Origin of the sequence: Paraburkholderia haematera, from assembly GCF_905220975.1 — a bacterium.
GTDB lineage: Bacteria > Pseudomonadota > Gammaproteobacteria > Burkholderiales > Burkholderiaceae > Paraburkholderia > Paraburkholderia haematera.
In genome coordinates, this window is record NZ_CAJNBK010000006.1 from 57,672 (window position 1) to 115,034 (window position 57,363).

The 57,363-nt window shown below is 62.1% G+C and carries 51 protein-coding genes (1 of these 51 cut by a window edge); 36 read left to right on the forward strand and 15 right to left on the reverse strand.

Annotation, left to right across the window (positions count from 1 at the left end; all coding sequences use genetic code 11):
• The first annotated feature begins 120 nt into the window (after positions 1–120).
• Positions 121–378, forward strand: coding sequence for a hypothetical protein (locus KHO23_RS13460; RefSeq protein ID WP_211611730.1), 258 nt, complete (start codon positions 121–123; stop codon positions 376–378).
• 21 nt (positions 379–399) lie between these two features.
• Here the strand turns inward: KHO23_RS13460 and KHO23_RS13465 are convergent, their stop codons facing one another.
• The 6 genes from KHO23_RS13465 to KHO23_RS13490 all read right to left on the reverse strand — a co-directional run bounded on the left by KHO23_RS13465 (position 400) and on the right by KHO23_RS13490 (position 7,784).
• Positions 400–1,623 (reverse strand): winged helix-turn-helix domain-containing protein, encoded by a 1,224-nt coding sequence (locus KHO23_RS13465; RefSeq protein WP_211611731.1) that lies wholly within the window; start codon positions 1,621–1,623, stop codon positions 400–402.
• A gap of 90 nt (positions 1,624–1,713) precedes the next feature.
• The gene (locus KHO23_RS13470) at positions 1,714–1,992 is read right to left on the reverse strand and encodes a hypothetical protein (RefSeq protein WP_211611732.1); all 279 of its coding nucleotides are present in this window, start codon (positions 1,990–1,992) and stop codon (positions 1,714–1,716) included.
• A 240-nt stretch (positions 1,993–2,232) separates the two neighbouring features.
• Complete coding sequence (locus KHO23_RS13475) at positions 2,233–3,945, reverse strand: FAD-dependent oxidoreductase (protein WP_211611733.1); 1,713 nt, start codon at positions 3,943–3,945, stop codon at positions 2,233–2,235.
• Between the two features lie 92 nt (positions 3,946–4,037).
• A complete protein-coding gene (locus KHO23_RS13480; RefSeq protein WP_211611734.1) occupies positions 4,038–5,030 on the reverse strand; it encodes a DedA family protein/thiosulfate sulfurtransferase GlpE in 993 nt (330 codons plus the stop codon).
• Positions 5,031–5,373: 343 nt separating this feature from the next.
• On the reverse strand, positions 5,374–5,625 hold the full coding sequence (locus KHO23_RS13485; protein ID WP_007178686.1) for a hypothetical protein: 252 nt from the start codon (positions 5,623–5,625) through the stop codon (positions 5,374–5,376).
• Positions 5,626–6,092: 467 nt separating this feature from the next.
• Complete coding sequence (locus KHO23_RS13490) at positions 6,093–7,784, reverse strand: methyl-accepting chemotaxis protein (protein ID WP_211611735.1); 1,692 nt, start codon at positions 7,782–7,784, stop codon at positions 6,093–6,095.
• Positions 7,785–8,084: 300 nt separating this feature from the next.
• Between KHO23_RS13490 and KHO23_RS13495 the strand changes: the two genes are divergently transcribed.
• Positions 8,085–11,603, forward strand: coding sequence for an ATP-binding protein (locus tag KHO23_RS13495; RefSeq protein ID WP_211611736.1), 3,519 nt, complete (start codon positions 8,085–8,087; stop codon positions 11,601–11,603).
• Positions 11,604–11,650: 47 nt separating this feature from the next.
• Here KHO23_RS13495 and KHO23_RS13500 read toward each other — a convergent pair whose 3' ends face one another.
• A complete protein-coding gene (locus KHO23_RS13500; protein WP_211611737.1) occupies positions 11,651–13,051 on the reverse strand; it encodes a GntP family permease in 1,401 nt (466 codons plus the stop codon).
• A 312-nt stretch (positions 13,052–13,363) separates the two neighbouring features.
• Between KHO23_RS13500 and KHO23_RS13505 the strand changes: the two genes are divergently transcribed.
• The 14 genes from KHO23_RS13505 to KHO23_RS13570 all read left to right on the forward strand — a co-directional run bounded on the left by KHO23_RS13505 (position 13,364) and on the right by KHO23_RS13570 (position 30,521).
• Entirely contained in the window at positions 13,364–14,848 is a 1,485-nt protein-coding gene (locus KHO23_RS13505; protein WP_211611738.1) for a sigma-54 interaction domain-containing protein, read from the forward strand.
• Between the two features lie 87 nt (positions 14,849–14,935).
• Positions 14,936–15,196 (forward strand): hypothetical protein, encoded by a 261-nt coding sequence (locus KHO23_RS13510; protein WP_211611739.1) that lies wholly within the window; start codon positions 14,936–14,938, stop codon positions 15,194–15,196.
• A gap of 509 nt (positions 15,197–15,705) precedes the next feature.
• The gene (locus KHO23_RS13515) at positions 15,706–15,909 is read left to right on the forward strand and encodes a hypothetical protein (protein ID WP_211611740.1); all 204 of its coding nucleotides are present in this window, start codon (positions 15,706–15,708) and stop codon (positions 15,907–15,909) included.
• A 94-nt stretch (positions 15,910–16,003) separates the two neighbouring features.
• Complete coding sequence (locus tag KHO23_RS13520) at positions 16,004–17,203, forward strand: serine hydrolase domain-containing protein (RefSeq protein WP_211611741.1); 1,200 nt, start codon at positions 16,004–16,006, stop codon at positions 17,201–17,203.
• 157 nt (positions 17,204–17,360) lie between these two features.
• A complete protein-coding gene (locus KHO23_RS13525) occupies positions 17,361–17,651 on the forward strand; it encodes an H-NS histone family protein (protein WP_211611742.1) in 291 nt (96 codons plus the stop codon).
• Between the two features lie 636 nt (positions 17,652–18,287).
• Positions 18,288–18,812: a formaldehyde-activating enzyme gene (gene fae, locus KHO23_RS13530; protein WP_211611743.1), complete on the forward strand. Its 525-nt coding sequence runs from the start codon at positions 18,288–18,290 to the stop codon at positions 18,810–18,812.
• Positions 18,813–18,892: 80 nt separating this feature from the next.
• Complete coding sequence (locus KHO23_RS13535; RefSeq protein WP_211611744.1) at positions 18,893–19,930, forward strand: aldo/keto reductase; 1,038 nt, start codon at positions 18,893–18,895, stop codon at positions 19,928–19,930.
• Positions 19,927–21,366 (forward strand): NAD-dependent succinate-semialdehyde dehydrogenase, encoded by a 1,440-nt coding sequence (locus KHO23_RS13540; protein ID WP_211611745.1) that lies wholly within the window; start codon positions 19,927–19,929, stop codon positions 21,364–21,366. Before KHO23_RS13535 ends, KHO23_RS13540 begins: the two co-directional genes overlap by 4 nt.
• 147 nt (positions 21,367–21,513) lie before the next feature.
• Positions 21,514–22,899: an MFS transporter gene (locus KHO23_RS13545; protein ID WP_211611746.1), complete on the forward strand. Its 1,386-nt coding sequence runs from the start codon at positions 21,514–21,516 to the stop codon at positions 22,897–22,899.
• A 384-nt stretch (positions 22,900–23,283) separates the two neighbouring features.
• On the forward strand, positions 23,284–23,841 hold the full coding sequence (locus KHO23_RS13550) for a fimbrial protein (RefSeq protein WP_211611747.1): 558 nt from the start codon (positions 23,284–23,286) through the stop codon (positions 23,839–23,841).
• Between the two features lie 78 nt (positions 23,842–23,919).
• Positions 23,920–24,663 carry a fimbria/pilus periplasmic chaperone gene (locus tag KHO23_RS13555; RefSeq protein WP_211611748.1) on the forward strand — a complete coding sequence of 248 codons (744 nt, stop codon included), beginning with the start codon at positions 23,920–23,922 and terminating at the stop codon, positions 24,661–24,663.
• A gap of 130 nt (positions 24,664–24,793) precedes the next feature.
• Entirely contained in the window at positions 24,794–27,466 is a 2,673-nt protein-coding gene (locus KHO23_RS13560; RefSeq protein ID WP_211611749.1) for a fimbria/pilus outer membrane usher protein, read from the forward strand.
• Positions 27,467–27,479: 13 nt separating this feature from the next.
• Positions 27,480–28,598, forward strand: coding sequence for a fimbrial protein (locus KHO23_RS13565; protein WP_236066852.1), 1,119 nt, complete (start codon positions 27,480–27,482; stop codon positions 28,596–28,598).
• Between the two features lie 321 nt (positions 28,599–28,919).
• The gene (locus KHO23_RS13570) at positions 28,920–30,521 is read left to right on the forward strand and encodes a peptide chain release factor 3 (protein WP_211611751.1); all 1,602 of its coding nucleotides are present in this window, start codon (positions 28,920–28,922) and stop codon (positions 30,519–30,521) included.
• Between the two features lie 159 nt (positions 30,522–30,680).
• On the opposite strand, the gene KHO23_RS13575 is transcribed toward KHO23_RS13570, so the two are convergent.
• Both KHO23_RS13575 and KHO23_RS13580 read right to left on the reverse strand, forming a co-directional pair.
• Positions 30,681–31,148 (reverse strand): hypothetical protein, encoded by a 468-nt coding sequence (locus KHO23_RS13575; RefSeq protein WP_211611752.1) that lies wholly within the window; start codon positions 31,146–31,148, stop codon positions 30,681–30,683.
• A 494-nt stretch (positions 31,149–31,642) separates the two neighbouring features.
• Positions 31,643–32,512 (reverse strand): LysR family transcriptional regulator, encoded by an 870-nt coding sequence (locus tag KHO23_RS13580; RefSeq protein ID WP_211611753.1) that lies wholly within the window; start codon positions 32,510–32,512, stop codon positions 31,643–31,645.
• Between the two features lie 365 nt (positions 32,513–32,877).
• On the opposite strand from KHO23_RS13580, the gene KHO23_RS13585 reads away from it, so the two are divergent.
• A complete protein-coding gene (locus KHO23_RS13585; protein ID WP_211611754.1) occupies positions 32,878–35,343 on the forward strand; it encodes a bifunctional acetate--CoA ligase family protein/GNAT family N-acetyltransferase in 2,466 nt (821 codons plus the stop codon).
• 43 nt (positions 35,344–35,386) lie between these two features.
• Here the strand turns inward: KHO23_RS13585 and KHO23_RS13590 are convergent, their stop codons facing one another.
• Positions 35,387–35,932, reverse strand: coding sequence for a hypothetical protein (locus tag KHO23_RS13590; RefSeq protein WP_211611755.1), 546 nt, complete (start codon positions 35,930–35,932; stop codon positions 35,387–35,389).
• Positions 35,933–36,009: 77 nt separating this feature from the next.
• Positions 36,010–36,798: an IclR family transcriptional regulator gene (locus KHO23_RS13595; RefSeq protein ID WP_211611756.1), complete on the reverse strand. Its 789-nt coding sequence runs from the start codon at positions 36,796–36,798 to the stop codon at positions 36,010–36,012.
• A 277-nt stretch (positions 36,799–37,075) separates the two neighbouring features.
• Here KHO23_RS13595 and KHO23_RS13600 point away from each other — a divergent pair, with 277 nt between their 5' ends.
• The 9 genes from KHO23_RS13600 to KHO23_RS13640 all read left to right on the forward strand — a co-directional run bounded on the left by KHO23_RS13600 (position 37,076) and on the right by KHO23_RS13640 (position 46,154).
• On the forward strand, positions 37,076–38,125 hold the full coding sequence (locus KHO23_RS13600) for a sugar ABC transporter substrate-binding protein (protein ID WP_211611757.1): 1,050 nt from the start codon (positions 37,076–37,078) through the stop codon (positions 38,123–38,125).
• Positions 38,122–39,642: a sugar ABC transporter ATP-binding protein gene (locus tag KHO23_RS13605; RefSeq protein WP_211611758.1), complete on the forward strand. Its 1,521-nt coding sequence runs from the start codon at positions 38,122–38,124 to the stop codon at positions 39,640–39,642. The genes KHO23_RS13600 and KHO23_RS13605 overlap by 4 nt, the downstream gene beginning before the upstream one ends.
• The gene (locus KHO23_RS13610; RefSeq protein ID WP_211611759.1) at positions 39,632–40,687 is read left to right on the forward strand and encodes an ABC transporter permease; all 1,056 of its coding nucleotides are present in this window, start codon (positions 39,632–39,634) and stop codon (positions 40,685–40,687) included. Before KHO23_RS13605 ends, KHO23_RS13610 begins: the two co-directional genes overlap by 11 nt.
• Before the next feature lie 25 nt (positions 40,688–40,712).
• Positions 40,713–41,039 carry a UxaA family hydrolase gene (locus tag KHO23_RS13615; RefSeq protein WP_211611760.1) on the forward strand — a complete coding sequence of 109 codons (327 nt, stop codon included), beginning with the start codon at positions 40,713–40,715 and terminating at the stop codon, positions 41,037–41,039.
• Positions 41,040–41,081: 42 nt separating this feature from the next.
• Entirely contained in the window at positions 41,082–42,395 is a 1,314-nt protein-coding gene (locus tag KHO23_RS13620) for a UxaA family hydrolase (protein ID WP_211611761.1), read from the forward strand.
• A gap of 150 nt (positions 42,396–42,545) precedes the next feature.
• The gene (locus KHO23_RS13625; RefSeq protein ID WP_211611762.1) at positions 42,546–43,586 is read left to right on the forward strand and encodes an aldo/keto reductase; all 1,041 of its coding nucleotides are present in this window, start codon (positions 42,546–42,548) and stop codon (positions 43,584–43,586) included.
• Positions 43,587–43,593: 7 nt separating this feature from the next.
• Positions 43,594–44,424 (forward strand): amidohydrolase family protein, encoded by an 831-nt coding sequence (locus KHO23_RS13630; RefSeq protein WP_211611763.1) that lies wholly within the window; start codon positions 43,594–43,596, stop codon positions 44,422–44,424.
• Positions 44,425–44,490: 66 nt separating this feature from the next.
• Entirely contained in the window at positions 44,491–45,234 is a 744-nt protein-coding gene (locus KHO23_RS13635; RefSeq protein ID WP_211611764.1) for an SDR family oxidoreductase, read from the forward strand.
• Between the two features lie 71 nt (positions 45,235–45,305).
• Positions 45,306–46,154 (forward strand): ureidoglycolate lyase, encoded by an 849-nt coding sequence (locus tag KHO23_RS13640; RefSeq protein WP_211611765.1) that lies wholly within the window; start codon positions 45,306–45,308, stop codon positions 46,152–46,154.
• Positions 46,155–46,238: 84 nt separating this feature from the next.
• On the opposite strand, the gene KHO23_RS13645 is transcribed toward KHO23_RS13640, so the two are convergent.
• Entirely contained in the window at positions 46,239–46,673 is a 435-nt protein-coding gene (locus tag KHO23_RS13645) for a PaaI family thioesterase (RefSeq protein ID WP_211611766.1), read from the reverse strand.
• A 267-nt stretch (positions 46,674–46,940) separates the two neighbouring features.
• On the opposite strand from KHO23_RS13645, the gene KHO23_RS13650 reads away from it, so the two are divergent.
• On the forward strand, positions 46,941–48,563 hold the full coding sequence (locus KHO23_RS13650; protein ID WP_211611767.1) for a methyl-accepting chemotaxis protein: 1,623 nt from the start codon (positions 46,941–46,943) through the stop codon (positions 48,561–48,563).
• A gap of 111 nt (positions 48,564–48,674) precedes the next feature.
• Here KHO23_RS13650 and KHO23_RS13655 read toward each other — a convergent pair whose 3' ends face one another.
• On the reverse strand, positions 48,675–48,878 hold the full coding sequence (locus KHO23_RS13655) for a cold-shock protein (RefSeq protein WP_007178724.1): 204 nt from the start codon (positions 48,876–48,878) through the stop codon (positions 48,675–48,677).
• A gap of 218 nt (positions 48,879–49,096) precedes the next feature.
• Here KHO23_RS13655 and KHO23_RS13660 point away from each other — a divergent pair, with 218 nt between their 5' ends.
• Positions 49,097–49,372 (forward strand): hypothetical protein, encoded by a 276-nt coding sequence (locus tag KHO23_RS13660; RefSeq protein ID WP_211611768.1) that lies wholly within the window; start codon positions 49,097–49,099, stop codon positions 49,370–49,372.
• 53 nt (positions 49,373–49,425) lie between these two features.
• Here the strand turns inward: KHO23_RS13660 and KHO23_RS13665 are convergent, their stop codons facing one another.
• The gene (locus tag KHO23_RS13665; RefSeq protein WP_211611769.1) at positions 49,426–50,526 is read right to left on the reverse strand and encodes an AGE family epimerase/isomerase; all 1,101 of its coding nucleotides are present in this window, start codon (positions 50,524–50,526) and stop codon (positions 49,426–49,428) included.
• Positions 50,527–50,690: 164 nt separating this feature from the next.
• Between KHO23_RS13665 and KHO23_RS13670 the strand changes: the two genes are divergently transcribed.
• The 6 genes from KHO23_RS13670 to KHO23_RS13695 all read left to right on the forward strand — a co-directional run bounded on the left by KHO23_RS13670 (position 50,691) and on the right by KHO23_RS13695 (position 55,658).
• Entirely contained in the window at positions 50,691–51,377 is a 687-nt protein-coding gene (locus tag KHO23_RS13670; RefSeq protein WP_211611770.1) for an MgtC/SapB family protein, read from the forward strand.
• 133 nt (positions 51,378–51,510) lie between these two features.
• Complete coding sequence (locus KHO23_RS13675; RefSeq protein WP_211611771.1) at positions 51,511–52,848, forward strand: hypothetical protein; 1,338 nt, start codon at positions 51,511–51,513, stop codon at positions 52,846–52,848.
• A 342-nt stretch (positions 52,849–53,190) separates the two neighbouring features.
• Positions 53,191–53,499 carry a hypothetical protein gene (locus tag KHO23_RS13680; RefSeq protein ID WP_211611772.1) on the forward strand — a complete coding sequence of 103 codons (309 nt, stop codon included), beginning with the start codon at positions 53,191–53,193 and terminating at the stop codon, positions 53,497–53,499.
• Between the two features lie 190 nt (positions 53,500–53,689).
• Positions 53,690–53,848: a hypothetical protein gene (locus KHO23_RS13685; protein WP_183082071.1), complete on the forward strand. Its 159-nt coding sequence runs from the start codon at positions 53,690–53,692 to the stop codon at positions 53,846–53,848.
• A gap of 436 nt (positions 53,849–54,284) precedes the next feature.
• Positions 54,285–54,596, forward strand: coding sequence for a hypothetical protein (locus KHO23_RS13690; RefSeq protein WP_211611773.1), 312 nt, complete (start codon positions 54,285–54,287; stop codon positions 54,594–54,596).
• A gap of 129 nt (positions 54,597–54,725) precedes the next feature.
• Entirely contained in the window at positions 54,726–55,658 is a 933-nt protein-coding gene (locus KHO23_RS13695; protein WP_211611774.1) for a 3-hydroxyacyl-CoA dehydrogenase family protein, read from the forward strand.
• Here KHO23_RS13695 and KHO23_RS13700 read toward each other — a convergent pair.
• A complete protein-coding gene (locus KHO23_RS13700; RefSeq protein WP_236066835.1) occupies positions 55,645–56,082 on the reverse strand; it encodes a HipA domain-containing protein in 438 nt (145 codons plus the stop codon). The two genes, KHO23_RS13695 and KHO23_RS13700, sit on opposite strands and share 14 nt — an antisense overlap.
• A gap of 136 nt (positions 56,083–56,218) precedes the next feature.
• Here KHO23_RS13700 and KHO23_RS13705 point away from each other — a divergent pair, with 136 nt between their 5' ends.
• Together KHO23_RS13705 and KHO23_RS13710 are read left to right on the forward strand one after the other, a co-directional pair.
• Positions 56,219–56,830, forward strand: a complete 612-nt coding sequence (locus KHO23_RS13705; protein ID WP_211611776.1) for a flavin reductase family protein — start codon at positions 56,219–56,221, stop codon at positions 56,828–56,830.
• Positions 56,831–56,939: 109 nt separating this feature from the next.
• A protein-coding gene (locus KHO23_RS13710) for a cupin domain-containing protein (RefSeq protein ID WP_211611777.1) crosses the window boundary here: on the forward strand, positions 56,940–57,363 show its 5' portion. It continues 11 nt past the right edge of the window; 424 of the gene's 435 nt are visible here — the first part of the coding sequence; the start codon lies at positions 56,940–56,942; the stop codon falls past the right edge of the window.

A 57,363-nucleotide genomic window follows, 5' to 3' on the forward strand; every position in this document is an offset into this window, starting at 1 on the left:
GCGGATCAAGTGGATCGCGCTGAGTCCGATCACGAATGGACGGCAGCGCACGATCGGTATATAACAACGTGAAAGGATGGCTTTGTTCACTGACGCGTGGGACCGGAGAGAAATATCATCATGACGCAAGACGTAACGCCTAAGCCGCCCCCGGGCGACCGGCCCGATCTGGAACACCTCGACGCAGCGCTCAGTCACGTGGGTCAGCAGGTATCGTCCGGCAGCATCGCTTCGGGTGCCGCAAAGGGCATTCTGTATAGCCTGATCGAAACCCTCGGCGCCTTCGTTGGCGATCCCGATTTGCCGGAGCACGCACGTTCGGGTTACGAGGGGCTGCTGGAAGCCGCCCGCGAATTGCGCGCGAAGCTCGACCGCTAGAGGGCGTGGCGCGCGGCGCGGTTACGCTTCCATTCTGCTGTCTACGCTCAACGCCGCAAGCCATTCCGGCGGCGCGGATGCGATTTCCAGTTGCGGCGTGCCGTGCCAGTCCGCACAGCGCTGCAGAGCGCGGCGCAGATCGCCTGCAAGCCTCGCACTGAGTCGCACGCCGGGTTCGATGTGCAGCGATTTCAATTCGAACACGCCGCTGGTCCGATGCGCCTTCGCATCCACGCGGCCCACCAGGCGTCCCCGGCTCAAAAGCGGCAACACGAAGTAGCCGTATTTGCGCTTCGCAGCCGGTGTATAGCATTCGATCGCATAGTCGAAGTCGAAGAGCGCGGCGGCGCGCTTGCGGTCCCACACCACCGGATCGAACGGCGACAGCACGGTGGTGACGGTTGAAGCGAGCGTGCCGGTCGCTGCGTCGTCGATCATCGGCGCGAATTCATGATGGACGAACGTGTCCTGCTTCCAGCCGTCCACGTGCACGGGGATCAGCTCACCCTGATCCGCGAGCGCACGCAGATCGTCGCGATAGGGGCGGCGTGGCAGCCGGTAGTAATCGGCGACCCAATCGGCGCGCACAACGCCGAGCGCGCGGCAGGTCCGGCGCAACGCTTCCTCGGTGACGGTTTCGCGTGGCTGCAGGTCGCGCGCGTCGTCCCAATCCGGTAGCACGCGTTCGGTCAGATCGTAGACACGATGAAAATTGCGCCGCTCGGCCACCATCAATTGCCCGATCGCGAACAGCACCTCCAGGTGCCGCTTCTCCGGCTTCCAGTCCCACCAGCCGTTGCTCTTGCCCGCCTCGCGGGCGAAGTCCGCTGAGCGCACGGGGCCCGTCGCACGAATATGCGCGAGCAGTTTCTCGATCGCCTTGCGATGCTTCTTGTGCCACTCGGCCGCGTATTTCCACCCCATGCCGCTCGGGTCGAGCATGCGGTGGCGGAGCAGGCCGTAGTCTTCGGTCGGGACGAAACAGGCTTCATGCGACCAGTATTCGAACAGCTTGCCTTCGGCGAGATGCTCGTCGAGCCATTGCTGCGGATACGCGCCGAGCCGGCTGAACAGCACGAGATACGGACTACGCGCGACGACGTGGATCGTATCGATCTGCAATTGCGCCATGCGGCGGATCGCGTCGAGCACGTCGGCTTTGACGGCCTTGCGGCGCGGTGGCGTCAGCAAACCTTGCGCGGCCAGATGCAGGGTACGCGCGGCAGATAACGGAAGAGTCTTCACGCGGGCGTCGGTTACGGGTTTGGGTCAATGAATGACGGCGATGGGAGCCGACCCGAGGTCCGGTCTGGATCAGCAGCCGCTACTGTAGCCTTACCAGTCGCGCTTGTGGTGCTTGTCCCAGCCGCGGTGCCGGCCATGATCATGGCGCTCGCGATACTCGCGGTAGTAATCGCCGCGATACCCATAGCCATATACAGGTTGCACAGGCGCATAAACAACCGGCGGGGGCGCATAAACCACGGGCGGCGGGACAACCATGAGGCCGGGTGTGTTGACGAACACGCCGATGTCCACCCGGGCCGAGGCAGAGGTCGATGCGCAGATGGCGCCAAGGCCGAAGGCGGCGAAAACGATCGCGCGTTGGATCATGCTTGTCTCCTGTTTCGAAAGAGCCGGCCATTCACTGTCGAATGGCTGACGACAATATTACAAAACAGAAAGAAAGACAGGTGCAACCAGTTGAAGTCGTGTGTAACAGCAGATTACCCCGTGGCGCTTTGCGGTGACGCGAGGGCGGCGGGAGGGCGGCGGGAGGGCGCAGCGGGCCGGTGTCCGGCAGGTCGCGCGGGCCAGCGGCCGGACCCGCGGCTGTGACGAACCACGCCTCCTTCAAGCCCCCAAAGCGATCGCTTCTCCCGCCGCTACCGCCAGCAGCTGGTGGATTTGCGCAACCACCGCCGCGCCTTCTCCGACCGCCGCCGCGACGCGTTTCGTCGAACCGGCGCGCGCGTCGCCGATGGCATACACACCCTCGACAGTCGTAGCAAGATCGCAGACGGAGGCGCCGTCCACGCTGGTGCCGGTCAGCACGAAGCCCTTGTCGTCCAGCTGCACGCCGCAGGTGCGCAGCCAATCGGTATTCGGATCCGCGCCCGTGAAAAGGAACAGATGCCGCGTATCGAAGCTTTCGGTGCCGTCCGGCAACGGGTTCTTCAACGAGACCGAGGCCAGCCCGATTTCATCCGCATCGAGCCGCCCGATTTCCGAATTCGGATGCACGATGACGTTCGGCAGCGAGCGGATCCGGTCAATCAGATAGCGCGACATGGTGGCCTCGAAGCCGCTTCGGCGGATCAACACATGGACCTTCGCAGCGTGCGTCGCCAGATAGACGATTGCCTGGCCCGCTGAATTGCCGCCGCCCACGAGCACGACCTCCTGGCGCTTGCAGAGCTTGGCCTCGACCGGCGACGCCCAGTAGTAGACGCCGCGCCCGTCGAAGCGGTCGAGTCCTTCGATCGCCGGGCGCCGATAGACCGCGCCGCTCGCGATCACGATGGTGCGGGAGGTGATCTGGCCGCCGCACTTGAGATCCAGCCGATATGGCGACTCCGCACACTGCAGCGCCTTCACATGGACTGGAATCGCGACATGCGCGCCGAATTTCTGCGCCTGCACGAACGCGCGCCCCGCCAACGCCTGACCGGAGATGCCGGTCGGAAAGCCGAGATAGTTTTCGATCCGCGAACTGGCACCCGCCTGGCCGCCCGGCGCACGGCTGTCGAGCACGATTACCGAGAGGCCTTCGGACGCCGCATACACCGCCGTGGCAAGGCCGGCCGGTCCCGCGCCGACGATCGCGACATCGTACACATGCGAATCGTCGAGATCGGGCAGCAGGCCGAGGCAGGTAGCGAGTTCCGGCGTGCTCGGATGGCGCAGCACCGTGCCGTCCGGGCAGATCACCAGCGGCATGTCTTCTTTCTGCGCGGCGAATTGCTCGATCAGACGCAGCGCGTCTTCATCGCGTTCGTCAATGACCGAGTGGGGATGACCGTTGCGTGACAGGAAGCCTTGCAACATCACGAGCCGGGCATCGCTACTATTACCGATCAGGATCGGGCCGCCGGCGCCTTTCTCGATCAGCGATACGCGCCGCAGAATCAGCGCACGCATGATGCGCTCGCCCAGTTCCGCCTCGGCGACAATCAGCGCGCGCAGCTTGTCCGGCGGAATCAGTAACGCGTCGACCGGGCTGAGGGCCATGCCGTTGACCAGCGCGGGCCGCCCGGATAACTGACCGACTTCGGCGAGAAAATGTTTGGCGCCGTGCTCGGCAATCAGGACTTCGCGCCCGATGCCATCGCGCTGATAAATCTTCACGCGCCCATTCAACACCACGAACATGCCTGGCCCGGTGTGGCCGGTTTCGAACAGCAGTTCACCGGCTTCCCAGTGGCCCACCTCGCCGAACCGGCGCAGACGATCCATTTCTGCGCACGTGAGTTCGGGGAACATCTGATGCATGCGCGTCGAAAGCGACGAAAATGGCGCGTCGGCGACGACGGTTTGTTGCCCTTCTGCTTCTTGAGTCGACAGCATTGAACCGCTCCTTCGGTGTTCATCCTGATTGATCGACACGGGGGCGAAGCGGCGCGGGCGCGCGGGCGCGCCGATGTGAATGCGCTGCTGCGCTACACGGCCTTCGGCGCGATATCGTCGACCGTCACGTCGGGCGGCGGCATGCCGGGCAGCGCGTCTACCGCTTTGCCCGAGTCGCGCCAGGCTTCCATGCCACCGCGCAACGGCAGCACGTCGGCGAAGCCGGCTTCGTTCATCTGTTTGGCCATCCATGCCGCGGATATTTCATTTGGGCACGAACAGTAAATCACCACCTTCTGATCGTGCGGGTACGTTGCGACGATCTCGTCGAGTTGCCGCTCGTCGGCGAATTGCGAGCCCGGAATCACGAACGGATCGAGCGCGCGCTTTTCCTGCGAGCGGATATCGAACAGCACCGGCGTTTTGCCGGCCGCGACTAGCGCCGCCAGCTCGTCGACTTCGATGCGTTGAGTCGCGAGCTTGGAAATCAGCTGGCGCCGACGAATCCAGCGATAGGCCGCATACAGCAGCAGCAACGCGACGGCCACCAGCGCGGCGGTTCGGCCGAGGCGTCCGGCGATCGCGAACAGCATGTCGATCTGTCGGGCGAACAGCGCGCCGATAATCAAACCGGTGCCCGACCACAAGGCGGCGCCGATGCTGTCGTAAGTGAGAAACGTGCGGTAGCGCGCGCCCATTGCGCCGGCCATCGGAATCGACACGATCGACAAGCCCGGCACGAACTTCGCCACGGCCAGCACGCGCACGCCCCAGCGGCCGAAAAAGCGTTCGGTCTTTTTTACACAGCTATCGCGTGACAGCGAAAGACGGCAGATCGTTTTCAGCGTGTTGCCGCCGTACACACGGCCGGCGAGATACCAGATGCTGTCGCCGATCAGCGTGGCGAATATCGACAACACAAGGACCGGCATCAGTTGCGTGCCCACTGACCCGGGATGCATGGCTGCCATCGCCCCGAACAGCACGAGCGACGGCATCGCCGGAACCGGCAGCCCGATCGAGGCGGCCAGCACGTTGGCGAAGACGAGCACGGGTCCATATTGCTCGACGAGATCATGTAGCATCGGCTTACATCCGCAGCCCTTTCGAGCGCGGCGCAGGTAGGGAAAGCAACGGAGTATGTAAGGATTATGGACGCATTTTCAAGACGTGCAAACGCCCGGAAAACCGGCCCGCTATTCGGATGTTAAAAGCACGACCGCGGCATGCCTGGCGGGCCAAAAGCGCGGATTGAAAGCGCGAATGGAACAAAGCGAAAATAATAAAGCTTTCGCGGCAAACTCGTGGCGAATAACGCCCTACGGACGTCCGTAGGGCGTTATTCCGCAATCGGTTGACGACTCAAACTGGCAATGGAGAGGCAGCGTACAGCATTTGCGCGCGAGCGCTATGCCTCGCACCGCAGCTTTACTGGCGATGATTGTGCTGTTCGCCCGGCAACTCCGCGCCATGCGCGCGAATCGCCGCAATTAGTTCGGCAGGCGTGATCTCGTAGCGCACTTCGCGGTGGATGCCTGGCTTGCGCTCATCGACCTCGATCAGAAGAATGCCTTTGCCGTCTTCTGTCGATTCGAGGCGCAGCGAGCGGAGTTCGCGCGCCGTTGCGTCGTCGTATTCGGTGAGCAGGGCCATTGACCCGGAGGACCCGGTAGTGCGCATCGAGGTTGTCCTTGTTCCGTTGTTGATCGAACCATTGTACGGGCAGGCCGGTGCGCCGTCTGTCGCGCCGCGCTCACATCTCGATTTGCCCGTTCACCTATCTGCTTGCCGGGCGCCGCGCCGTGCTGTATTGGCCAACGGCTGGCGAGGCCTGCCGGGCAGCGCGAGCCGTGACGCCCGACTGTGTTAATCAGTTTAACGCGACTCCCCGCCCCAACGACCTCATTTTTCGTGCCCCGTGCCGGTGCAGCGCTTCTCCCCGGCTGTCACAGTGCTGACGCGCGCATCGGTTAAGGGCAGGTGCAACGAGTACAACTGGCGGCAAAAAAATAGCCCGTCCTTGAAGAGACGGGCTGCTAAACGCCGTTGTTACTCGGATCAGCCTGCCCCTGCAACCAACTGGGCGCTGACGTTTCAATCGTGATGCGTCAATTGTGGGCTGTCGAGGTGGGAGTTACGCCGATCTATCAGATTAATGCCGTTTCTTCCTGCTCGACTTCGCGTGCTGACGCGCGCGCCGGATGCAGCGCCGCGTTGTGCGTGGGTCTCTGCTGCGGCGGCTGCGGCGGCTGCGCGGCTCGCTGCGCCGGCGTGGGCGTGGCTTCGGCGACGGTGAAAAGGCGCACTGCTTCGTCCAGCACGTCGGCCTGTTCCGCGAGACGCTGCGCCGTGGCTGCCGCCTGCTCGACCAGTGCCGCATTCTGCTGCGTGGCGCCATCGAGATGCGAGACTGCCTGATTGACCTGGCGAATCCCTTCCGCCTGTTCGCTGCTCGCATTTGCCACTTCGACAATGATCGACGACACGCGGCTCACCGCTTCATCGATTGTGCGCATCTGTGAAGTCGTGCGTGCAACCAGTTCCGTGCCGAGTGCCACTTCGGTTGCGCTGGCTTCGACTACCGACTTGATTTCCTTCGACGACTCCGCGCACCGTTGCGCCAGCATCCGTACTTCGCCCGCGACGACCGCGAACGAGCGGCCCGCTTCACCCGCGCGCGCCGCTTCGACTGCGGCATTCAGCGCCAGGATGTTGGTCTGGAACGCGATGCCGTCGATGACGCCCGTGATGTCCGCAATGCGCTTCGACGCCGCCGTGATGCCGGCCATGGTCTGCTCGACCTGGCCTGCGAGCTTGCCGCCAACGGCTGCCGCCGCTTGCGCGTCCCTGGCGAGATCGAGCGCGCGCACGCTGGCGTCGGCGTTGGCTTGCACGGTGGTGGTCAGTTCCTCCATGGTGGCGGCCGTTTCTTCGAGGGACGCCGCCTGCAATTCGGTGCGGCGCGCGAGATCGACATTGCCGCTGGAGATTTCACGCGCGTTGTCGAGCATGCCGGTGATCTGGGCACGCACGTCATAGACGATCGCCGCAAGATTGGCCTTCAGTTGATTCAAGGCCTGCAGCACGTCGCCGAGATCGTCATGGCGCGCGATCACCAGATCGGCGGTCAGGTCGCCCGCGGCGAGACGGGTCGCGAAGCCGGACATCTCGCGAATGGGTTCGCCGAGTTGCCGCGTCAGCATCCGCCAGGACAAAAGGCTGAATGCGGTGGTGACCCCAAACGCAATCCAGAACGGCACGGGCGGCGTACCTCCCCATGCAGCGAGGCCGGTTAGCAGCAAAGCCAGCGGCGTGATTGCATAGCCGACCGCCGCCCGCGAGGCGACTGGCAGGCGCATGAGCGATTGCACGCGGCCGAACATACCCGTGCGCACCACCACGCCGCGATGCAGTTTGAACGAACGCGACTCGCCAGTGCGGATTCGCGCGTACAACGCCTCAGCGGCGCGCACCGCATCGCGTGCCGGTTTCACGCGCACGCTCAGATAGCCGACCACCGCGCCTTTTTCGACGACCGGGGTGACGTTCGCTTGCACCCAGTAGTGATCGCCGTTCTTGCGGCGGTTCTTGACAAGCGCGGTCCACGGGCGACCGTCGCGGATCGTCGTCCACATGTCGGCGAAGGCTTCACGCGGCATGTCGGGATGACGGATCAGGTTGTGCGGCTGGCCGATCAGCTCTTCGCGCGTATAGCCCGAGACGGCGATGAAGGCCGGATTGCAATACTGGATGCGGCCGGTCAGATCGGTCGCGGAAACAAGCATCTGTGACGAAGCGAATTCGTACTCGTGCCCGGTGATGGGCTGGTTGTTGCGCATGGCTTTCCTTGCAGGTGCGGACGCGCGTCCGCGCGGTCCTTACATCTATGCAAGGAATAACGGCATTACCCACGCGGTCTTGAGGGTTTCCCAGTAAACCACTCAGGTTTATGACGCCCTGAGCCGTTATCGCAAGGTTGTCTTCATGCTCGTTGTATCGCCATGAAAATGGGTGCCGGATGCGTTTCGCCGTGCCTTCAAAAGCGTTACACTGCGCCGGTACAAGGCCTGCAGACGTGTCCCGTCGCCTCGTCCCCGCAGCGGTCTGCCTGCATGAAATCACGCTAGCTAAGCGCACTGATGCAGAAGATCCTCGACCGTACTCAGGAATCATTGGCGCACGCGTTCGCCTCGCTCGCGCATAATGCCAGGCGCCAACAGCGCTTGTACCTCGCAACGATTGTTTCGCTTCTGTTGATCGTTGTGATCTTCGCGCTGCTGCTGGCCGCGCTTGCCGCGGCGAAGCAGCTCGACTATCGGCGCGCCTTCTCCTCCCAGAATGCTGCCGATATCTCACAGCTCCTGCATCGGGAAGAGTCGTTTCTACGGCGTGCCGAATTCACGCTCGACTACTATCACGGTACCGACAACGTGCTGCATGTGCCGGCGGGTGTCGAGGAATCGGTCCGGCTAACCGGCGTCGCGCGCGGCACGGTCGATAGGGTCGACGCGCAATTCGACCTGCTGGTTGGCGAAGCAACGCGCACGGCATGGGGGCCGCAACTGGGCGCAAACCTGTGGCGCCTGTACGAAGCCGCCCAGTCCACCTTGGTCACCCAGCAGGCATTCGAACTGCGGCAACGCGCGATGTTGCTCGGGCTTAACGAAGACTATGCCGCGATCCTGCCATCGGTTAAACAACCGGCGGCCGGGCCCGCTACTGATGCCGGCGCCACACATACGCCGCCGCTGCAGCCGGCGATGGTGAGCAGCGTGCGCGAAACCCTGGAACGCGAACTGCTGGCGCAAACCGGCAAACGGGTGCCCGGCAAGGGCGAGCGTGTCTGGCTGGGCCCGTATCGCGACCCGCTCGAAGGTATCCCGGTGATGTCGGAGGTGAGTGCCAACTATGTCGGCGATGCGCCGACCGTGCTGATCACGGTGAGCATTCCGCTCGAAGCGCTTTCGGCGCTGCTTATCCGGCCCAACAGCGTGGGAACGCTGCTGTTAATGACGGCGGACCGCCGCGTGGCCGTGTCGATGCCTCCCGTCGACGGGCAAACCGCAACCATGCTGCAGGACGTTATCGCCCAGACGCCGCCAGGCACCGATCGCTTCACGCGCAACGGCATGATTCTGAGCGTCCCGCTCATACCGGGCTTCGGCTCGCTGGTCAGCTATATGTCCTGGCGCGCGCTGGCTGCCGCGCTCGGCTGGCAACTGGCCGTGCTGGCCGGCCTCACGCTGCTGATTCTGCTGGCGATCGCGTTGACGGCCCGTTTCTGGGGTCTCCGCCTGTTGCGGAACACTTTTGCGGAAACTTCACGCGCGCTGGAAAGCGAAACGATCAATCGCATTCTGGTTAGCGCGACGCCGATCGGCTTGTGCATCATCGGGCAAAGCGACTATTCGATCCTGACCGCCAACGCGCTTGCCGAAGAATTGCTGCATATCGAACCGGGCGGCAATCGCTTGCCACAGCACATCGTCGGCGAGTTCCGTGCCCAGGGGCCGAACAATCCTTCCGTCGCAGCGTTCGCCAAGGTCGCCTCATTTGTCACGCCTGCACGGTCGCCGCAGACCGAGATACAGACACAGCCGCCGTCGCAACCGCAGCCGGACGAAAGCGCCGCTGCGCACGTCCAGTTTCTCCAGTTCACCTACGCACCCGCGCACTACGCCGACAAGGAAGTGCTGTTCTGTGCGATTCTTGACGTCACTGCGCAGCATGCGCTCGAGCAGCAATTGCGGCTTGCGCAGCGGACCTCCGAGACCATGATGCGCGCGCGCTCGAATTTTTTCGCGTCGATGAGCCATGAGATCCGTACGCCGTTGAACGCGTTGCTTGGCAATCTCGAACTGTTCGCGCGAACCCCGGGACTCGACGCGCACGCGCAACGGCTCACGGCATTAAATGTCGCCGCCGATGCGTTGCGCCGAATCGTGAGTGACATTCTTGATTTTTCGAAGATCGATGCCGGCGAGATGAAGCTCGTGAGCGAATCGTTCCGTCTGCTCGACGATTTCGAAAATCTGGCGCTCTCCTACGCGCCGATGACGGCGGATCGTGCGATCCGCTTTTATGCGCATCTGTCGCCGACGCTCGATCAGGTGCTGCGTGGCGACCGCACGCGCATCGCGCAGATCGTCAATAACCTGTTGAGCAACGCGTTTAAATTCACTTCGTGCGGCAAGATCACGCTGAATGCGGGAGTGAAGGACGATCTGCAAGGCCGCCCGATTCTGACCTTTCAGGTCTGCGATTCGGGGATCGGCATGGATCAGGCGCTGGTGGCGCGCATCTTTAGTCCATTCGTGCAGGGCGAGGCGAGTACATCGAGCCGCTACGGTGGCACGGGTCTCGGGCTGTCGATCTGCGCGCGGCTATGCGAGTTGATGGGCGGCCATATTTCGGTCGAGAGCGTGCTGGGCGTCGGCAGCGCATTCAGCGCTTCAATCCCGCTCGCGCCGCCGGCCGATGCGGTGCGCGAGCCGGCTGTGGAGCCGGCACACCGTGGCAACGTGCTGGTGCTGTCCCAGGAACGCGAGTCCGGACGGATCATCGATAGCAGCTTGCATCTGGCGGGCTGGACCGTCCACACGGTGGTGTCAATGCGCAGCGCGCAAGCCTGGTTGCACGTGAACCGGCCCGATGCACTGGTGGTTACCGGTGAATACGACCTCGACGCGGTTGCCGCATTGCGCGCGGTGCAGCCGGTCGGCGCGGCGTGGATCACCCGCACCGGGCCGCATCGTCCGGTCTCGCGCGGCGATGGCGTGCTCGAAGTCACCGAATTCAGCCGCAAGGCGATTCTCTCGGCGCTCGATCTCGCGGCCGAGGGCACAAACGACACCGACCGGTTCGCGGCGCAGTCCACCCACCCCGCGGACTTCGCCTTGCCGCCGCCGGTGGCCAATCCTGCCTTGCAAGGCTTGACGATTCTGGTTGCCGAGGACAATCCACTGAACCAGACCTTGATCGTCGAGCAACTCAGCGCGCTGGGCTGTTTGCCGACGGTCGCCGGCGATGGACGGCAAGCGTTGGCGGTATTTGAACAGGCGCGCTTTGAAGTGGTTTTGACCGACATCCATATGCCGATCATGGACGGCTACGAATTGCTGGCGGCGTTGCGCAAGGCCCACCCGGAGGTGCCGGTGCTGGCTTTCAGCGCCGTCACCGATAATCAGCAGCCCGACGGTTGGCTTGAGCGTGGTTTTACCGGGCATGTCGCAAAGCCGGCGTCGTTGGCAGAGTTGGAGAGCGCCTTGCTTGTGCTCGTTTCCGCGCGGCGTCAGCCGCAGCCGGCGAGCGCGGCGATCTCGGCGACCGTCGTCACGACCGCCGAACCGGCGGACACGCTCAACGAAGACGACAAAGCGCGCTATACGGCCATGCTCAAAGCGCACTTGCAAAACGATCTGCCGAAATTGCTGGCGATTGTCGAGCGAGAGGACCGCCAGGCGTTGGGCGCCTGGTCGCATAGCGCGGGCGGCGCATTCATGATCGTGCGGCAGCCGCAGTTCGCGGAGCAATGCCGTGCGTTGCAGCGGCTATGTGAGAACAGCGAGCATTGGACGACCGAGATGGACGAACGCGCGATTTCGCTGCATGAGGCGCTATGCGATCACTTCGGATTGGATGAGGCGTCGACACAATGATGCGTTCTCAACGTCTCGATCGATTCAAGACGTTGAGTATCGAACGATCAAACCAGTCCGGTCATGTAATACACCGCGATCACGAAGAAAACGGCCAACGTCTTGATCACCGTCACCGCAAAGATATCGCGGTATGACTGGCGGTGCGTCAATCCCGTCACGGCCAGCAGCGTGATCACCGCGCCGTTATGCGGCAGCGTGTCCATCCCGCCGCTCGCCATGGCGACAACCCGGTGCAGCACTTCCATCGGGATATGCGCCGCTTCAGCGCCCTTGATGAACGTGTCGGACATGGCCGCGAGCGCGATGCTCATACCACCCGACGCCGAACCCGTGATACCCGCAAGCGAACTCACCGAAACCGCGGCATTGACGAGCGGATTAGGAATGCTCTTCAGCGCATCGCTGACCACCAGAAAGCCGGGCAAAGCCGCGATCACGCCGCCAAAACCATATTCCGACGCCGTATTCAATGAAGCCAGCAGTGCGCCCGCCACTGCCGCCTTGGTGCCGACCGCGAAGCGCTCACGCACGCGGCCGAACGCCGTCACCACGACCATCACGATACCGAGCAGCAGCGCGCCTTCGACGGCCCAGATCGCGACCACGCTTTTGATCGTCGTCGTGACCGGTGCATGGATGCCCGGCAGGATGTCCGGTGTGACGGTGTACGTTGCGCCGTACCAGTTCGGAATCCAGCGCGTCAGCAGGAAGTTCGCCACGCCCACCAGCACCAGCGGCGCAACCGCCAGCAGCGGATGCGGCAGTTGCTTCGATTCGACGCGCTCCGGCTCGTTGACGAGATTCGTGCCGTAGCCTTCGCCGGTCGCCATCGCCGCGCGGCGGCGCCATTCCAGATACGTGAGGCCAACCGCGATGATGAACAGCGAGCCGATCACGCCGAGCGTGGGCGCGGCCCATGACGTCGTCTTGAAGAAGGTGGTCGGGATGATGTTCTGGATCTGCGGCGTGCCCGGCAGTGAATCCATCGTGAACGAGAACGCGCCGAGCGCGATCGCGCCAGGCATCAGGCGTTTCGGAATATTGCTCTGACGGTACAACTCGGCCGCGAACGGATACACGGCGAACACCACCACGAACAACGATACGCCGCCATAGGTGAGCAAGGCGCACACCGCGACGATCACCGCATTGGCGCGTGAGCGGCCAATATACCGGATGGCCGCGGCCACGATCGACTCCGAGAAGCCGGAGAGTTCAATGACCTTGCCGAACACCGCGCCCAGCAGAAATACGGGGAAGTAAAGCTTCACGAAGCCGACCATCTTCTCCATGAAAATGCCGGAGAACACCGGTGCAACGGCACCCGGATCGGTCAGCAGCACCGCGCCAAGGGCGGCGATCGGTGCGAACAGAATGACGCTGTAGCCGCGATACGCGGCAAACATCAGAAACGCCAGCGCGGCGAGGACGATGACAAAGGACATTGAGTCTCCAAAGCTTGGTTGTTCTACGTGTACGCCGTCTCGATGAGTGCGACGGCCCGGCGCCCGCAAATGCAGATTCCATGCCACGTGCGCTCCAGCGGCCTGCCCGTTGATTTCACAGGCCGAAGCTCGAAACGTGATGCGGCCGATTGTACCCAAACGTCTCAAAAACGGGACGCAAATCAACTGAACATAGGTCGAACTGAGGTTAAACCATTACGGGACAAGCTTGCTGGCGATCTCGTCGATGAGATAAGCTGTCTACGAAATGAGATATGCATAAATAAAACGATGGCCGGAGACAGCGACACCATGATGAATGACTGGGCGGGCCTTCCCGCCACGTACGGCGACGTACTTCGCCGGGCGATGGATTCGCTTTTCCGTACGTTCGAAAACTTCAGCGAAGGCACGTTCATTGTCGACGCCGAGGCGCGCGTCGTCTGGATCAACAAGCGCTACGCGGCGCGCTTCGGTTTTTCGGATCCGGAGCAGGCGATCGGCCGGGATTGCGAAGAGGTGATTCCCAACAGCCTGATGCGCGAGGTCGTGAAGACCGGCAAACCGATTCTGCTCGATATCCTCGAAACGGACCGCGAGCCGCTTGTTGTGACGCGGCTGCCGCTGAAAGACGATGCGGGCGAAACGGTCGGCGCGGTGGGTTTCGCGTTGTTCGACGAGCTCAAGGCGCTGACGCCGCTTTTTTCCCACTATTCGCGTGTGCAGGAAGAGTTGATCGCGACGCGTCAGTCGCTAGCGCGGGCAAGACGGGCTAAATACACGTTCGGCAGTTTTGTCGGCACGAGCGCGGCCAGTCTCGAAGTGAAGCGCCAGGCCCGCCGCGCCGCGCAACTCGAGTCGCCGGTGCTGTTGCTCGGCGAAACCGGAACCGGCAAGGAACTGCTGGCGCACGCGATTCATGGCGGGTCGGCGCGGGCGAATCAGCCGCTCGTGACCGTCAACGTCGCGGCGATTCCGGACACCTTGCTCGAAGTCGAATTCTTCGGCGCCGCGCCTGGCGCTTATACCGGCGCCGACCGGAAGGGGCGTGTCGGCAAGTTCGAACTCGCGAACGGCGGTACGCTGTTTCTCGACGAAATCGGTGATATGCCGCTGCCTCTGCAGGGCAAGCTGCTGCGCGTGCTGCAGGACAAGGAGTTCGAACCGCTCGGCTCGAACCGGATCGTGCGCGCAGACGTGCGGATCATCGCCGCGACCTCGGCCGACTTGCCGGCGCTGGTCGCGGCAGGGCGTTTCCGCGCGGATCTGTTCTATCGGCTGAACGTGCTGACGATCCAGGCGCCGCCGCTTCGCGAGCGCTCGTCCGATATCGAAGCGCTTGCCTACGCCATGCTTGAGGACCTGTCGTCGCAAGCGCGCGGCGCCAGTCACTTCGAATTGCAGGACGACGCGCTGCGGCTGCTGTGTTTGTATGCGTGGCCCGGCAATGTGCGCGAACTGCGCAACACGCTGGAGCGGGCGGTGATGCTGGCGGACAGCGAGCGAATCGATGCGCGTGCGCTGGCGCCGTTCATCGGTTCGGCGCATGGCGGGCATCGTTTGCATGGTTCCACGGTTTCCGACGCGCTCGCTTCAGGCGCGGCCTCAGTGGCCTCAGCGGAATCTGAGGCATCCGAGGCGATGTCGTGGAGCGACGCTATGGCCGCGTTCGAAAAGCGCTACCTGGGCGACGCCTTGCGCGCCAACGGCGGTCGCGTGATCGAGACAGCCATGCAGATCGGCATGGGCCGCGCGACGCTTTATAAGAAGATCGCGGCATACGGCATCGAAGTGTGACAAAGTCCGGCGACATCGAATGACGCAGTGCAATGGCCGCGTGGCACAATCGCGTGATCGAAAAACAAGATGTGATCGGGGTTTCAAATGAAACGCAGTCTCTTCTCTTTCGCGCGCGGTGCCTGTGCCGTGTTGGCGCTTCCCGCAATCGCCGTGTTGAGCGGTTGCAGCAGCAGTGCACCGCTGTTTCTGTCGGACGGCCGCCTGACTACGCTGGTTCAATGTCCAGCGGGCTCCGACTCCTGCTCTCAGCAGGCAAACGCGGCTTGCGGCGGCGCCTTCGACGTCGTGCGCCAGTCCAGCGACAACGGCACGCTCAGTCTGATATACGCCTGCCGGGCGAAATGACGTGACGCCAGCCAACGGCTGGCGTAACTGGATTGAAAATTTCCTTCTTTGATCCCGCCGCCCTTGCGTGACGGCGGGCATCCCCCGCTCAGCGCGGATTCTGTTTGAACGGTCCAAACCCGGTCATACGACAAACCGATGTCGTGCAATATGCATATGACCGTCATAAATATCTGTCACTAATGCGCACTGGCGCAGCGGTTATGATGCGTATTGGATTTTCATCGAACTGCTTTCAGACGATTAATCATGCTGTTTGTACCGATAACACAGCGCTCCGGTTTTCTATTAATTCGGGTCGGTGCGGCAGCTAACGGAACGCGGGGATTCTTCTCAGTATTGTCATTGGGTCGGCTCAAAGATAAAACAAAATACGCAGATTTTGCCGGGTTGCGGCGGGGTGGATTAACGGTTTAAGAAAGATTTTCCGTTTGAATGGACTGGATGGTGTAATTGCGGCACGTTTTATGCTCTTTAAACGAGTTCAATGAGTAATTCCGGGGAAAGCAATGAATCACCGTCAACTCGAAAAAGATATCGAACATCTTGAACATGTGATCTCGCATATCTCCGCTGAAGACCGTATCCCACTGTCCTATTGGCGCAACCGCATCGCTTCGGTGTCCGGGGCGGTGCTGGTGCCGGCGCAGGCCAATCGTGTCAAACGGCTCGATGCAGCCCTATCGGCACTAGAGCAGCGGCGAAAAGTGTGACTGTCCACCGAGGGGAAGGTGACATGTACCGTCTGATCGGGTAACGTTTTCTGCAAAAATAAGGGAACGTGACACCTAAGGAATCAGGAGGAGCATGCAACCTGCAGGGCTTTCAACTGCTCGACTGAAGGCGCTCACGAACGCCATGCAAGGCTATGTGGAGCGCGGCGAGGTGGCGGGCGTCGTTTTGCTGGTCTGGCGGCGCGGTGAAATCGGCTATTTCGAGCCGTTCGGCCTGCGCGACGAAGCCGCCCAATTGCCCATGGAGCGCGACACACTGTTTCGCATCGCCTCGATGACCAAGCCGGTGACGAGTGCGGCGATTCTGATGCTCATCGAAGAGGACCGGCTCGCACTCGACACCCCGATCTCGTTGTGGCTGCCGGAGCTGGCGGCGCCATCCGTGCTGCGCGACCCGGCCGGCCCGCTCGACGAAACCGACCCGGCCCGAGTGCCGCTGACCGTGCTCGACCTGCTCACGCATCGCGCCGGCTACGCGTATCACTTTACCGCCACCGGTCCGTTGGCCGAGGCTTACGCGGCCGCTTTCAACGGAATCGAAGCGCGCGGCGATGCCAGCGCGTGGCTGAAGCGGATCGCCAGCTTGCCGTTGATGTTTCAACCCGGTTCGCGCTGGCACTACGGCATCGCAACCGATGTACTGGGCGTGCTGATCGAGCGCGTCAGCGGCATGCGGCTCGGCGATTTCTTCCGGACACGGATCTTCGAACCGCTCGGCATGCGCGACACCGCGTTCTGGGTGCATGACTCACAGCTCACGCGTTTGGCGACGGCGTATGGCGTCGAGCCGGGCACGCGGCGGCGTGTGGTCGAAGATCATCCGTCGGCGAGCCGCTGGGCGAATCCGGACCGGTTTCAGAGTGGCGGTGGCGGGCTTGTCTCGACGGCGCAGGACTATCTGCAGTTCGCGCAGCTGTTGTTAGGGCGTGGGCGCGTCGGTTCGATACGGTTGCTGTCGCATCGCTCGGTCGATCTGATGCGCTCGAATTTTCTGACCCGCGACCAGCGCCGCGTGCCGGCGTTCGGTCATGTGATGTGGGCGGGCCAAGGCTTTGGCCTCGGTTTGTCCATCGTCGACGATCCAGCCCAGCAGTTGCCGCTCGGCTATCGCTCGATAGGTTCGTTCGGTTGGCCAGGTGCCTATGGCACGAGCTGGTTCGCCGATCCGGTGGAGGACCTGATCGGTCTCATGCTGATTCAGCGGCGTGCGGTCGAACCCTTCCCAATGTCGGTCGATTTCGAACGCCGCGTGTACGATGCAATTGACGATTGAGTGCATGGACCTCGGCAGTTAGGTGCGGGTTTGCCCTGCTTGGGCCGCCCTGCGCGGGTCGCTCTATCCGGCGCATTATTCGTCTGATAGTGTCCCCAAAGGGACTTCCTCCGGGGTGTCCGCGCTACAGCTCGTCAAATCGATCGGAGTATCCGCCATGCCATCGTACAAACAGTTGACCGCTCAACTCGAAAAGCTTCACAAGGAAGTCGCGGTGGCGCGCGAAAAAGAAATCGCGCAGGCGATCGCCGAGATCAAGCAGAAGGTCGCCGAATACGACCTGACAGCGGAAGAGCTGGGTTTCACAAGCAAGCGTCTGGCGGCACGCAAAACGGCTTCGGTAGCCAAGTACCGCAACCCGAAAACCGGCGAGACGTGGAGCGGCCGTGGCCGCTCGCCTGGCTGGCTCGCGGGCAAGAATCGCGAACGCTTTCTGATCGAAGTCTGAAGTCGTTTCGCACATGGCGCTTGCGCTCGCAACGTGCCGATTTTTCTGAAGTGAAGTTGCATCGGGTTTTTCTCGCACCGCTGAGAGGGTCCCGAAAACACTCACCTTTCGAGTGAGCTTGCAACGCGTGCCGTGAGTTTCGCGAAGCGCCTCGTGCCTGGATTCGTTGTTTCGGTGAGCCTGGTTTTGTCGGATGACGCACTGTGCGGTGCGATATCCGGGTTGTGCCTCGTACCCGCACGACTTCCCCGAAACTCGCGCGGGCCATTGCTGGCGGGCGTTCCCAGGCTATGCGAAACATCGTGCAGGCGGTCGTTCGGTTCTCACGCTGTCTATTCCGCCAACTTTGCCTCGATGCCGGATCTAGCGTAGCGGGTGCGTGAGCGGCCGTTGGTGTGTTCACCTTTCGCCACGATTTGAGGTTCGCAATCACGGGTCCCGAAAACGCTCACCTTTGCGCTCTTCCGCGTGCGGGACCCGATACGCCGCCTCATTGCCCTCTAATCGCGACCCAAGGCGCTCGGGGCAAACCCGGAGATGAGTTCCTCTCATACCCCGGATCAAAACTCATCGATACAGGGCCGCGAAGACCGGACAGCACAATCGATCATCTACTCACCTCCTGACGGAAAGACCATGAGCGTATCGACGGACAAGCAACTCTATATCGGCGAAGGATTTGAAGGCCCCGGCGTCAACCTCGCGCACATCAACGTACTCGTCGGCCCGCGCAACGGGCCTGCGGGCCAGGCTTTCGCCACCGCATTGGCGACGCCTTCCGCGGGGCATGCGCCGTTCGTCGTGATCGCGAGGCCGGGTGTGCCGACCAAGCCGTTGACGCTGTACGTGAACAAGGCGCAGATCGGCAGCGACTTCCACGGCAACGCAACGTGGGGCGCATCGCAGGCCGGCATCGCCAAGGCGGTGGCCGAGTCGCTCGAGAACGGCACGCTGCCGCCGGAAGCGGAAAACGATTGGGTGGTGGTGTCGGCGAACTGGGTCAATCCGGGTACCGACGATCTCGACGCTGTCTTCGAGAACAACTACCGCGCGTGTAAGAACGCGATCCTCGCGGCGATGAAGGACCTCCCGCATCGCGATGAAGTGTTTGCCGCCGCGCGCGAGGTATCGAATCCGTTCTACACCCCCAAACAACGTTAATCACGCAACGCGGTTGGCGCGCCGTGCGTGCCGCGCGACCGCTTGCGTAACTGAATGCGCTCAGGAAGGAGACAAGCACTATGGAATACATTCGCCTTGGCCACTCGGGCCTGAAGGTTTCGCGGCTGTGCCTCGGCACGATGAATATGGGCACACCGCAATGGAAGCCGTGGATTTTCGACGAAGCGCAGAGCGAGCCGATCGTGCGCCACGCGCTGGAAGCCGGCGTCAATTTCATTGACCTCGCCGATTTCTATTCGACCGGCGTGAATGAAGAAGTCGTCGGTCGCATTCTGAAGCGCATTGCGCGCCGTGAGGAAATCGTCGTGACGACCAAGGTCGGTTATGACATGGGCACGTATCAGAACGCCGGCGGCCATTCGCGCAAGCACGTCATGGATGGCATCGACGCGTCGCTTAAACGTCTCGGCATGGATTACGTCGATATTTACATGCTGCATTTCTTCGACGTGAATACGCCCGTTGAGGAAACCATGGGCGCGTTGAACGATATCGTGCGCGCGGGCAAGGCTCGCTACATCGGCGTATCGACAATGTACACCTGGCAGTTCGCCAAAATCATGCAAGTGTGCGAACGCAACGGCTGGCACAAGCCGATCAACATGCAGTTGCAATTGAACCTTGCGTACCGCGAGGAAGAGCGCGAAATGATTCCATATTGCCAGGATCAGGGCGTCGGCGTGTCGGTGTTCAGTCCGCTGGCGCGCGGTCTTCTGACCTGCGATCCGAACTCCACGCGCAATCAGACCGATTTCTTCACGGCGCAAATGTACGGCGATACGGCGTCGCGCGAGATTGCCGCGTCGGTGGCGCGCGTGGCGGCGCGGCGCGGGGTGTCGGCTGCGCAGATTGCGCAGGCGTGGGTGCTGAATCATGGCGGCGTTGCCAGCATGCTGGTCGGCGCGGACACGCCCGCGCAATTCGACAGCGCGCTCGCCGCGCTCGGCACGAAGCTCAGTGAAGACGAACTGTTCGAACTCGAACGCAATTACACCCCGTGCGATCTGATCAACGACTACACCGCAGGCAAGCGCATCGCCCGCGAAGCGCGACTTGCGCAAGGCGTATTCGCCGGGAACATGGAGAAGGCAGCATGAACGAGTTTCTTCGCACAGGGCATTACATTGCCGGCGAATGGTATGGAAGCGCGAGCAGTTACCCTGTTCTGAATCCGGCGACGGGAGAGGTCATCGCGCAGGTCGCGAAAGGCGGCTCGGCGGAAACGACGCAAGCCATCGAAGCGGCCGAACGTGCCTTTCCGGCATGGCGGAAGCTGACCGCCAAGGAGCGCGGCGCGCGCGTTAAACGCTGGGGCGAATTGATGCTCGAGAACCGCGACGCGCTCGCTGAACTGCTGACGCTCGAGCAAGGCAAGCCGCTTGCCGAAGCGCGCGGCGAAGTGGGCTATGCGGCGAGCTTCTTCGAATGGTTCGCCGAGGAAGCGAAGCGCAGCTATGGCGACGTGATCCCGAGCCCGAATCCGAACGCGAAGATTATCGTGACGCGCGAGCCGGTCGGCGTGGTCGCGGCCATCACGCCGTGGAATTTCCCGCTCGCCATGATCACGCGCAAGGCCGGTCCGGCGCTCGCTGCGGGTTGCACGATGGTGCTCAAGCCTTCCGAAGAAACGCCGTTGTCCGCCCTTGCATTGGCGGTGCTGGCGGAACAGGCCGGCATCCCGCCAGGCGTGTTCAACATCGTCTCCGGTGATGCGGTGGCGATCGGCGGCGTGATGACGGAATCGGACGTGGTGCGCAAGCTCTCGTTCACCGGCTCTACGCGCGTCGGCAAGCTGCTCGCGAAGCAGTCGGCGGATACGCTGAAGAAGCTGTCTCTGGAGCTTGGCGGAAACGCACCATTCATCGTGTTTGACGATGCGGATCTCGACGCCGCCGTGCAGGGTGCAATGGCTTCGAAGTTTCGCAACACCGGGCAGACCTGTGTGTGCGTGAACCGTTTTTACGTGCAGGACGGAATTTACGATGCGTTCACGCAGGCACTGACACAGGCCGTACGGAAAATGCGCGTCGGTAATGCACTGCAAGGCGAGGTTGAGCAAGGTCCGCTGATCAACCAGGCGGCGCTGAAGAAGGTGGAAACGCACGTCGCCGACGCGCTGCAAAAGGGCGCGAAGGTATTGACCGGCGGAAAGCCGCACGCGCTCGGCGGCACGTTCTATGAGCCGACTGTGCTGGCCGATGCGTCGAAGTCGATGCTGATCGCGGAGGAAGAAACCTTCGGCCCGGTGGCAGCCTGTTTCCGCTTCAAGTCCGAAGAGGAGGCCATTGCCGCGGCCAACGACACGCCGTTCGGCCTTTCCGCGTATTTCTACACGCGTGACCTGGCCCGCGCATGGCGCGTTGCCGAGGCGCTGGAGAGCGGCATGGTCGGCATCAATGAGGGCATTGTGTCGACCGAAGTCGCGCCGTTCGGCGGCGTCAAACAATCGGGTCTTGGCCGCGAAGGCTCGAAGTACGGGCTCGATGAATACACCGAACTGAAGTACATGATGATGGGCGGCCTCGGCCGCTAGCCTTCGCATCGAGCGTTTACGCGTCCGCTTCATGCCGCACGTGCAAGAGGCGGACGATGCAGCCCTGCTGCCCTGTGTCTCCGAAGCCGGCCAAACGCCAGTCACACGCCGGCCATGCAGGGTCGCCCACACAATGAAGGAGACAGCTTGAGCAATCAGGAAATCCAGGCCGCCAGACTCGGCCTCGGCCCCACTTTGCCCGCCGCAGCGGCAGCACCCGCGCACGGCCCCATTCCTCTCGACGACGTACCGCTGAACGCGTTCCACGTCAAGATCGCCGGTTTGACGTTCGGCGCCCACTTTACCGAAGGTTTTGCGCTCGGCACGATCGGCTACGCACTTGCATCGCTGAATCGACAAATGCCTCTCGACGCGTTCTGGATGGGCATGATCGGCAGTTCCGCGCTGATGGGGATCTTTGTCGGCAGCCTCGTGTTCGGCTGGCTTTCGGATCGGCTCGGACGGCAGAAGATCTTCTTGCTGAGCTTCCTCATCATCACCGCGGCGGCGTTTGCGCAGTTTTATGTGAAGTCGCCGGCGGAATTGTGTCTGCTGCGGGTGTTGATCGGCTTCGGCATGGGGGGCGATTTTGCGGTCGGGCATGCGATCCTTGCCGAATTTTCGCCGCGCAAACATCGCGGGACGTTACTCGGTTCGTTCAGCGTGGTGTGGACCATTGGCTATGTGGTGGCGAACGTGCTCGGTATGCAATACGCCGATGCCTCCCCGGACGCGTGGCGATGGCTGCTTGCGTCGGCTGGCGTGCCGGCGTTGATCGTGCTGATCTTGCGCATGGGCACACCGGAATCGCCGCGCTGGCTTCATGGCAAGGGCCGCGTTGCCGAAGCTAAAGCGATCGTGCTCAAGCACTTCGGACCTAACGTGACGCTCGACGGCGGTGAGGATGAGCACGCGCAAACGCACGGCGGCTTCATGCGTCTGTTCAAGAAGGATCTGATCCGCAGGACGATCTTCAATTGCGCGTTTTTTGTGTGCCTCGTGATTCCCTATTTCGCGATCTACACGTTTCTGCCCACCATTCTTAAAGCGATCCATTTAGACAACGGCTCGGGCGCGGATTTTCTGTTGAACGGGTTCCTCGTGCTGGGCGCGGTGATCGGCATCTGGCTCACGATCAAGTTATCGCGCCGCATGTTTCTGATCGGCTCGTTTGCCGTGACGTGCTTGTCGCTGATTGCGCTGAGCTTGTTGCCGGAGTCCGCAACGCTCGCGATGATCGTTGCGTTCGCGATCTTCACACTGACGATGTCGGCTTTTTCGAACCTTGTCGGCGTGTTTCCGCCAGAGTGTTTTCCGACCGAGGTCCGCGCGTGCGGTGTCGGGCTTGCGATTGCGTGCAGCCGCCTCGGTTCGGCGGTCGGTACCTTTTTGCTGCCGCTCGGTATCCTCCACCTGGGCTTCCACGCAACGATGTTCGTACTCGCCGCTGTTTTGCTGATCGGCATGGTGGTGTCGATTGCCTGGGCGCCGGAAACGAAGCATCTCACCCTGAACGAAGCTAGCGGCGCGTAGTCCGCGCTTAACACTGTCTATAAACCCCGCCGCATCGGCAACGATGCGGCGGGGTTTTTTATTTGCCGCGCGAAAACCCCGTGAGAGCAATTTGGACGATTTTCAGAAAAGTCTTAATCGCTGAGTTCAGTCGGCGCAAGGCCGTCCGACGTATTCCTAACGACTGTGAGGATATTCCTACAAGTTTAAGAATTGTCTGAGGTACTTCAACCGTACGGAATCTTAATATTGTTTTGCGCCTGAACGAAAGGCCAATAGTTCGAAACAGATAACGCCGTTTTTCCGGCAGAGAACATTGGAGCACCCAGGGGCTGATGGCGAGTCTTACCGAATTCCGATTCGTCGTTGATGCGACAAATTTCTTAACTTACTGGAGCAGCAAACATGAAAGCAATCCTCCCCGCAATCGCGATCGCAACCGGCGGCCTGTTGGGTCTCGCATCGTTCGGCGCCAACGCGGCCGACGGCACGATTACGTTCACCGGCTCGGTGTCGAACAGCACGTGCTCGATCAATGGCGTCGCATCGGGTTCGCCGGCTGACGTGACCGTACCGCTGAAGGAAGTCACCGCAAGCTCGCTGGCAGCCGTGGGTTCAACGGGCGGCGCATCGTCCACCCCGTTCAGCCTCAAGTTGACGAACTGCACGGGTGGCGCGACCAAGGCTGTCGCCAACTTCGAAAACGGCCCGACGGTTGATCAGACCACCGGCAACCTGACGAACACTGGCGGTACGGCGAAAAACGTGCAGGTTCAGCTGTTGAACGCAAAGCGTTTGCCGATCAACGTCGTAACGGCCGCCAACAACGATATCGCCACCGACGGTGCGGATATCAACGCGGGCGCGGGCAATCTGCAGTACTACTCGCAGTACTACTCGACCGGCGGTGCGCAAGCTGGCTCGGTTAATACGTCGGTGCAATACACGATGCAGTATCAGTAAGCAATAAGCCAAGGCGTTCGCTCAGGTGAACGCCTTTTTAACGGCCCTTTTTCGAGATTATTTTCAAAGGTGATTGTGATGAAGTTGCTCAAAAAAATGACGATGGGGATCGGTTTTGCATGTGCGCTGCTTGCTGGCAGCGCACATGCAAGCGTGACGATCGGCGGTACGCGAGTGGTGTATCCGCTCGAGCAGCGCGAAGTCACGGTCAAGCTGGATAACGACAGCGTGAATCCGTCGCTCGTGCAGGTATGGATGGACGACGGTAATCCGGATGCGAAACCCGGCGACATCAAGGTGCCGTTTGTGATTACGCCGCCGATCTTTCGCATGGACCCGAAGAAAGCGCAGACGCTGCGGGTGATGTATAGCGGCGAAGCGTTGCCGCAGGATCGAGAATCGGTCTACTGGCTCAACGTGCTCGATATTCCGCCGAAGGCCAGCGCCGCGCCCGATTCCAACGTGCTGCAGCTTGCCTACCGCACCCGCATCAAGGTGTTTGTGCGGCCGGCCAAACTGCAGGGCAAGCCCGAAGACGCACCGGCGCAACTCAGCTGGAAGATTGTCGCGTCGCCGAGTGGCAAGGGGCAGTCGGTGAGCGTATCGAATCCGACGCCGTACTACGTGTCGTTTAGCGAAGTCGATGTGGAAAGTAGTGGTCACACGTTCAAGAACGAACGAGGCGGCATGGTGGCGCCCCACGCGACGGAAGTACTGCCTGTTGCACAGATGAATGCGGTAACGACAGGCGCGAAGGTTCACTACACCGCGATCAACGATTACGGCGGCGCCATGACCGGCGACGCGACGCTGAGCCAATAGACCGCAGCAGTTCGCCGGTCGGGCAGCAGCTTCTAGCCCATCACTCATTTCCTGTACCTGGCGTGCGTTGCACAGGCAACGCACAGGGACAACGCACGCCTTTTTGCTGGACTTTTAAGTCGATCAGATCATGAAAACTTCACCTCGTCATCAGTCGCATGTTCGCACCAGCGTTCCCGCTGGTCCGTTCGGCCTGAACCCCGTGACCGCCGTTGTACTGTCGGTATTCGCGGTGTTGGGCGCACTCGAAACGGCGAGCGTGAATGCGGCTGAAGCCAGTAGCACGGGCGATGCCGTCCAGTTCGATTCAACCTTTTTGCGTACCGATCCGAAGCAGACCGTGGACGTCTCGCGTTTCACGCGCGGCAACATGGTGTCGGCGGGTGTGTATTCGGTCGACCTATGGTTGAACGACGTGCGTGTGGCTCGCCAGGATGTGCGCTTCGTCGCGGCTCGCGAAGGCGATAGTGCGCGCCCGTGTTTTAGTCATCAGATGCTGGAACGGCTCGGTGTCGATTTCGCCAAGGTGGGTGCGGACACCGGTGCAAAGGTTCATGCCGAGGCGGCCGCGAACGGTGAAGCAGCAGAAAGCAAACAATCTGCCGAATCAGCCAACGCACCCGCCCGCGCAGACGAATGCGTCGACCTGAGCGCCGTCGTACCGGGAGCGAGCGTCGATTTTGACTTCACCGAACAGAAGCTCGCGCTCTCCGTTCCGCAGAAATATCTGCGTAACTCGGCACGTGGCTATGTGCCGCCGGAAATGTGGCAAGAGGGCGTGAACGCGGGCTTTATCAGCTACAACGCAAACACCTATCGCACCGACGGCTCGGGCATGCATTCGACGCAGAGCTATCTGGGTCTGAATGCGGGTGTGAACGTGGGCAGCTGGCACTTCCGCCATCAATCGTCGGTTTCGCAGACGACCGGCCAGGGCACGCAATTCGACAACATCGCCACGTATGTTCAGCATGATTTGACCAAGCTGAAATCGCAGGTGACGTTGGGCGACGGCTACACGACCGGTGACGTGTTCGACAGCGTGTCGTTCCGCGGTGCGCAGATCGCCACTGACGACCGCATGCTGCCCGAATCGCTGCGCGGTTATGCGCCGGTGGTGCGTGGCACGGCGGACTCGAATGCGCGCGTGATGGTCCGTCAGAACAATCAGGTGATCTACGAAACCAGCGTGTCGCCGGGTCCGTTCGAAATCAACGACCTGTATGCGACCGGCTACGGTGGCAATCTCGATGTGACCGTCACCGAAGCCGACGGCCGCACCAAGACCTTTACCGTGCCGTACGCTTCGGTGGCGCAGTCGTTGCGTCCGGGTACGACGCGCTTTTCGGTAACCGCTGGGCAGTTGCGTAACGACTCGCTCGAAACGAAGCCGAACTTTGCGCAGTTCACGCTGCAACGCGGTCTCACGAACATGGTGACGGCCTATGGCGGCGGCGTGGCTGCGAACGGTTATATGGCAGCCGACGTGGGCGCCGCGCTCAACACGAAATACGGCGCATTTTCCGCCGACGTGACCGGCGCGCAGACTCAGGTGCCGGGACAGAACGCGATGCGTGGTACGAGCTTGCGCATTGGTTATAGCAAGTTTTTCGATCCGACCGACACCAGCATTTCGGTTGCCGCGTACCGCTATTCGACGGCTGGTTACCTGAATCTTGCGGATGCGGCTTCGGTGCGTGATCTGGCCATGCATGGTGGCGACACGAACTCGGTTTATCGGCAGCGCAACCGTTTTCAACTCACGGTCAACCAGAACTTCAAGGAACACGGCACCGTATTCCTGAGCGCGTCGTCGCAGCAGTACTGGAATCACAGCGGCAACGATACGTTTTACCAGGCGGGCTATACCAACAGTTTCAAGTACGGCACCTACAGCGTGACGGCAGGACGTACGCGCAATGCAGACGGTTCGATGTCGAACCAGTACATGGTCAGCACGACGATTCCGCTTGGCCACAACCCGCATTCACCGTTGCTGTCGACCAACCTGTCGAGCTCGGGCGGCAGCACCAACGTGCAGGCAAACTTGAGTGGCTCACTGGGCGATGCAAACCAGTATTCGTACAACGCGTATGGCTCGTATGGCGCTGGCAACAGCGGCAGTTCGTCCAATACGGGCGTAAGCGGCACTTATCGCGCGCCGTATGCGCAGATGACGGCGTCGGCAAGCGCGGGTTCGGGTTCGAGCCAGGTGTCTGCCGGTATCAGCGGATCGATCGTCGCGCATCCGGGCGGCGTGACGTTGTCGCAGACCGTGGGCGATACGTTCGGCATCGTGGAAGCACCGGGCGCAGCAGGCGCCAACGTGACCAGCGCGCCGGGCGTCAAGCTGGACAGCCGAGGCTATGCAGTGGTGCCTTATCTCACGCCGTACGGGATGAACACGGTCGATATCGATCCGAAGGGTACCTCGACGGATGTCGAGTTTGACTCGACGTCGGAGCAAGCCGTGCCGCGTTTGGGTTCGGTGGTGATGCTGAAGTACAAGACGGTGACGGGACGTGCCGCGCTGATTCGTGCACCGCAGTTGGGTGATAAGGCGCTGCCGTTTGGTGTCGACGTTCTCGATGAGAACGGCCGCACGGTGGGTGTCGTCGCGCAGGACAGCCGGATTTTTGCGCGTGGTTTGCAGGACCACGGTTCGTTATTCGTCAAGTGGGGCTCGGCGGCAGCTGAACAGTGCCAGATTGATTATGTGATGCCGAAATCGACGGGTAAGGCGGACGGCGCATACACATCCGTGGAAGCGCATTGCCTGAGCGGCCAGCAAGGCTCTAACTAAATAGGTGAATACGATGTTTAAATTGAATTGGATGCTTCGTTCGAGCCGCGTTGGTCAGATGCAACCTGCTAACCCGGTTGGCAAACGTCGATTGAATTTTTCTCTGGCGCGATTCTGCGCGCGCTCGGTACTTGTGCTGTTCGCGGGGCTGCTTTCCATGTCCGCGCATGCAAACCTGACCTGTAATCCTAGTACACCCAGCATGACGCTGAACGCCGGGACGATCTCAGTACCGGTAAATGCCGCCGTTAGCTCGACTGTGAAAACGGTTGCGCCTGACGCATTCCAGTTTGGCTGCTATATGACTGGCAGCGGAGGCGCGCCGGCATCTGCCACGTTATACGCCGACTTGATCGTCACGAATCCGCTTGCGGCGGGTTTTAACGACGTCTATCAAACTGGCATTGCCGGTCTCGGCATTCGTTACACCTTCAATTCAGCGGACTGCGGTATCAGCAATCAGGTGCTCGCTAACGGGTCAACACGCCTGATTTGCCCGTTTACCGGACCGCTCGGGGGGCCAAGGGTGCAGTTGAATCTCACGGTGACGTCCACATTGATAGTCACCGGGACGATTGCCCCAGGAGCGTCGACCTTATCGACAATACCGGCGATAGGGCTCACTTTTCGCACGTCTGACGGCGGTTCAGGCTCGTGGAGCCAACCCCCGATCTATTCCGGTAGCGCAACCGGCATATTGACGCATGCGACTTGCTCGGTCAGTCAACCCAACGTCTACGTTCCCCTCGCCACCGCCGACACCCGCGCATTTGCGGCTGGCGCCGGCACCGTGTTCGCACCGACACCGTTTTCCTTGACATTAAGCTGCAGCGCCGGCGCCAAGGTTTCTATCACGTTGACGGACAACGTGAATCCGGCAAACCGCTCGAATACCTTGCAGCTCACCCCCGATTCTTCGGCCACGGGTGTAGGGATTCAGATACTCAACGGTTCGGGTCCGGTTTCGTTCGGCGCTGATTCCGCGACGCCGGGCAATACCAATCAGTGGCTGGTCGGTAACTCGCCGAACGGTCAACTGCAAGTTCCGCTGACCGCTCGCTATATCAGCACCGGGTCGGTTTCGGCGGGAAAGGTCAAGGCGCTCGCCACGTTCACCATGTCATATGAGTAACGCTGCAAAGGGCGGCGATCCGTCGCCCTTTGTCGTTTACACCGGCTCTCCGCCGGTCCGCCCGGCGCCCCAAGCCGGAGATGGATTTCCAACACACATCCCCCTAACGTGTATCATTCGCACCTTGCGCTGTTCTGCGCTGGCGATTCCCGTATTGTCGAACGCTCGTTCGTGACCTGTTTCCGATGCGGTCGAGTTGCCTTGTGACGCGGGTCTCCGACCCAGCTCCCGCAGCCCGACGCCGCCGCGCCTGACGTGGCAGACCGGAAGCCACAAGCTTCCGGACACCGCCCGAACCCCTATCCGTGACCGCCAGACCCGATGTCAGTCTCCGAACTCAAACGCCGCCGCACGTTCGCGGTTATTTCCCACCCGGACGCGGGCAAGACCACGCTTACTGAAAAGCTCCTGCTGTTCTCGGGCGCGATCCAGATCGCCGGTACCGTGAAGGGCCGCAAGAGCAATCGCTACGCAACCTCCGACTGGATGGAGATCGAAAAGCAGCGCGGCATTTCGGTGGCCAGTTCGGTCATGCAGTTCGAGTACGGCGATGCCGTCATCAACTTGCTCGACACCCCGGGCCACGAAGACTTCTCCGAAGACACCTATCGCGTGCTGACCGCGGTCGACGCCGCCGTGATGGTGATCGACGGCGCGAACGGCGTCGAAGCGCAAACGCTCAAGCTGCTCGAGGTCTGCCGCAGCCGCAAGACGCCGATCGTCACCTTCATCAACAAGCTCGACCGTGAAGTGCGCGAGCCGCTCGAACTGCTCGACGAGATCGAACAGCATCTGGGCGTCGCTGCTGTGCCGTTCACGTGGCCGATCGGCATGGGCAAGGACTTCCAGGGCGTCTACGACATCCAGCGCGACCAGGTGCGCCTGTTCCGCGCCGGGCAGGATAAGGCGGGCGGCGAGGTCGAAACGCTCCAAGCACTCGGCGACGAAGAAGGCGAACGCCGCTTCGGCCATGCCTGGGTCAAGGCGAAGGAAGAGATCGACCTGATCACCGGCGCCTCGCCCGATTTCGATCGCGAGCAGTTCCTCGCGGGTCAGCAATCGCCGGTGCTGTTCGGCTCGGCGATCAACAACTTCGGCGTGAAGGAAATTCTCGACGCGCTGGTCGACCTGGCGCCGCCGCCGTCGATGCGGATGACCGTTCAGCGCCCGGTGCTGCCGGACGAGCCGAAGTTCACCGGCGTCGTGTTCAAGGTGCAGGCGAACATGGATCTGGCGCACCGCGACCGCGTGGCGTTTATCCGCGTGTGTTCGGGGCATTTCGAACGCGGCATGGCCGTGAAGGTCACGCGCACGAACAAGACGTTCCGCGCGAATAACGTGGTGACGTTCCTGTCGCAGCGTCGTGAGACGGTGAGCGAGGCGTATCCAGGCGACATCATCGGTATTCCGAATCACGGCACCTTGAGTCTTGGCGATACGCTGACCGAAGGCGAATTGCTGCAATTTGTCGGCTTGCCGTTCTTTGCGCCGGAAATCTTCCAGACGGTGGAAGTGGTCGATCCGATGCGCGCGAAGCAACTCGGCGAAGCGCTGAAGCAGCTCGGCGAGGAAGGGGCGATTCAGGTGTTCCGGCCGGAAGTCGGCGGCTTGATGATTCTCGGCGCGGTCGGCCAACTGCAGTTCGAAGTGGTCTCGCACCGTTTGTCGACGGAATACAAGGTCGACGTGCGCATGGCGCCGGCGCGTTACCGCATGTCGCGCTGGGTGACTTGCAGCGATGCCGCTGAATTGCGTCGATTCACCGATTCGTACGCGGCGCGGATCGCGCTCGATGCATCGGACGCGCCGACGTATCTGGCGTCGCATGTGTCGGAGATCGAAGTCGCGCAGAAGGCGTGGCCGAAGATCGTGTTCAACGAATTGCGCGAGCATTCGGGCGCGCCGTTCAAGAAATCGATGTAAGCACGTAGCTGCGCCGGCACGTTAAGCTGACTGACTATGTAAGGAGGCCCCGTCGATGAGTGACGGGGCTTTTTCTTTTGTGGCGAGGGTTCGTGTGGTTGCCGCTCATTCTATCTAGACAAACAGAAGCTTATGCAGGACCGTGTGGCCCTGGAAGGATCAGTGTCGCACCGCAACGGTCTCCTCCGCGTCTACGTCTGCGCTTGTCGCGCCTTGAGTGGGGGCTTGTTTGCACGCTGTAGCCTCTGCCTTAGGCGAAGCTTTCTCAGCCGCTTTTGATGTCTCTTCAAGAAGACGCGCCGCACGACTCGCGGTGATGCGGCTTTGAGGGACGCCCTTCGCATCGAGCGCGATGACCTGATACAGCTCGCGGTCGCATTCGAGTTCCCGCTGATACTGCTCGGCCGTGTCGACCAGCAATTCAAGCAAGGTTTGTTGGCGCCGTCTTTCGTCGCTCGTGATGGCAGGATTCCTACACATTGAGGACGCAAGTGTGATCAGCGTATTCAGTTTGCTCAACTGCCGGTCGCAAAGATGGAAGGCAGACAGCGCAAGCTTTTCATACTGGAGCGCGTCGACAGGCGGGCGTGAAGCGGGTTGAGTTTGTTTTGTTGGTTTGCTGCTCATAGTGCGACCTCCCTGGTACTTCTCGGATCGCCCGACACTCGCTTACAGATAGGGTGAGCGGGCACGTAGAGGGATTGGAAGACCGGGGCAAAAACAAACCGGCGAGCCTTGCGGCTCCCCCCCTACGTCCCGCCCATTGAAATATAGACGTGCAGACGTAGACGCACGACCCGCCTGGGCGGGTGTGCGGTTAATGCCACAGGCTTCCAAACCTGGCCGCTGGGTGTTTCCCAGCGGCTCGAAGATTATAAATCAGGGTGGGGTAGCACTTGTCACTTGTTCAGGCTAAGTGATCAACTTTGGCCGTTCGGATAAGGCCTCGGCAAATTCAAGGGCCATGTTTCGTTTAACGGCCCTCATAAGGGCTATTAAATGACTTAATGGCCCGTATGAGGGCTGTTATACAGAATGGCTCCGAGATCTGACCGGTAAAGAATGGGCGCGAGCCCGGCGCAACGAACCCGTCAGCAAAGAAGCGCCTGGCTCTGCTCGCCTCACTCCATCTTCAACACCTCTTCCCGCATCCACGCCGCAAACGCCTGAACATGCTCAAGCGCCGCGTGGCGTTGCGCCACGTCGAGCCAATAGCCGAACGGCCCGGTCACTTCGACGTCGGAGAATCGCGCCAGACTCCCATCCGCGAGTTCATCGACGATCATGTTCCGATCGACAACCGCCAGCCCCGCTCCCTTGCGCGCGGCGCGGATCGCCTGTTCGAGCGTGGAGAATTCGGTGCCGTTTTCCGCATAACGCGCGGGCATGCCCGCCTTCGCCAGCCAACTCGGCCAAAGATCCAGCCTCGCCTCGTTATGCAGCACATGCAGCGCGGGCATATGCTCGAGCAGCATGTCGAGCGGTTCGCCGAGCAAGCGCGGTGCGCCGACCAGCACGTGGCGTTCGATCATCAGCAGTTCGGAATGGGCATCGGCAAGCGCGTGGCGGCCGAAGCGGATGTTGCAATGACAGTCGTCCGTGGCTGAAGTGCGAATGGAAAGTTCGACGTCGGGTAACTCATCGCCTAACGAACCAAGCCGCGGCGAGAACCACTGCGTCGCGAAGGTGGGCGGTACGGCGAGCACGAGGCGGCGGCGTCCTTTGGCCGAGCTGATCTGACGGAAGCCACGCTCGATCGTGTCGAAGGCTTCGGAGAGGCAGGGCAGGAATTGCTGGCCCGCCGGCGTCAAACGAATACCCTTATGATCGCGCTCGAACAGTTTCGCGCCGAGCGATTCCTCGAGCAGCTTGATCTGCCGGCTCACCGCGCCTTGCGTCACGCATAGTGCAGTGGCGGCGCGATTGAAGCTCATATGGCGAGCCGTCTCTTCGAAGAAGCGCAACGCGATCAGCGATGGCAAGCGCCGCATAAATCACCTTCTGTCTCGTTGTTCATCCGTACAGGCTGGTTGATGTCGGGGCAGCACCGCCGCTGAATGCGTGTTCGTGCCGCGCGTTGTCTCCGACCCGCGCTGCCGGCGGTTAGGCGGTTAATCAGCCGGCACATCTTGAAAGGCAAACGTGCCGTTCGGCGTCCAGAGGATTGTCGCATTCCGGCTCATTATTTTGCCTGAGTGCGCTAAAAAAATTCTGGGGCGCGTTGGCGCGGATCAAGTGGATTTTCTCACGCGTTGCGCCAGGGCTTCAGAAGCGCCGCGCAAGCCCCCGACTTCGCCTATCCTGACGATGACGCGCGCCTCGCTGCCGATGCGCCTTCTCACTCTGCGGAGCCCTCGTGACCGTACGTAATCTCGACGCCTTGTTCCGCCCCAAATCCGTCGCCGTGATCGGCGCTTCCGAGCGGCCGGGCAGCACCGGTGCGATGGTGTGGTCGCGCGTGCTGGAAGGCGGCTTCGAAGGGCCCGTCTGGGCGGTCAATCCGAAATACGAAACGCTAGGCGGCCACGCGGTGATCGGCGATGCCGGCGATTTGCCGCAAGCGCCGACCGTCGCGGTGATCTGTACGCCGCCCGCCAGCTGGCCAGGCATCATCCATAAGCTCGGCGGCTTGGGTACACGCGCGGCGATCATCGTCGGCGAGGTACGTTGTGATGAGGACCGCCTGCACCTGCGGCATGCGCTCTCGGCAGCGCGGCCGCATCTGTTGCGCATTGTCGGGCCCGGCAGCCTCGGCGTGGTGTCACCCGCGCTGCACGCGCATTTCGGCGCGCCGTCCTGCACGGTGAAGGCGGGGGGCGTCGCGTGGGTTTCGCAATCGAATGCGCTGACGAATGCCGTGCTCGGCTGGGCGCACGCGCGCGGGCTCGGATTTTCACACGCGGTGGCGCTGGGCGACGAGGCCGACGTCGATGCTGGCGACGTACTCGATTACCTGGCAAGCGACCCGGGCACGCGCGCCATCCTGCTCGAACTGGACTCGGTGCGAGCGGCGCGCAAATTCATGTCGGCGGCTCGCGCGGCGGCGCGCAACAAGCCGGTGCTGGCGTTGCGCTCGGGCCGCGCGGATCCCGCCGACGGGCTCTACACCGCCGCATTTCGCCGCGCTGGCATGGTGCGGGTGGACGCGCTCGACGATCTGCTCGATGAAATCGAGACCCTTGGCGTGGGCCGCGTGGCAGCGGGTGCCACGGCGACGCTGATCACCAGCGACCGCGGCCTTGCCACGCTCGCTTGCGACGCATTCGCCGCGGCCGGCGACACGCTTGCGCCGTGGCCTGCCGAAGCGGACGCCGCGCTAACTGCAGCGCTGCCGTACGCGGTTGCCGGCAACCCGTTGCAACTCGGCGACGACGCCCGTCCGGAGCATTTCGGCACCGCCCTCAAGCTGCTCGCCGAGCATCGCAGCACCGGTACGGCGTTCGTGGTCCACGCGTCGACGCATGGCGCGCCGGTCGGCGAGGTCGCGCAGGCGCTGATCGCGAATCAGCGCTTTGCGTATCGCGGTTTGCTCGCGTGCTTTTTTGGCGGTGTGGATGCCGCGACGCGCGACGCATTGCACGCGCAAGGCATACCGGTTCATACGACGCCGCAGCGGCTCGCCCGCGCGTTCGCCCGGCTGGTCGACTACCGGATGGGCCGCGAGCTGCTGATGCAGACGCCGGAGGATTTGCCCGCGCAGGTTCCCGAAGCGATCGACGCCGCTCAGGCGCAAGCACGCGCCGCGCTCGCGGCAGGTGAGCACCAACTAACCGGCGAAGCGGCGGCAACGTTTCTCGAGCGCTTCGGGCTAAGCGTCGAGCCGTATGTGGGCGGACAGCCGGAACCAACGGCCGAAAAGCGCACGGAGCGGGAACCGGACCCTTGCGCGGACCCGGCCGCCGTGCGGGCCAGAAAGCCCGTCGTCGACATCGCCGTCGAGCTTCACGACGACGACAACTTCGGCCCCGTTTTCCGCTTCACCGCGCCGCCGGCGGATGGCGTCTCCGACCCGCTGCGCGTCTACGGCCTGCCCCCGCTGAACCCCATGCTCGCGCGCGATATCGTTACGCGTTCGCGCTACGCACGGCTAGTTGCACCGGAGCCCGCCTTGGCCGCTTTGACAGCACTGTCGCAAGCGGTCTGCGACGTCAAGGAGATCGTCGGCCTCGCCTTGACGCTGCGGGTATTCAGCGACCATGTCGTCGTGGTTGAGCCAACCTTGACGATCGCCGCGACGCGCAGCCGGCTCGCGATCGTGCCCTATCCGCGCCGCTTCGAAGAGACGCTCGACTGGCAAGGCGTGCGGGTGACGGTGCGGCCAATCCGCCCGGAAGACGAAGCCGCGCATCACGATTTCGTCGAAGCGATGACGCCGGAAGATTTGCGCTTGCGGTTTTTCGGCGCGGTCGGCAGCTTCGACCACTCGCAGCTCGCGCGCATGACCCAGATCGACTACGACCGCGAGATGGCGCTGATTGCAACCGTGACGAGCGAAGAGGGTTTCACGCGGACGTTGGGCGTGGTGCGAGCGGTAGCCGATCCCGACAACGAAACGGCCGAGTTCGCCGCCGCCGTGCGCTCCGACCAGAAGGGCCGCCGCCTCGGACAATTGCTGATGGACCGCATCATCAAGTACGCGCGGGCTCGCGGCATCCATTGGCTGGTCGGCGAGGCGTTACGTGAAAATGGGCCGATGATCGCGCTGGCAAAATCGTGTGGTTTCACGATTACGCCGACGGAGGATCCCGGCGTGGTGGGCTTCAGAATGGCGCTGGATGAACCGGCGGAGCCAGACGCGGCCGTGCTCGGATCGAGCAGCTAGCCGCGGACTTCAGCGTTAGGATTTGAGCAATAAAACTTAAGCGTCAGGCCGGCAGCTTGGCCAACGCTTCGTCGACCTGCACGCGGGTCACCGACAACTCTTCCAGCAACGCTTCGGCGTACACCGCGCCGGTCTCGCGCTCCAGACGCGCGATGGTCGCCGCGCAACGGTTCGCGTCCTTCAGCGTCGCGATGAACGACTTCACCGATTCACCCGCCTTGAAGGCATCGAACAGCGGCACGCGGATGTCGTCCGGCAGCGGACGCGCCGTCCATTGGTACGGCTTGCCGTTGTAAGTGAACGAAGGCGGCAGCACGCGTTCTTTCTTTGCGGCCGGAATCAGGCCGAAGGTGCGCGCGGCGTCGCCAATCTGTTCGGCCGAAAACAGCTCGTCCGGGCTGATGTCGAATTGCTGAATGAAGGTCTCGATGCTTTGCATCGCCGCGGCGCGGTCGTCGCGGCGCTTTTGCGCATGAGCGACGATGTCGCGCAGTTCGTCGGCTTCTTCAGGCGTGATCGTGAAGCTCGACTGCTTCTGCTGGAGTTCGGAAAAACGCAGGAATTCGGAATCGGTCAGAAGTTTCGCCATTGCTTGATCGTTGAGCGCGCACGAGTGAACCCATGCGGCGTGATTTTTGAGAGGGTCGCCATTCTAAACCATGTGCGCTAGACGGCCGCTTCCCGAAACATCGACAGCGCTTGCACCGTCTCGCGCAGCAGCGCCGTCGCCCCCTCCAGCGTCGGCGCCACGTATTCGTCGATGCGCCGCAAGTACGGGCAGGTCAGCGCCGCGATCGCCTGGCCGGACGGCCCCTGGACCGGGAAGGTGACGTCGGTCACGCCGAACGTCTGCTGGCTGTCCTTTTGCGAAAACCCCGCCGCGCGAATCCGCTCGCAGGTCTGTTCCAGGACATCGCGATCGATCGTGACTTCGCCCTTCACCTTGGTGTGCTCGGCCAGCATCTGTTCGCGCTGCTCGATGGTTTGGAACGCGAGCATCACGCGGCCCGACCCCGTATCGATCAGGCCGACCCGCGAACCGAGCCGCACCGACATCCCCCACGTGCCCGGTCCATCCACTTGCGCGATCACCAGCAGATTGCCGCGATCGTATACCGCCAGATGACACGATTGCTCGGCGGCATCGGCAAAGCGCTGCATCAGCGGCAGCGCTTCGGCGATCAGCCGGTTCATCGGCGGATGACGATGCGCGAGCGCATACAGCTTAAGACTCAACGAATAACGGTCGCCCCCCGCGGAGCGCACCACGTATTGCCGCGCGACCAGCCGTTCGAGCATCCGGTACATCTCGCTCGCGTTGCGTCCCAGCAGTTTGGTGATTTCGGCGCGCGTCAGCCCCTCTTTCTGCTCGGCGAGCAGCTCGAGTATGTCGAGACCCTTGTCCAGCGCGGGGGCGCGGTAACGGTCGCCGTCGTCTTTGTCTTCTGCGTCCATCGTCAGGGTGGCTCCGTGTGTTGTTCTCATTATCTGGCGCTGAGTGTAAGTGCGTGGTGAATCTGACGCGAGATGGCGGTCGTCCAGGGAAAACACGGACGGTTAATGCAGTGCAGATTGCTTGACTTCAAAAAGTCCGTATATGAATAATACGTTCATTGGTGAATTTTCATCAATACCGATAAGACGACAAGACGATAAGAAAGCGCAGGACGCAGTGCCCGTCATTCAGCATGGCCGGATCACGCAGTTCAACAACGCAAGTTAGGAGACAACCATGTCGTTCGCAAAGGGGCCGTTCGCGGCTCGCCGTGGGTTCCGGAGTTCGCTATTTGCCGCAGCGGCGGCAGCTTGCGTCGCCGGCCTTGCCGTCAGCAGTGCCGCGCAGGCCGCCGAGGCCGGCAAGGTCGGTCTCGGTCTGCCGCTTCTTACGTCGCCGTTCTGGCAGTCGTACAACAACTATCTGCCCAAGTACGCGAAGGACATGGGCATCGATATCCTCTCGCCGGTCAATTCGAACGGCGATCCCGCCCAGCAGATTACCGACATGAACAACCTGCTGAACCTCGGTGCGAAGGGCATCGTGGTCGGCCCGCTGGATTCGGCGGCGATTAGCCGCGCGCTCGATGCAGCGGCGGCGAAGAACGTGCCGGTGGTTGCCGTCGACGTCGCGCCGACGCAAGGCAAGGTCGCGATGGTGGTGCGCGCCGACAACCACGCCTATGGCGAGAAGGCGTGCAAGTACATTGGCGAGCATGTGAAGTCGGGCAAGGTCGTGCAGATCATGGGCGACCTGGCCTCAGTGAACGGGCGCGACCGCTCCGAAGCGTTCCGCTCGTGTTTGAAGGGTTTCCCGGGTTTGTCGCTGCTGGAAATTCCGGCAGCCTGGAAGGGCGATGTCGCGGCTACCGCGCTCGACAGTCTGCTCACCGCGAATCCTGACGTGAAGGCGATCTACATGCAGGCGGGCGGCGTCTATCTGTCGCCGACGCTGCAAACTCTGCGCCGCAAGCAGATGCTGTTTCCGGTCGGCAACGCAAAGCACGTTGTGATTGTCAGTAACGACGGCATTCCTCAGGAGTTCGACGCAATCCGTCGCGGCGATATCGACGCCACCATTTCGCAGCCCGCCGATTCCTACGCGAAATACGGTCTTTTCTATATCAAGGCCGCGTTGGCCGGGCAGACCTTCAAGCCGGGCCCGACGGATCACGGCAGCAACATTATCCAGCTGGCGCCGGGCATTCTTGAAGATCAATTGCCCGCGCCGCTCGTCACGAAGTCGAATGTCGACGACAAAGCGCTGTGGGGCAATACCGTTAAATGAGCGAGCCGACGCCCTCCGTGCCGGTCGTCGAAGCGTTTGAGGTCACCAAACGCTTCGGCTCCACGGCCGCGCTGAAAGACGTCAGCATCCGCGTGATGCCCGGCGAGTCGCATGCGCTCGTCGGGCGCAACGGTGCGGGCAAATCGACGCTGGTGTCGATCCTCACCGGCCTGCGCAAGCCCGATACCGGCGAGGTGCGTTTCGGCGGCACAGCGGCGCCGTCGATCGCGGATCGCGATGCGTGGCGCGAGCGCGTGGCATGCGTTTATCAGCATTCGACGATCATCCGCGATTTGAGCGTCGCGGAGAATCTGTTCATCAACCGGCAGCCGTTGCGCGGTGGCGTGATCGATTGGGGCGCGATGCGGCGCGACGCGCGTGCGCTGCTCGACCACTGGAAGATCGACGTGCGCGAAGATGCGCGCGCCGGCGATCTGAGCGTCGAAGCGCGGCAACTCGTGGAGATCGCGCGGGCGCTGTCGTACGGCGCGCGCTTCATCATTCTCGACGAACCCACCGCGCAGCTCGACGGCGACGAGATCAAGCGCCTGTTCCGCCGCATCAGCGAATTGCAGCGCGAAGGCGTGACGTTTCTGTTCATCTCGCACCATTTGCAAGAGGTCTACGAAATCTGCCAGGCGGTGACGGTGCTGCGCGACGCGCGGCATATCGTCAGCGCGCCGGTTTCCGCATTGCCGCGCGAGCAGTTGATCGAAGCGATGACCGGCGAGCGCGGCGGCCTTGCCGTTGCTGATGCGGCGGCGCGCGCTGCGTTGCCGGCGGACACGGCCATTGCGCTGGAAGTCAACGATCTGGCCGGTTCCGATTACGAAGGCGTGTCGTTCACGGTGAAGCGTGGCGAAGTGGTCGGGTTGACTGGTGCAACGAGCAGCGGCCGTACGAGCGTAGCCGAGGCGATTGCCGGCCTGCGTGCAGCGAAACGCGGCTCGATCATCGTCGACGGCGCAACGCTACCGCCAGGTGACGTTCCCGCTGCATTGGCACATGGCATCGGCTGCGTGCCGAAAGATCGCCATCACGAAGGCCTGGTGCTGACGCAATCCGTTGCCGAAAACGCCTCGATGACGATCGCGCGCCTGCTCGGCAAGTTCGGCATCGCGCCACCCGCGAAGAAAAATGCCTTCGGCCAGAAGATGATCGATGCGCTCGGCATCGTCGCGCAAGGCCCCGAGCATGTCGTGTCGGGACTCTCGGGCGGCAATCAGCAGAAGGTGGTCATGGCGCGTGCGCTCGCCACCGATCCCAACGTGCTCGTACTCATCGACCCCACAGCGGGCGTCGACGTGAAATCGAAAGAAGCGTTGCTGTCAGTCGTGGATCGTGTGCGCGAGGACGGTAAAGCCGTGCTGGTCGTGTCAGGCGAACTCGACGATCTGCGCACCTGTGACCGCGTGCTGGTCATGTTCCGTGGCCGTGTCGCGGCCGAATTTCCCGCGGGTTGGCAGGACCACGACCTGATCGCATCCGTTGAAGGAGTCAGTCTCCATGAAGAATAGTGTGCCCAGCCCTGCATTCGGCACCGCGCAAGCTCAAGCGCAGCCGCAGGCCGTCGTGGCTGCGCCGCGCGGCAAACGTGCTCGCAGCGAACTCGCACGGCTGCGCGAACTGGCGTTGCTGCCCGCGCTCGCGTTGCTGCTTGTGATCGGCGCGTTTGTCAGCCCAAGCTTTCTGACGAAGGCGAATCTGATCAGCGTGCTGGGCGCGTCCGCGGCATTGGCGTTGGTCGTGCTCGCCGAATCGCTGATCGTGCTGACCGGCAAGTTCGATCTGTCGCTCGAATCGACGGTGGGCATTGCGCCCGCTGTCGGCGCGATGCTGGTGATGCCGGCGGCGTCCGCGGGCTTCGGGATGCAATGGCCGGCGGCGACGGGATTGCTGGCCATTCTCGTGGTCGGCGCGGTGATTGGTTTCGTCAACGGCTTCCTGGTGGTGCGTCTGCGGCTGAACGCCTTCATCGTTACGCTGGCGATGCTGATCGTGTTGCGCGGCATGCTGGTCGGCGCAACCAAAGGCGGCACGCTGTTCGATATGCCGCCGTCGTTCTTCTCGCTCGCCACCACCATCGTGTTCGGCTTGCCGTTGTCAGTGTGGCTCGCGGCGGCCGCGTTCGCGATCGCTGCGTTCGTGCTGCGCTATCACCGACTGGGCCGCGCGTTATACGCGATCGGCGGCAATCCGGAAGCGGCGCGTGCGGCGGGGATTCGCGTCGAGCGCATCACGTGGGGCGTATTCGTGCTCGGCAGCATGCTGGCCTCGGTGGGCGGTTTGATCGTCACCGGTTATGTCGGCGCGATCAACGCAAATCAGGGCAACGGCATGATTTTCACGGTGTTCGCGGCGGCGGTGATCGGCGGCATTTCGCTCGACGGCGGCAAGGGCACGATGCTCGGTGCGCTCTCCGGCGTCTTGCTGCTCGGCGTCGTGCAGAACCTGCTGACGCTGGCCCAGGTGCCGTCGTTCTGGATTCAGGCGATCTACGGCGCGATCATCCTTGGCTCGCTGATGGTGGCACGGCTCGCCAGCGGCGAAGGCCAGAACTGATTCGCATGCATTCTGGAGAACTCATTTGACCAGCCGTCCATTGCAAACCGACCCGCGCCTGATCCTGCTCAGTCCCGCGGATAACTGCCTGATCGCGGCGGCGCGTCTCGATGCGGGCACGCAAGTCGAGATCGAAGGCGAGCGCGTGACGCTCACGAAAACGATCGACCTCGGCCACAAAGTAGCGCGCCACGAACTTGCCAAAGACGACAAGGTGTTGCGTTACGGCGCGGTGATTGGACACGTGACCGAAGCGGTGGCGCGCGGTGCGCATCTGCATACGCACAACCTCGAAAGCGATTACCTGCCCACTTATACGCACGACGCGGGTCACGAGTTCGTCCATCACTGATTTGAGCACAATGAAGTGGCCTCGCGCCGCGCTGGAAAGATCATGACCGACACTTCCGTAGCATCCGCCGTCTTGCAGCAGCCCGCGTTGCAAGGCTATCTGCGCAGCGATGGCCGCAAAGGCATCCGTAACGTGGTTGCGGTGGCATATCTGGTCGAGTGCGCGCATCACGTCGCGCGCGAGATCGTCACACAATTTCGCGAGCCGCTCGATGCATTCGACGATCCCTCAGCCGAGCGCGAGCCGCCGGTGCATCTGATCGGGTTTCCCGGCTGCTATCCGAATAGTTATGCCGAAAAGATGCTGGAGCGTCTCACCACCCATCCAAACGTAGGCGCGGTGCTGTTTGTGTCGCTTGGGTGCGAAAGCATGAACAAGCACTACCTCGTCGACGTCGTACGCGCGAGCGGCCGTCCCGTCGAAGTCCTGACGATTCAGGAAAAAGGCGGCACGCGTAGCACGATTCAATACGGCGTCGATTGGATTCGAGATGCACGCAAGCAACTTGCCGCGCAGCAAAAAGTGCCGATGGCGCTGAGCGAACTGGTGATCGGCACGATTTGCGGCGGCTCGGACGGCACCAGTGGCATTACGGCGAATCCCGCAGTGGGCCGCGCGTTCGATCATCTGATCGACGCGGGCGCCACCTGCATCTTCGAAGAAACCGGCGAACTGGTGGGCTGCGAGTTCCACATGAAAACGCGCGCCGCGAGGCCGGAACTCGGCGATGAAATTATTGCGTGTGTGGCGAAGGCGGCGCGCTACTACTCGATCCTTGGGCATGGCAGTTTTGCAGTCGGCAACGCGGACGGCGGCCTCACCACGCAGGAAGAAAAATCGTTGGGTGCGTATGCGAAAAGTGGCGCGTCGCCGATTGTCGGCATCATCAAACCTGGGGATGTTCCGCCGACCGGCGGGCTCTATCTCCTCGACGTCGTACCCGACGGCGAGCCGCGCTTCGGCTTTCCGAACATCAGCGACAACGCGGAAATCGGCGAACTGATCGCATGCGGTGCGCATGTGATTCTGTTCACAACCGGGCGCGGATCGGTGGTGGGCTCGGCGATTTCGCCGGTTATCAAGGTGTGCGCGAATCCCGCGACGTACCGCAATCTCGCCGGAGATATGGACATCGATGCAGGCCGCATTCTCGAAGGCCGCGGCACGCTCGACGAAGTCGGCCGCGAAGTGTTCGAGCAAACGGTGGCGGTGTCGCTCGGCGCGGCGTCGAAATCGGAAACGCTCGGGCATCAGGAATTCATCCTGACGTATAAGACTTTCGAACCCGTGGGCCCGGCTTGCCTGCCGTCGAGCGCTGCACCGCCGCATCAGGTTGTTGCGATCGCGCAGTATTGAGGGGCCTACCGGCAATCAGCCCGGGCCCAAGCCGTAGTCGATTCGACGACTATCAGTGCAGCCGTCAGCGCGCCAATCGCGTCGCCGTCAGCGTGGCGGGCAAACATCGGCGGCGCGTGCTAAAACACTATCAAACAGGAGACTTGGTCCATGATGGCAAAGGTCGGTTCGAAGATCGAACAGCGGCGCGGCATCGGCCGCCGTGCTTTGCAGGTAACCGGATTGGGGCTCGGTACGGCGCCCTTGGGTGGCCTCTATCGCGACCTGTCCGAAGAAGAAGCGCACGCCACCATTGCCGCTGCGTGGGACGCTGGCGTGCGCTACTTCGATACCGCGCCGCATTACGGCAACACGAAGGCCGAGCATCGCCTGGGCGATGCGCTACGCCACTATCCGCGCGGCGAGTATGTGTTGTCCACCAAAGTGGGCCGGCGCTTTGTGCCACGCACCACGCCCCGCGATCCCATGGACGGCTGGCAAAATCCGCTGCCGTTCGAAGGGATCTACGACTACACGCATGACGGCATTCTGCGTTCGTTCGAAGACAGCCAGCAGCGCCTCGGCATCGTCGATATCGATATTCTTCTCATACACGATATCGGCCGATTCACGCATGGCGACAATAACCCCCATTTTTGGCGGCAACTAACCGAAGGCGGCGGCTTTCGCGCACTCGACGATTTGCGCTCCTCGGGCGCGGTGAAGGCGGTTGGACTCGGCGTCAACGAAGGCGCGGTCATACTCGAGGCGATGGCTGAATTCGATATCGATTGCGCGTTGCTCGCGGGCCGTTATACGCTGCTCGAACAGACCACGCTCGATGACCTTTTGCCGGCATGCGAAAAGCGAGGCGTCAGCATCCTGTTAGGCGGCGCGTTTAATTCGGGCATTCTGGCGCGCGGTGTCGAAGGCGATCTGAAATTCAATTACGGCGACGCGCCGAGCGACGTCATCGAACGCGTCGCGCGGCTCGAAGCGGTGTGCCGGGTGCATGGCGTGCCGCTTGCTGCCGCGGCCCTGCAGTTTCCGTATGCGCATCCCGCGGTCGCGACCGTGTTGACCGGCGCGCGTAGTGCCGACGAAGTGCGTGAGAACGCCGCGTCGTTCGAGCTGCCGATCCCTGCGGACTTATGGTCCGCGTTGCGCGACAAGGGCTTGCTCGACAGCCGCGCGCCCGCACCAGAGGATTGATTTGACAATGCCTATCGACGCGCACCAGCACTATTGGGACCCCGCTCGCGGCGACTATGAGTGGCTCACGCCGGAACTGAAGATCCTGTACCGGACGTTCGGTCCCGCCGATCTCAAACCGCTACGCGAAACGGCGGGCATCGAGCGAACGGTGGTGGTGCAGGCGGCGCCGACGATCGACGAAACACGTTACCTGCTGGACATCGCGCGCGAAGAGCCCTCGATCGCAGGCGTGGTGGGCTGGGTGCCGTTGCTGCTGCCGACTGCGCCGGAAGTGATCGACGCTTTCGCGCATGAGCCGAAGTTCAAGGGCGTGCGGCCGATGCTGCAGGATTTACCCGACGACACCTGGATCGCGAACCCGGACCTGGCGCCCGCAATCGAAGCCTTGATCGCGCACGACCTCGCGTTCGACGCGTTGATTTACGCGCGGCACGTCGAGCATTTCGAAACGTTCGCGGCGCGTTTTCCCGCATTGCGCGTCGTCGTCGATCACGGTGCGAAGCCGCCGATCCGTTACGGCCGCGCGGCCTGGCCAGCTTGGGCCGAGGCGATCACCCGGCTCGCAAAATTTCCGCACGTGCACTGCAAGCTGTCGGGACTCGTCACCGAAGCGTCGCCTGGCTGGACCGAGGAAACGCTTCATCCGTATGTCGACCATCTGCTGAAGTCGTTCGGTCCCGCGCGTTTGATGTGGGGCAGCGACTGGCCGGTGCTCGATCTGAACGGCGACTATCTGCTGTGGCACTCGGTGGCGAACACCTTGCTCGCGTCCTTGAGCGATGCCGAGCGCGAGGCGGTTTTCGGCGGCAACGCCACCGCGTTTTATCGGCTTTGATGTGATACGGACGTTGTGAAAGCACGTTGCGAAGACAAGCGAAAGCCCATTCAACTGGAGTCCTAGATGACACAAAGACTGGCCGGCAAGACGGCCCTGATCACCGCGGCAGGACAAGGCATCGGTCTGGCCACCGCGGAACTGTTCGCGCGCGAAGGCGCGCGCGTGATCGCCACCGATATCCGCATCGACGGACTCGCCGGCAAGCCGGTCGACGCGCGCAAGCTCGACGTGCGCGATAACGCGGCGATCAAGGCGCTGGCAGCCGAACTCGGCGCGATCGACATACTGTTCAACTGCGCGGGCTTCGTGCATGCCGGCTCGATTCTCGAATGCAACGAAGAAGATTGGGACTTTGCCTTCGACCTGAATGTGAAGGCGATGTACCGCATGATCCGCGCGTTTTTGCCCGCCATGCTGGAGAAGGGCGGCGGGTCGATCATCAATATGTCGTCGGCGGCATCGAGCGTGAAGGGCGTGCCGAACCGCTTTGCATACAGCGCGTCGAAAGCGGCGGTGATCGGGCTGACCAAGTCCGTCGCTGCAGACTTCATCACACGTGGTGTACGCTGTAACGCGATCTGCCCGGGCACGGTGGCTTCGCCGTCGCTCGAACAGCGGATCGTCGAGCAGGCCAAAGCGCAAGGCGCGACGCTCGAGGCCGTGCAGTCGGCCTTTGTCGCGCGCCAGCCGATGGGCCGCATCGGCAAGCCGGAAGAGATCGCCGCGTTGGCGCTGTATCTCGCGTCTGACGAATCGGCGTTCACCACGGGTCACGCGCATGTGATCGACGGCGGCTGGTCGAACTGACGCATACGGCTGCTCACTGCAAGCTAAGACACACGAACCGAATACCACTGAACGTAAAGGGAAGTGCAACGATGAAACTGCTTCGTTATGGGCCGAAAGGCCAGGAAAAGCCGGGCTTGCTCGACGCGCAAGGCAAGATTCGCGATCTGTCGAAGGTGGTCGGCGATATCGACGGCGCCGCACTGAGCGACGAAAGCCTCGCCAAACTGCGCGCCCTCGACCCGGCTTCGCTGCCGGTTGTGGAAGGCAATCCGCGCATGGGCCCGTGCGTCGGCAAGATCGGCAAGTTCATCTGTATCGGGTTGAACTATGCGGACCACGCGGCTGAATCGAATCTGCCGGTGCCGTCGGAACCGGTGATTTTCAACAAGTGGACGAGCGCGATCTGCGGCCCGAACGACGACGTCGAAATTCCGCGCGGCTCGAAAAAGACCGACTGGGAAGTCGAACTCGGCGTGGTGATCGGCAAGCCCGCGAAATATATCGACGAAGCGAACGCGCTCGATTACGTCGCCGGTTACTGCGTGATCAACGACGTGTCGGAGCGCGAATGGCAGATAGAACGCGGCGGCACGTGGGACAAGGGCAAAGGTTTCGATACGTTCGGCCCGATCGGTCCGTGGGTCGTCACGCGTGACGAAGTCGCCGACCCGCAGAACCTGAGCCTGTGGCTCGAAGTGGACGGTCACCGCTATCAGAACGGCAGCACGAAGACGATGGTGTTCGGCGTCGCGAAGCTGGTGTCGTATGTGTCGCAGTGCATGAGCCTGCAACCGGGCGACGTGATTTCGACCGGCACGCCGCCGGGCGTCGGCATGGGTGTGAAGCCGAATCCGGTGTATCTGAAGCCGGGTCAGACGATTCGCCTCGGTATCGAAGGTCTCGGCGAGCAGACGCAAAGGACCTACGCGGCGGAGTGATTCGTCTCGCTTGTTGAACGCGTTTGTAGATGTAAAAAACGAAGAGGCCGTTCCCGCACGATGCAGGAACGGCCTTTTGCTTGTTTACCCCGCCGGTTCGTGCTCGCCGTTCTCGGTGATGCGATTGATCGTGCCTTGTGCCACCGCGACGAGCTTTTCGCGGTCGCCGTCCATCACGTACACGTTGCATTGGCAGGTCGCCTGAAGCCGGCCCGCGTAGACGACCTTCGCCCGCGCGATCAGCGTGCCGTTCACCACCGGCCGCAGATAGTTGATCTTGTACTCGCCGGTGACGACTTTCGGACCCAGTGAGAGAGCGCCGGCGAACGTCAGCGCATTGTCGGCGAGATAGCTGATTACGCCGCCATGCACGAAGCCATGCTGTTGCCGCAGTTCGTCGCGGATTGGCAGGCAAAGCGTCAACTCGCTGGTGCCCGTGTGCATCAGGTCGGCGCCGAGCAGCATGCTGAACGGCTGGGCATGCAGTGCGCCGCGCGCCCGGTCGAGGATATCGGTCATCGTGATTCCTTTGGGCGTGGCCCGCAGTAGCATCTGCACCGGCGTGCGTTGTGCAGTCCCTACCCACTCTAGGAAGCGCTGACGCACTGCGTCAAGGTGAATCCAAAATATCTGCGCGGCATTGTTGTGCGAAATGACGGAAATTGCGGAGTTGGCCGATGAAAAGGGCTTGTAAGACGATCTTTCGCGGAATTGATCTCAAGCAAAGTTCGGCCTTGCCGTTAACCCGGACGTAGCTCCCGTCATTCTTTGCTTTAGGTGTTCACGATGTTCAGCAAGATCAAAGTCGCTTCCGGCCTATTGTGTGTTCTGGCCGCGTTCTGCGTTTTCCAGCTTGTTACGGTGGGTTTGGGGTTCTGGTCGCTCACGCGCACGCATAACGACGTGGGCGATCTGTCGAACATTGCCTTGAAGCAGGTGGACGCGGTCAATGAGACGACCCAGCATCTGATGGATGCGCGCATCAACCTGTCGCGCGCCGGTACGCGCATGGTGCGCGGCGGCGCCGAGCCGGCTGACATCGTGCAGCACGCCCGCGAGCAATTGACCGCCGCCGATCAGTCGTTCGGCGCCTTCATGAGCGCGCAGAAGACCAGCGACGAAAACACCACGCGCGCTGCTGCGCTTGCCGAACGTTATAAGAAACTGCACGACGCGCTCTCGGAGCTGGTGCAATTTCTTGACGGGAACAATATCCAGGCCTTTCTCGACCAGCCGACGCAAGGCTTCCAGGACGCCTATCTCGCCGAGTCGCGCAACTTCGTGCAATTCGGCGACGCCGCGAGCCGCGCGTCGATCGATTCGATCGACTCCCGCATGGCGACATTCCGGGCTGTCAGCATCGCGATCCTGCTTTTACTGGTGGCGGGCACGGTGGGTGTGCACGCGGCGCTCCGCAAGGGCGTCGTGGCGCCGCTGGAAGAAGCCGGCCGTCATTTTGACCGCATCGCGCAAGGGCGTCTGGACCAGCCGATCGCTTCGCGCGGCACCAATGAGATCGGCCGCCTGTTCTCGGGCCTCGCGAAAATGCAGGCCAGCGTGGCGCGCACCGTGCAAACCGTGCGCGAATCCGCCGACTCGATCCACCTCGGCGCCGACGAAATCGCCACCGGCAACGCCGATCTGTCGGCTCGCACCGAAAACCAGGCGGCGTCGCTTGAAGAAACGGCGTCGAGCATGGAGGAATTGACCGCCACAGTGCGCCAGAACGCCGATCACGCCCGCGAAGCCAATGCGCTCGCCGAAACCGCGCTAGAGGCGACCTCGCGCGGCAGTGAAGTGGTCAACGAGGTGGTCGACAAGATGCGCGGTATCGCGCAAAGCTCGGACAAGATCGCCGAGATCATTTCGGTGATCGACGGCATCGCGTTCCAGACCAATATCCTCGCGCTGAACGCGGCCGTCGAAGCGGCCCGCGCGGGTGAGCAGGGCCGGGGTTTCGCCGTGGTGGCGGGCGAGGTGCGTGGTTTGGCCCAGCGTAGCGCGCAGTCGGCGAAGGAAATCAAGACGTTGATCAGCGAATCGGTTGCCGAGATTCAGGGCGGCTCGAAGCTGGTCGAGCATGCCGGCGAAGCGATGAGCAACGTTTCGGCGTCGATCTCGCGCGTCACGCAGATGATGGCCGAGATCAGCGCGTCGTCGCTCGAACAGAGCACGGGCATCGAGCAGGTTAACCAGGCGGTGGTGCAGATGGACGAGATGACGCAGCAGAACGCGGCGCTTGTGGAAGAGGCCGCAGCCGCGGCAGCTTCACTGCATCAGCAGACGCAGCAATTGAAACAGGCCGTGTCCGTGTTCGAAATTTCTGAAACTGTGTTGCGCACGCAACATTTTGACGAACTGGGCGGTCAAACGGCGGAATTCGCGCTGTCCGGAATGCGGGCAATTTAAGCCGCGCGAACGCCCCCAAAGAGGGCATCCGCAATAGAAAATGGCCCGCCTAAGCGGGCCATTTTGCATTAGACGCAAGCGCCTAAGGGTGCTTCAAGTACCGGAAGGTACTTAGGCCGGCTGGATGTTCGCAGCCTGCTTGCCCTTCGGGCCTTGCTTAACTTCGAACGTCACCTTCTGGTTTTCCTGCAGGGACTTGAAGCCGCTGCCTTGAACTTCCGAAAAGTGCGCGAAGAGATCTTCACCGCCGTCGTCCGGCGTGATGAAGCCAAAGCCCTTTGCATCGTTAAACCACTTCACAGTACCTGTTGCCATTTTTGATCCAATAAATGTTGTGTGTTGCATTCGCGACCGCTATTTCTCAACGTGAGATCGAGCGCGAAGTGAGAGTTGTATCACGTCTTTATGATGGACGCCAATCAACACGTATTCGGGTATTCCCCTGATTGGGCCCTTTTGAGGCCTGGAAAGCATTTTGCAGGGTGCTGCAGCCGGTAGGGTAAACTGTTTGTATTACTCTTCCAGGAAAAACATTGACACATTATTTGCAGGAAGAACTTACGTCGTTCTGGAGCCGTTTGACCCCGTATCTCGCGATATTGGAGTCGAAATCACCTCAAGAGGACACCCCGGACCCGGTTGGCCGTATCACGGTCGATACGGCAGATCACCAGGCATTCGCCCTCCACACCACCGACAAAAAACCCCACGGCGACACGTCGGACACCCCCACCGGACAAAGCGCGACCTATACGCGATTTAAAGCTGCCGACGCCGATTGGGGCCCCTGGCAACGCGAAGAATATTGATTGACCGGTCAGTCGGCTTTTAACGCCGATGCCCCGGAGACGGCGGTCGGCGCCTAGCCCGGCAACGCGTCATAGGCGGTCGCAAGGTGATAGGGCGTGGTCGACGGCATGTCGGCACGCGCCACGTCACCGGCGGCCGTTTTGCATTCGAACCAGCCTTGCGGACGCAGGAATCGTTGGCGGAAAAGCTCGATTTGCCGAGGCAGCAAGGCGAGCACAGCGGGGTCGTCATGGCTCGCCAGGGCGCGCAGATATTCCGTCTGGGCCCAGATCCGCTGCGTGGCGTCCTTGATTCGCCCGGTTTCGTCGAGCGAGGCGCACACGCCGCCTGTTTGCGGGTCCACGCCATGGTGCTGCGCGAAGCTGAACGCGCGCGTCAGTGATTCCTCGAGACCTGAGGCCTCGAACAACGCGCCCGCCTGCTTGGCTAGCCAGAACCACTCGAACTGGTGCCCCGGTTCCAGACGGTTGTCGTCCGTGCCAATCGGCAATTCGGCGATGCAGCCGGTCGGCGCATGCACAAAGTGACGCGCGACGGCGCCGGCAAGACGGCGCAGCGCGGCGTCGAAGGTGGTGTCGCGCGTGGCGCTGCGGGCGGCTAGCCACGCTTCGGTCAAATGCATCAGGGGATTCTGGATCGGCGCGCCGGTCACGCGGGCGAAGTCCGCGGTGAGCGCGGCGTTGAACAGGTCGCCAGCGGCCGCGAAGTGCGACTGAATCAGTGCCGAGGTGCGATGCACGATGTCCAGCGCGTCGCGGTTGCCGGAACGGCCGCCATATTCCGCGCAGGCGAACACGACGAACGCATGCGTGTACAGGTCTTTGGTGGTGTCGAGCGGCGCGCCCTGCGCATCCACGCTGTAGAACCATCCACCGTGGCGCGTGTCCTGAAAGGTGTGCGTCAGCGAATCGAATAGCACCTGGGCATGAGCTGCATCGCCCGCTTGCGAGAACACGAACAATTGTCGCGCGCATGCCATTGCCCGGTAACGTTCCGCGGGCAAAGGCTCGGGACCCTCGGTGCTGACTGCTTCGTACGGCAGCTTCAACGCGGTGTTGAAACCGGGCCCGCGCCACAACGGCAGTACCACGTGAGTGAAGTGATCCCGAAGCGTGGTGGCGAGAGTGATCGTCGAAGCGGTGGAAGGGGTCATGCTTAGCTTGGTTCGGTTGGTCAAATGCGGTCATTCGAAGCGCGTGCGGGCTTTGGCTCTTGCCGTGACGCGGTGCGGCCAAGGATAAAGCAAACGGCTGCCGCTGGCACCCCGCCACCAGCGCGAAATACGCTTCAAAAAATTTCAGATAAGGAGGAAAAACAATGTTGGGGAACCTTGAACTCATTTCCCGTCTGATGCTGGCCGCTGCGCTCGGCAGCGTCATCGGCTTCGAGCGCGAACGGCTTTCGTGGGCCGCGGGGTTGCGCACGCATATGCTGGTCTGCGTCGGCTCGACGCTCATCATGATTGTGTCGGCCTACGGTTTCGCTGAAGTGCTGTCGGGCGATCACGTCGTGCTCGATCCGTCGCGGATGGCCGCCCAGGTGGTCTCGGGCATCGGCTTTCTCGGCGCGGGCTCGATCTTGCTGCGCGGCGAAATCGTGCGCGGGCTGACGACGGCGGCAAGCCTCTGGTCGGTCGCCGCTATCGGATTGGCGGTTGGCGGCGGGCTGTACACGGCGTCCGTCGCCGCGACCATCATCATTCTGATCATCCTCGCCGGAATCAAGCCGCTCGAGCGACGCTTCATCACGGTCAAACAACGGCGCCAACTGACGATGGTCGTCGAGCGCGGCACCATGACGTTTCATTCCCTGCACGACGAACTTGGCGCCGCGAGCCCGCGCGTCAAGCAGTTTGTGATGCAGCAAAGCGACGACGCGCCGGAGTGCGACGAAGTGATGATCACGCTGCATCGCGTGTCGAATACCGAATATGAAGCCATCTGCGCACGCCTGGGTCAGTTGCACGGCGTCAAGCAGTTCCGGCAGGACGAATCGTCGTCTTAAAAAGCGGAAAATCGTCGGCGAATGGCTTCGGCTGGGGCGGGTGGCCATGCGACAATGCGGTCTCGAAAAATTCCAATGGCATTGACGAGCGGTGCTCGGCGCCCGCTTTCCGGCGACGACCGCTTTTTTCTCTATGGCAGATTCCGCAGCATCCACGCAGTCCCGGCCTCAGCGCGCCGCTTCGAAGAAGCGGCGTCAGGCCACCGTCTCGACCGAAACTGAAAACAAGCTGGCGCGCGCGGCGCGCTCGGCACAACGTCTCGCGCAACTGAGCGATGCCTCGCGCGACGACAGCACACTCGACCTGTTCCCTGACGATCCCACCCGCGCCACGCTGGAAGCCATGAACATCGACATCCGGCAGGGCACGCTGCATGGCTTTGAATTGCCCGATGTCGTGCTGGCTGCGGTTGGCGTGATCGATGCTGACGGCGTGCCGGTGGAGGCACGGGCTGCGCGCCGCGCGCCCCGTGCTGCAAGATCCGATGAGCCGGTGCCGGTGAATGCGCAATTGAGCGGGTTGGAGACGGAGCCTGTTGAGGCGGGGGCTCCGCCTGTTGGCGAGCTGGCTTTTGGGGATGCAGAGGTGTCGGCCGAAGAAAAGCCGGCGGCATCGACGCGTGACACTACCGTGCCGCCGACGTCTGCGATGGCGGCGGCGACTGTGGCGCGCAGCGTGACCGCGCTGCGCCAGGCGGTCGAGCCGGGCGCCATGACGGCAGATACAGCGGCTGCATCGGCCTCAGGCGGCGCCAAACCGCCTATGCCGCCGCAGCGTTTCGGGACGACCTTTGCCAAGGCGACGACGGCTTCGCGAGAAGCATCTGGCGCCGAAGCCGCGAGTGCGGAAGCGGAGCGCGTGTCATCTTCGACGGAGTCCGAGGCAGGCGGGGTGGCTGCTGGTTCGAAGCAGGCCGCCAAGCTGTCGGGCGATGTGTCGGCATCCGCACCCGCATCTGCGCACGCAAGTGCTGCTTTTACTGCGCCCGCGTTCCGGGAAGCGCAGCGCGCCGAAGCTGCCGCGGCAGCACTGCGTGCCGCGCCTGAACTCGACCGCGCGCGTGCGACGGCCTTCGCCGATACCGTTGACGCGCTATATGGCGTGATCGCCGATCAACGCCGCGCGGCAACCGACCATTCGCGCCGCATGAAATGGATGCTGTCGATCGTGGTGGGCGCGTTGCTGATGACGGTCGCGATCGGCATCACGCAGACGGTGCTTCTGATGCGCCTGACGCGTGAAACCACGGCCCAGCAGCACCGCATCGAACAGATGATGCAGAACCAGCAGGCCGCCATGACCAGCTTGCTCGACACCCATATCGCGATGGCTAACGCGGCAACGGCCAGCGCCGCTTCTGACGCTGCCGCAACCGCGGCACCCCAGCCGGCGGCGGCCACGCCCGCGCATGGCAAACGCGCCGTGCGCGCACAGCACGCGCACAAGCCGAAAGCAGCCAACTCGCACTGATTTTCAGTGCCGCCGCGCCGGCGAGCGTCGGCTGCGGCGGCGTATCTCTTCCGGCTTCTGCTCCTGCCTACCGCGGCTTCGCGCTTCGTGTCCGCCGCTTCGCGGATTTCGGCTTCCGGATCGGCGCCGTAAGGCATCTTTCGCCGCCTCCTACTGGCATCCCTGCTTCCGCTCCGGCTCCCCGCTGCCCACCTCCCGCTTCCTGACCCTCGCTTCCCAGATAGGCGCCGTAAGGCACCATCTGCCACCACCCCATCGCAAGCTAATTTTCGCGTTTTACACTCTCGATGCTGCTGCGAAGCCGGACCGGATACGCCAGCGCATCTTCTGACGGGAGCCACCATGCCGGCCAGCGAGCACAAATACTCTATTGAGGAACTGCTAGGCGCGCTTTTGCGCGATCAGGGCATACACGAGGGCCACTGGGCGTTGAATGTGGAGTTTTCGGCGACGGGCGCCTCCGTCAAGCCACAAGACAATCCCGCGCGGACGCTGCCGGGGCTGATCGTGTCCGTCAACAGCGCGACGCTTGTGCGCGCGGAGAGCGCAGCGGCAGGCGCCGTCGATGCCGCCGTGGTCAACCCTCGCAAAAACGTGGCGAGCGCGAAACCCACGCGCAGCAGGAAGCCGCAGGCGACCACGCTTCAGTAGACGAAAGATTTGACCCTGAAATATGAAAAACAGGGACGTTGTCGTGGTGCAACGCACCATTGATAAAACCCTGTGACAACACACCACACCCGAGAAATTGCTGCATTGCACTAGCTTTTGACTAGGGAAAACCCTATAATTCATCTTAAGGGAAAACCCTAGCTAATGCAGTAACCAACCGGGAGTCGCCATGAGCTTCATTTTTGCATTGTTCCAAAAGGTCAGCGACCTCTTTGCGTCGCCCCATCTGCCGCTGGATTCGGACTACTCGTACGCTGCGCGTAGCCGCGAAACAGAGCGCATGCGCAAAGCGCAAGCTACGTTGTTCGGCATCAAGCTGAGCGACTAAAAAGCAAAGCTGTACAGCCTGAGCGCGGACCACCGCGTACGGGCGCGCACGTCAAGTGCGCCTCGCATCATTGAAGCCACTGCCCGCGAAACGCGTGCCGTGGCTTTTGTTTTTTTGGATGCTTACTGCCCGATTCCCCAGCTTTCCGAATATTTCGCGGCCGAAATGAATGTAACGCCGCCTCACAAGGTGTCGCCGTGACGTTCAGTTGATCCACCGCGCATGCGCAGTAGACGGGCGGCTAATCCCAAAAAGACGGATCCTCATCCGTCCCTTTCTATGAAATGTGCGCTTACAAGTGCTCACGTCTCCGTGCGGTTTGCGCCGCTAAAGTTGGTTTCAAGCGTACGGCGTCTGGTCCGAACCCAAAATCGCGGTTCGATGTCGACCGAACACGGGCGCTGGCTTGATACAAAACTTTGCATGGGAGGTCACTATGAAAACCTTTAACAAGACGTCGCGTTCGATTATTGCAACCTTGCTGGTGGGCGGCGCGTTGCTCGCAGCGGGCAGTGCTTTCGCCCAGGAACGGGTGATTGTCGAGAATGGTCCGGGACCGGTGGTTTACGGTCAGCCGCACATGACGCCGGTGGACGTGTCGATCAACATCGGCTGGCATGGTGATCGTTACTGGGACGGCCATCGCTACTGGGCCCATGACGACTGGATGCGTCATCATCCGCACGACTACGATCCGCATCACCACGGCGATCACGACGACCATCGTCCGCCGCCCCCGCGCTATTAATGCGCGCGTGACGGCGCCGCATGGCGCGGCGTGAAGTCCGCAAAGCCGGTCCTTCCTCACGGAAGACCGGCTTTGTCACGTTCGGTCTTGAAGAACGGCGCGCTGCGTTATGCTTGAACGCTTTCATCGATGGCAGCGGAGAGCGGCGTGGACAAGGCAGTCATAGGCGTAGTCGGCACGGGATTGATGGGCGTCGGCATTGCGACGCAAAGCGCATTGCACGGGCATCGGACGATCGTTCACGACGTCGATCCGGCGCGCCTCGCGAGCGTTGCGCCGAAAGCGGAAGCGGTGCTCGACGAACTGATCGACGCCGGACGTATCGACCACGCTGCCAAACAGGCGGCGCTCGCGCGCATCGAGACGCATGCACAGCTCGACGTTATGGCGTCGGCGCAATTCGTGATCGAGGCGATTCCCGAAGTGCTCGAACTGAAGCATCGCCTGTATGCGTCGCTGGCCGGATTGATGGCGGACGATGCAATCCTCGCGAGCAATACCAGCGGTTTTCCCCCCGATCAACTGGCTGCTTCGCTGCGTGCAAAGGAGCGCTTTCTGATCGCGCATTTCTGGAATCCGCCGCACATGATCCCTCTCGTCGAAGTTGTGCCGGGTACCGCGACCGCGCCGGAAGTGACTAATCAGACCGCCGCGTTGATGAGCGCGATCGGTATGGAGCCGGTGGTGCTGGCGAAGGCGATTCCTGGATTTGTTGGCAACCGGTTGCAGTTCGCGGTGCTGCGCGAGGCGTTGAACATCGTGCGCTCAGGGGCGGCGACACCGGATGTGGTCGATCGGGTCATGAAGGCGTCGCTCGGGCGCCGGTGGGGAATTGTCGGGCCGCTCGAGGGCGCGGACATGGGCGGCCTCGACACTTTTCTCGACATCTCCACGCATCTGATGCCGGAACTCGCAAAAGACGAAGACGTGCTCGATCTGCTGCGCGCGCAGGTCAACGCGGGGCGCGTCGGCGTGCGCAGCGGTGCTGGTTTCTATGAATGGGACGAGGCGCATTTAGCGCGAGTCAAGGAAGGCCGCAAGCGGGTGATTAGTCGCGGTTAGTGGCCGTCGATGCACTCGCCGCCAACCTATCCCTCTGCCTCCCAACCCCACCCAGAATCGATTCCGCTAATCCCTTCGGAAATTCTGAGGGCACAAGGCCGTTCACCTCGTTGATCACCTGATCAGTCGCGTCAACCACTTCAGCAATCACGTCCTGCACCGTCTCGCTACCCAATCCAACCTGCCGAGCCTGTTCGATCCAGTGCCGCCGGTGAATGTTTTCGATGAGATAGTGATGGGTACTGCCGCGAACGGCCATCGCCATCTTCGCCTTTTGACGCGCAATCTGATTTCGCCCGGGGCCGATGATCGGATGCGCGGAGAGCACGTCATAAAGTGGCGTCGACCGGTACAAGCCGCCTGGCAGATGAAAAATACTGAAGTTCTTCGCATGCCCATCCGTTGCTGCGAGCAGCCAGAACACGACGCGAGGCCAAGCGAACAACCTGAATTCCCCGAACGGCCAATAACAGCAGCCCCCTTCAATCCCGTCCCAGCAGCCCCAGCCACTCTGCGGTATAAATACCTCCCGCCTCACCCGCAAACCCCAACACAAACCCATGTCCCACTACTTCTACGACCCCGCGGCCGGTCACGGCCTCCCGCATGACCCGTTCAAGGCCATCGTCGCCCCGCGCCTGATCGGCTGGATCTCCTCACGTGCCACCGACGGCACGCTGAACCTCGCGCCCTACAGCTTCTTCGGCGCGTTCGCCAGCTTCCCGCCGATCATCGGCTTCTGCAGCGAAGGCCGTAAAGACAGCATCGCCAACATCGAGGCCACTGGCGAATTCGTCTGGAATCTCGCCTCAAAGCCGCTCGCCGAACAGATGAACCGCTCGTCAGCGCCGGTCCCTCCGCACGTGGACGAATTCGAACTCGCCGGCCTCACGCCCGCGCCGGGCCGCAATGTCGCCGTGCCGCACGTCGCCGAATCGCCGGCCGCGCTCGAATGCAAGTTGCTGCAAGTGGTGCGTTTGCATACCCTGGAAGGTAAGCCGATGGACAACTACCTGTCGCTTGGGCAAGTGGTCGGCGTCCATATCAACGAGGCTTATCTGAAAGACGGCCTGTTCGACACGCACGCAGCGCAGCCGATCATGCGTGCCGGCTATCGCGCGGATTACGCGGGAATCGGCGAGATGTTCCAGATGTTCCGCCCGACCGCATAGCGTTTCTTTCCGCAGCGCAAAGCCCCCGCAAACTGGCCCGCATGATGCTTGCAACCGACGCTCCAACGCGTCGTTTTCAAATGCCGGCTCACTCAAGAGGAGCGCGATCATGTCCACCGAATTCGCTACGCAGTTCAGCCATGTCCGTCCGCAAGACACGTCCTACGTGGATCAGGGCCTGCGCGACTTCTTTCTTTACCGTGATTTAGGCATCGCTCAGGCAACCGGCGGCAAGGTGCTCGCGCAACTCGTCAAGGCGAATCACGCACCAGAGCAAGGCACGGGTTGGCACCGTCATGAGGCTGATTTCCACATTGTGATCATGTTGAAGGGTTGGGCGCGCTTCATGTACGGCGACAAGGAGACGCTCGTCGCCGCCGGCGATTGCGTGCATCAGGCGCCGGGCATCGTCCACTATCTGTTCGATTACTCAGAAGATATGGAGTACATCGAAATCGTGTCGCCCGCCGATTTCAAATCGATCGAAGTCGAAGGTCCGTGCGAAGTGCCGGCGGTGCAGCCGTGGAAGAGCG

Bases quoted from the DNA above. Each gene is read 5' to 3' on its own strand.
- KHO23_RS13620 (WP_211611761.1), top strand. From the start codon at position 41,082: ATGACCGACACTTCCGTAGCATCCGCCGTCTTGCAGCAGCCCGCGTTG.
- KHO23_RS13695 (WP_211611774.1), top strand. From the start codon at position 54,726: ATGGCAGCGGAGAGCGGCGTGGACAAGGCAGTCATAGGCGTAGTCGGC.
- KHO23_RS13560 (WP_211611749.1), top strand. From the start codon at position 24,794: ATGAAAACTTCACCTCGTCATCAGTCGCATGTTCGCACCAGCGTTCCC.
- KHO23_RS13480 (WP_211611734.1), bottom strand. From the start codon at position 5,030: ATGCTACATGATCTCGTCGAGCAATATGGACCCGTGCTCGTCTTCGCC.
- KHO23_RS13670 (WP_211611770.1), top strand. From the start codon at position 50,691: ATGTTGGGGAACCTTGAACTCATTTCCCGTCTGATGCTGGCCGCTGCG.
- KHO23_RS13625 (WP_211611762.1), top strand. From the start codon at position 42,546: ATGATGGCAAAGGTCGGTTCGAAGATCGAACAGCGGCGCGGCATCGGC.
- KHO23_RS13630 (WP_211611763.1), top strand. From the start codon at position 43,594: ATGCCTATCGACGCGCACCAGCACTATTGGGACCCCGCTCGCGGCGAC.
- KHO23_RS13705 (WP_211611776.1), top strand. From the start codon at position 56,219: ATGTCCCACTACTTCTACGACCCCGCGGCCGGTCACGGCCTCCCGCAT.
- KHO23_RS13500 (WP_211611737.1), bottom strand. From the start codon at position 13,051: ATGTCCTTTGTCATCGTCCTCGCCGCGCTGGCGTTTCTGATGTTTGCC.
- KHO23_RS13595 (WP_211611756.1), bottom strand. From the start codon at position 36,798: ATGGACGCAGAAGACAAAGACGACGGCGACCGTTACCGCGCCCCCGCG.
- KHO23_RS13555 (WP_211611748.1), top strand. From the start codon at position 23,920: ATGAAGTTGCTCAAAAAAATGACGATGGGGATCGGTTTTGCATGTGCG.
- KHO23_RS13645 (WP_211611766.1), bottom strand. From the start codon at position 46,673: ATGACCGATATCCTCGACCGGGCGCGCGGCGCACTGCATGCCCAGCCG.
- KHO23_RS13570 (WP_211611751.1), top strand. From the start codon at position 28,920: ATGTCAGTCTCCGAACTCAAACGCCGCCGCACGTTCGCGGTTATTTCC.
- KHO23_RS13510 (WP_211611739.1), top strand. From the start codon at position 14,936: ATGAAACGCAGTCTCTTCTCTTTCGCGCGCGGTGCCTGTGCCGTGTTG.
- KHO23_RS13535 (WP_211611744.1), top strand. From the start codon at position 18,893: ATGGAATACATTCGCCTTGGCCACTCGGGCCTGAAGGTTTCGCGGCTG.
- fae (WP_211611743.1), top strand. From the start codon at position 18,288: ATGAGCGTATCGACGGACAAGCAACTCTATATCGGCGAAGGATTTGAA.
- KHO23_RS13655 (WP_007178724.1), bottom strand. From the start codon at position 48,878: ATGGCAACAGGTACTGTGAAGTGGTTTAACGATGCAAAGGGCTTTGGC.
- KHO23_RS13475 (WP_211611733.1), bottom strand. From the start codon at position 3,945: ATGCTGTCGACTCAAGAAGCAGAAGGGCAACAAACCGTCGTCGCCGAC.
- KHO23_RS13460 (WP_211611730.1), top strand. From the start codon at position 121: ATGACGCAAGACGTAACGCCTAAGCCGCCCCCGGGCGACCGGCCCGAT.
- KHO23_RS13580 (WP_211611753.1), bottom strand. From the start codon at position 32,512: ATGCGGCGCTTGCCATCGCTGATCGCGTTGCGCTTCTTCGAAGAGACG.
- KHO23_RS13495 (WP_211611736.1), top strand. From the start codon at position 8,085: ATGCAGAAGATCCTCGACCGTACTCAGGAATCATTGGCGCACGCGTTC.
- KHO23_RS13505 (WP_211611738.1), top strand. From the start codon at position 13,364: ATGATGAATGACTGGGCGGGCCTTCCCGCCACGTACGGCGACGTACTT.
- KHO23_RS13640 (WP_211611765.1), top strand. From the start codon at position 45,306: ATGAAACTGCTTCGTTATGGGCCGAAAGGCCAGGAAAAGCCGGGCTTG.
- KHO23_RS13650 (WP_211611767.1), top strand. From the start codon at position 46,941: ATGTTCAGCAAGATCAAAGTCGCTTCCGGCCTATTGTGTGTTCTGGCC.
- KHO23_RS13685 (WP_183082071.1), top strand. From the start codon at position 53,690: ATGAGCTTCATTTTTGCATTGTTCCAAAAGGTCAGCGACCTCTTTGCG.
- KHO23_RS13490 (WP_211611735.1), bottom strand. From the start codon at position 7,784: ATGCGCAACAACCAGCCCATCACCGGGCACGAGTACGAATTCGCTTCG.
- KHO23_RS13540 (WP_211611745.1), top strand. From the start codon at position 19,927: ATGAACGAGTTTCTTCGCACAGGGCATTACATTGCCGGCGAATGGTAT.
- KHO23_RS13525 (WP_211611742.1), top strand. From the start codon at position 17,361: ATGCCATCGTACAAACAGTTGACCGCTCAACTCGAAAAGCTTCACAAG.
- KHO23_RS13635 (WP_211611764.1), top strand. From the start codon at position 44,491: ATGACACAAAGACTGGCCGGCAAGACGGCCCTGATCACCGCGGCAGGA.
- KHO23_RS13675 (WP_211611771.1), top strand. From the start codon at position 51,511: ATGGCAGATTCCGCAGCATCCACGCAGTCCCGGCCTCAGCGCGCCGCT.
- KHO23_RS13550 (WP_211611747.1), top strand. From the start codon at position 23,284: ATGAAAGCAATCCTCCCCGCAATCGCGATCGCAACCGGCGGCCTGTTG.
- KHO23_RS13575 (WP_211611752.1), bottom strand. From the start codon at position 31,148: ATGAGCAGCAAACCAACAAAACAAACTCAACCCGCTTCACGCCCGCCT.
- KHO23_RS13520 (WP_211611741.1), top strand. From the start codon at position 16,004: ATGCAACCTGCAGGGCTTTCAACTGCTCGACTGAAGGCGCTCACGAAC.
- KHO23_RS13565 (WP_236066852.1), top strand. From the start codon at position 27,480: ATGTTTAAATTGAATTGGATGCTTCGTTCGAGCCGCGTTGGTCAGATG.
- KHO23_RS13605 (WP_211611758.1), top strand. From the start codon at position 38,122: ATGAGCGAGCCGACGCCCTCCGTGCCGGTCGTCGAAGCGTTTGAGGTC.
- KHO23_RS13690 (WP_211611773.1), top strand. From the start codon at position 54,285: ATGAAAACCTTTAACAAGACGTCGCGTTCGATTATTGCAACCTTGCTG.
- KHO23_RS13515 (WP_211611740.1), top strand. From the start codon at position 15,706: ATGAATCACCGTCAACTCGAAAAAGATATCGAACATCTTGAACATGTG.
- KHO23_RS13680 (WP_211611772.1), top strand. From the start codon at position 53,191: ATGCCGGCCAGCGAGCACAAATACTCTATTGAGGAACTGCTAGGCGCG.
- KHO23_RS13665 (WP_211611769.1), bottom strand. From the start codon at position 50,526: ATGACCCCTTCCACCGCTTCGACGATCACTCTCGCCACCACGCTTCGG.
- KHO23_RS13600 (WP_211611757.1), top strand. From the start codon at position 37,076: ATGTCGTTCGCAAAGGGGCCGTTCGCGGCTCGCCGTGGGTTCCGGAGT.
- KHO23_RS13485 (WP_007178686.1), bottom strand. From the start codon at position 5,625: ATGCGCACTACCGGGTCCTCCGGGTCAATGGCCCTGCTCACCGAATAC.
- KHO23_RS13590 (WP_211611755.1), bottom strand. From the start codon at position 35,932: ATGGCGAAACTTCTGACCGATTCCGAATTCCTGCGTTTTTCCGAACTC.
- KHO23_RS13610 (WP_211611759.1), top strand. From the start codon at position 39,632: ATGAAGAATAGTGTGCCCAGCCCTGCATTCGGCACCGCGCAAGCTCAA.
- KHO23_RS13470 (WP_211611732.1), bottom strand. From the start codon at position 1,992: ATGATCCAACGCGCGATCGTTTTCGCCGCCTTCGGCCTTGGCGCCATC.